Source organism: Amycolatopsis sp. WAC 04182 (genome assembly GCF_003947465.1).
Taxonomy (GTDB): domain Bacteria; phylum Actinomycetota; class Actinomycetes; order Mycobacteriales; family Pseudonocardiaceae; genus Amycolatopsis.
Genome location: NZ_QHJJ01000006.1, coordinates 519045 through 575729, shown reverse-complemented (window position 1 = coordinate 575729; position 56685 = coordinate 519045). Strand labels below are relative to the sequence as shown.

Genomic DNA, 56685 nt, shown 5'->3' with positions numbered 1-56685 from the left:
GGGCGGATTCCCGCTGGAGTTCCCGGTCGCGACGCTGTCGGAGACCTTCCAGAAGCCGACCCCCATGCTCTACCGCAACCTGCTTTCGATGGAGACCGAAGAGATCCTGCGGTCCTACCCCGTCGACGGAGCGGTCCTCATGGGCGGCTGCGACAAGACGACACCGGCGTTGCTGATGGGCGCGACGAGCGCGGGACTGCCCGCGATCTTCGTCCCCGCGGGCCCGATGTTGCGCGGGCATTGGCGGAACGAGGTGCTCGGCAGCGGCACCGACATGTGGAAGTACTGGGACGACAAGCGGGCCGGGCTGATCGGCGACGGGGAACTGTCCGAATTGGAGCGTGGGCTGGCCCGTTCTCCCGGAACCTGTATGACGATGGGGACCGCGTCCACCATGATGTCGGTCGCGGAGGTACTCGGCCTGACCTTGCCCGGCGCCGCGTCGATCCCCGCCGTCGACTCGGCGCACCACCGGATGGCCGCGGCGAGCGGCGCGCGCGTCGTCGAAATGGTGTGGGAGGACCTCACCGTCACGAAGATCCTCGACGAGCGCGCGTACGCCGACGCGATCACCACCGTGCTGGCGCTGGGCGGCTCGACCAACGCCGTCATCCATCTGATCGCGATGGCCGGGCGCGCGCGGATCCCGTTGTCCGTCGACGATTTCGACGCGATCGCGCGCCGGGTCCCCGTTCTGGCGAACATCCGGCCGGGCGGCGATTGGCTGATGGAGGACTTCTACTACGCCGGCGGGCTTCCCGGCCTGCTCTCCCGGCTGACCGATCTGCTGCACACCGATCGGATCACCGTCACCGGCCGGACGCTCGGGGAAAACCTGAAAACGGCACGGGTGCACGATGACGATGTCATCCGTACGCGCGAAAACCCCGTCGCCGCCGAGGGGGGAGTCGCGGTGCTTCGCGGGAATCTGGCGCCGTCGGGCGCGGTGATCAAGCACATCGCCGCCGATCCCCGGCTGCTCGTCCACACCGGACCCGCGGTGGTCTTCGACGACCACAAGGACTTGAAGAACCGCATCAACGACCCCTCGCTCGGCATCACCGAGGATTCGGTCCTCGTCCTGCGCGGATCCGGCCCGCTCGGCGGCCCGGGGATGCCCGAGTACGGGATGTTGCCGCTGCCGGATCACCTGCTGGCCAAGGGCGTCCGGGACATGGTCCGCGTTTCCGACGCCAGGATGAGCGGCACCAGTTACGGCGCGTGCGTGCTGCACGTCGCGCCGGAATCCCACGTGGGCGGGCCGCTCGCGCTGGTCCGCGACGGCGATCGGATCACTTTGGACGTTCCTTCGCGACGGCTGAGCCTCGACGTCGATGATGCGGAATTGCAACGTCGCCGGGCACAGTGGACCACGCCCGCTCCGCGGTACGAACGGGGTTACGGCGCGTTGTACGCCGATCACATCACGCAGGCCGATGAGGGCTGTGACTTCGACTTTCTCGCCAGAGTGGGCGAAAATCCCGAACCTGACGCCCAGTGACCACCCGACGGAGTGACCCGCTCACCCAACCGGGCGAGTTGCACGACCACAAAACGCGCCCCGTATCTTGAACCTACGTCCGGAACGTGTGGAAGGCCCGGATGTTCGATCACGACGCCCGGCCTCGCCGGACCGTGGAGGGTGGAGAGTTGCCGCAGGAACCGCGCTGGCCCGAGTCCCACGCTGAGCAGACGGACATTCTCCCGGTCGTCACGCCCGGGTTCGCGGAGTCTGCCACGCCGGAGGAGCCCGCGCCACCGAAGCGCCGCCGCAGCTACCGCAAGGCCGCCTTCATCGGCGGCGGGGTGTTCGGCCTGCTGGTCGTCGCGTACGCCCTCGACGTGCTGGTCTCCCAGGGCAGCGTCCCCCGCGGCGTCACCGTCGCCGGGGTCGACGTCGGCGGGATGGACCGCGCGGCGGCCGAGAAGGAGCTCCGCGGCGGTATCGAGCCGCGGCTGACCCGGCCGGTGAAGGTCGTCGCGGGCGACGCCGAGGAGTCGCTGGCGCCGAACAACGCGGGGCTGCGCCTCGACTGGCCCGCCACCCTCGACCAGGCGGGTGACCAGCCGCTGAATCCGTTCACCCGGATCGCGTCGTTCTTCTCGACCACAGAGGTCGGCGTCGTCACCCAGACCGACGACGCCAAGCTCACCGCCGCGCTGGAGAACCTGCGCGACAAGGTCGACCGCGACCCCATCGAGGGCACCGTGCGCTTCGAGGAGGCCAAACCGGTCGCCGTCGAGCCGAAGGCCGGGCAGAAGCTCGACGTCGAAGCCGCCAAGAAGACCATCCTGGAGCGCTGGGCCGGCGGCGAGCCGCTCACGCTCGCGGTCACCCAGACCCCGGTCAAGGTCTCGGCCGAGGCCGTCCACGCCGCTCTCGAGCAGATCGCGAAGCCCGCCGTGGCGTCGCCGATGGTCGTCAAGGGCGAAGGCAAGGACGCGGTCGTCAAACCCGAGCAGATCGCGGCCGCGCTGACCTTCGAACCCGTCGACGGCGGCGTGCTGAACCCGAAGGTGGACAACAACAAGATCATCGAGGCCGCGGGCCCGCAGCTGAAGTCCACCGAGAAGGAGGGCAAGGACGCGCAGATCGTCTTCGAAGGCGGCAAGCCGACCGTGCAGCCCTCCGAGGACGCCAACGTCGTCGACTGGGAGCCGAGCCTCAAGCCGGTGCTCGACGTGCTCAAGCGCGCCGCGCCCCGCGAGCTGCCCGTGACCTACAAGAAGACCCCGGCCAAGGTGACCACCGAGCAGGCCAACCAGCTCGGTATCAAGGAGGTCGTCAGCGAGTTCAAGACCGGCGGGTTCGCGCCGGACTCGGGGACGAACATCCGGGTCGTGGCGCAGAAGGTCAACGGCGCCATCGTGAAGCCGGGCGAGACGTTCAGCCTCAACGGGTTCACCGGGCCGCGCGGCGCGGCGCAGGGCTACGTCGAGGCCGGTGTCATCAAGGACGGCGCGCCCGGGCGCGAGGTCGGCGGCGGGATCTCGCAGTTCGCGACCACGCTGTACAACGCCTCGTACTTCGCCGGCATGAAGGACACCGAGCACAAGGAACACAGCTACTACATCAGCCGTTACCCCGCCGCGCGCGAGGCGACCGTGTTCCAGAACCACAGCGGCGGCAGCGTGATCGACCTGAAGTTCACCAACGACACGGACACCGGTGTCGCGATCCAGACCATCTGGACGCCGTCGGACATCACGATCCGGCTGTGGGGCACCAAGAAGTACACCGTCGAGTCGATCCCCGGCGGCCGCAGCAACCCGTCCGAGCCGCCGACGAAGCCCGGCCCCGCCGAGAACTGCAAGCCCAGCAACGGCGCGCCCGGCTTCACCACGTCGGACACCCGCGTCATCAAGGACGCCTCGACCGGGCGCGAGATCCGGCGGCACACCCGGAACGTGCACTACAACCCGCAGCCGAAGATCACCTGCGGCACGGAGTAGCGGGGCTTCACGCACTTCGCGGTATCACCACGCGCGTCCGGAGCGGTACGCTCGGTGACTCACCCGACCTGGCGGGGGTGGTCACCTCGTGGAGTCCAAGGCGACCTTCCGGCAGATCCTCGCGGTCGGTGAACTGCGGGCGATCTGGTTCGCGGAACTCCAATCGATCCTCGGTGACCAGGTGGCCAGGGTCGCCTTGTCGGTGCTGGTGTTCGAGCGCACCGGTTCGGCGACGTGGCCCGCGCTGACCTACGCGCTCACCTACCTGCCCGATCTGATCGGCGGACCGTTGCTCGGCGGACTGGCCGACCGGTTCCCGCGCCGCGCGGTGATGGTCTGCTCCGACGTCGTCCGCGCGCTCCTGGTCGCGGTGCTCGCCGTCCCCGGCATCCCGTTGCCCGTGCTCGCCGCCGTGCTGGTGGTTGTGCAACTCGCCAACGCGCCGTTCACCGCCGCGCAGGCCGCGGTCCTGCCGTCGGTGCTCAGCGGGGATTCCTACGTTCTCGGCCAGTCCCTGCTGAAGATCACCAACCAGGTCGGCCAGCTCGCCGGCTTCGCCTTGGGCGGCGCGGTGATCGCCGCGATCGGGCCGGGTCGCGGGCTGGCGCTGGACGCGGTGACGTTCGGTGTCTCGGCGATCGTGCTGCGGCTGGGTGTCCGCGTCCGGCCCGCTTCGGGAGCGGGCGGACCGGCGACGTCGACCCTGCGGCGGCTTTCGGCCGGTGCCAGGACGATCTGGCACGATCGACGGCTGCGCGCGCTGGTCGGGCTGGCGTGGCTGGCGGGTTTCGTGATCGTCCCGGAAGGGCTCGCCGTGCCCTACGCCGCGGAGATCGGCGGCGGCGCGGCGACGGCGGGACTGCTGCTCGCGGCGCATCCCGCCGGGATCGTGCTCGGGGTGTTCGCGCTGAGCAGGCTGGTGCGGCCGGAAGTCCGGTTGCGCATGGTCGGCGGGCTGGCGCTCGGCGCGATCGTACCGCTCGCGGCGTTCTGGTTCCGGCCTTCGCTCCCCTACGCCGCCGGACTGCTCTTGCTGTCCGGGATGTGCGCGGCCTACCAGGTCACCGCGAGCACCACGTTCATGCGGCTGGTACCCGACACCGAACGAGGCCAGGCCTTCGGCCTCGCCGGGTCGGGACTCATCGCCGTGCAGGGAATCGGGCTGATCGCCGGCGGCCTGCTCGTCGGCGTGCTCGGTTCACCCGCGACGACGGTCTCGGTCATCGCACTCGCCGGTCTCGTAGTGGCTGTTCCGGCCACCCGGGCTTGGCGCCACGTGGCCCCGCTTCACCCCCTTTGACCGGAACCGGGTATTCACCAGTTCTGCCCGCGCATGGAGCTCACCCCCTCTGCTTCCCCGATCCGGTCACGCGTGGTGCACCCACGCCTACCCATACAGCGTAGTGACACCTAGTATCCAACCGATTACGTTCGTCTCCGTGGCGCTAACGAATTGGGCGCTGTGGCGGCTACCCGACCGCGGCTTGATCGGCTTCGTCCTCCTGGTGGACGTCGCGGCGATCGCCGGATCCGCCTGGTCACTTGCCCGGATCCCGTTCACTCCGGGCGACGCGCTCCCCTTCGCGATCCTGATCGTCAGTGCCGTGGCGTACACGGAGTTGTCGCGCCCGGTCGAGCGGGTGCGGGAACGGTTCGCGGGCACACCGCACATCTCACTCGACAGCGTGTGGACCTTCGCCGCCGTGCTGCTGGTGCACCCGGCGCTCGCCGCGCTGGTCATCGCCGTGTCGTTCTTCTACCGCTGGCTCCGCGGGCAGCCGAACCCGTTGTTCCGGCGGGTGTACTCCACCTCGGCGACCGTGCTCTCGGGTTTCGCGGCCGCCGCCTTCCTCTCCCGGAACGCGGCCCCGTTCGACGTACTCCCCCGCGACGTCTCCTCGTTCGGCTCGATTGTCGCGGCGGGCGGAGTGTTCCTGCTGGTCAACACCGTGCTCATGACCATCGCGGTGTACTACGGCACGCCGCACGAGCGGCTGCGCGACGCGCTGGCGAAGCCGTTCGAATACGCGCTCGAAGCGGCCACGATCGCCCTTGGCGTCATCGTCGCGTGGGCGTTGCGGGACTGGCCCGTGGTGCTGCTGCTGGTCGTCGGGATCACGCTGGTGCTGCACCGCGGAGTCCTGCTGCGGCAACTGAAACGGCAAGCGCGCAGCGACGCCAAGACGGGGCTGCTCAACGCCAAGGCGTGGCGCGAGGCGGCGGCCGACGAACTCGACCGCGCGCGGCGCGCGGGGCGGCACACCAGCCTGCTGATGGTCGACGTCGACCGGTTCAAACTGATCAACGACCGGCACGGGCATCTGGTCGGCGACCGGTACCTGGCGGCGATCGCGGAAACACTGCGCACCGAAGTGCGCGGCACGGATCTCGTCGGGCGGTTCGGCGGCGAGGAGTTCGTCGTCCTGCTGCCCGGCACGCCCGCCGTCCACGCCCACGCGATCGCGGAACGGATCCGGTCGAGCGTCGCTTCGCGCGCCGGTGACCTGCCCGAGCACGTCACCGTGTCGATCGGCCTCGCCGACCGGCCGGGCGTCAGCGATCTGGACGCGGTGATCGCCGTCGCGGACCGGGCGCTCTACGAGGCGAAGAACACCGGGCGGAACCGGACGTCGGGCTACCAGGTGACGGGCTGACTTCGTCGCGTTTCGTCCTCTGGATGCGGTCAGGGGAGGCCGGCGAGGGACTTCTCGAGGACCTCGTCGGACAGCGCGTGGTCGGAGATGTCGCCCGCCAGGTACGCGCCGTACGCCGGAAGGTCGAGGTGGGCGTGCCCGCACAGCGCGGTCAGAATCACCTTCTCCTCTCCGGTTTCCTTGCACCGCAAAGCTTCCTGGATGCACGCGGCGAGGGCGTGGGTCGGCTCGGGCGCGGGGATGATGCCCTCCGCGCGGGCGAACCGCACGCCTGCCGCGAAGCAGTCCTCCTGCCCGATGGCGACCGCGTCGATCAGCCCGAGTTCGTAGATGTGCGAGATCAGCGGCGACATCCCGTGGTAGCGCAGGCCGCCGGCGTGGATCGGGTCGGGGATGAAGTCGTGACCGAGCGTGTGCATCTTCAGCAACGGCGTCAACCCGGCGGTGTCCCCGAAGTCGTACGCGTACTTCCCGCGGGTGAGCGTCGGGCAGGCGGCCGGTTCGACCGCGCGGATCACCGGGTCCATCCGGCCGGCGAGTTTCTCGCGCAGGAACGGGAAGGCGAGCCCGCCGAAGTTGGATCCGCCGCCGGTGCAGCCGACGAGGACGTCCGGGGTGTCCCCGGCCAGCTCGAACTGCTTGAGCGCCTCTTCGCCGATGATCGTCTGGTGCAGCAGCACGTGGTTGAGCACGCTGCCGAGCGCGTAACGCGTGTTCTCCGCCTGCGCCGCCTGCTCGACCGCCTCGCTGATCGCGATGCCGAGGCTCCCGGTCGAGTCCGGGTTCGCGGCCAGGATCGCGCGGCCCGATTCGGTCAGCTCGGACGGGCTCGGATGCACCGTCGCGCCGAAGGTCTCCATCATCAGCTTGCGATACGGCTTCTGGTCGAACGAAGCACGGACCTGCCACACCTCGCACTCGAGCCCGAAGGTGGCGCACGCGAACGCGAGCGCGCTTCCCCACTGTCCCGCGCCGGTTTCCGTGGTCAGCCTGGTGACCCCCTCCGCCGCGTTGTAGAACGCCTGCGGGACGGCGGTGTTGGGTTTGTGCGAGCCGACCGGGCTGACACCTTCGTACTTGTAGTAGATGCGGGCGGGAGTGCCGAGCGCCTTCTCCAGCCGCCTCGCGCGGAACAGCGGCGACGGCCGCCAGAGCCGGTAGACGTCGAGGACCTCTTCCGGGATGTCGATGTACCGTTCGGTGCTGACCTCCTGGGCGATGAGCGCCTGCGGGAACAGCGGCGCGAGGTCGTCCGGGCCGACCGGCTCACGGGTGCCCGGATGCAACGGCGGCGGTGGCGGCTCCGGCAGATCCGGGACGACGTTGTACCACCTGGTCGGCATGTCGGCTTCGTCGAGGATGTATTTGGTCCGCTCCGCCATTGAGCCTCCTCTGTCCGTCCCTTCAACCTAAAGGGACGGACGGCGCGACACCAGGGATCGCTACTACGGTATGGGCATGGGGAATTTCGTACTGCTCGACGCACCGTCCAATCTCGGACTGCGCCCGCCCGCCGAAGGTGTGGTCCCCGGCTGCCACAAGGCACCGGGCGCGCTCCGTGACCACGGCCTGCTCACCCGTTTGGGCGCGACCGACGGCGGTGTCGTCACCCCGCCGCGGTATCTGCCCGCTTGGTCACCCGGCGGCGGCGTGCGCAACGCGGCCGGGATCGCGACCTACACCGCGGCCCTCGCCGGGCGCCTGGCGAAGATCCGCGCGGACGGCGGCTTCCCGGTGGTGCTCGGCGGCGACTGTTCGATCGCACTCGCCGCCATGCTCACTCTTCGCCGCGAAGGCCGCTTCGGCATCGTCTACTTCGACGGCCACGACGACTTCCGGCATCTCGGCAATTCCGATCACGTCGCCTCGGTCGGCGGTGAGGCCCTCGCCGTCGTCACCGGCCGTGGCCAACCGGAACTGGCCGATGTGGACGGTCTGGGTCCTTACGTCCGCGACGAGGACGTCCTCGTGCTCGGCGTGCGCGCGGAAGAGTCCGCCGAGGCACGGGAAGCCGGGCTGCGTGTCGTGACGAGCCAGGAGATCATGGCGTCCGGCACCGACGGCGCGCTCGCCGCCGCCCGCGAGATCTTCGCGCCGCTGGACGGTTTCTGGATCCACATCGACATCGACACCCTCGATCCGGAATTCGTGTCCGCTGTGGACAGTCCCGATCCCGGCGGGCTCAGCCCGGACAAGCTCGTCGAACTGCTCCGCGGCCTGCTCGCCATCCCCGGCGCCGCCGGGCTGGAGCTGACCATCTTCGATCCCGACCTCGACCCCGACGGCACGCAGGCCGCCCTGGTGGCGGACTGCCTCGTGCGCGCACTGGAAGGAACCCGATGACCAAGGTGACCGTCGCCGACGGCTCGTTCGACGCCCCGCTCTGGCTGCCCGAATCCGGCTCCGGCCCGGGTCTGGTGCTGATCCAGGAGATCTTCGGCCTCGACGACTACCTCAAGTCGGTCGCGGCCGACCTGGCCGCCCTCGGCTACGTCGTCGCCGTGCCCGAACTGTTCTGGCGGATCTCCCCCGGCTGGTCGGCCACGCACGACGAAGCCGGGCTCTCGGCCTCGATGGCCGTCGCCGGCCAACTCGATCCGGCACGCGCCGTCACCGACGTGCTCGCGACCCTGGCGACGCTGCGCGATCTGCCCGAAACAGACGGCCGCGCGGGCGTCTTCGGCTTCTGCCTCGGCGGCTCGATGGCCTACGCGGCCGCGGCCGAAGGCGACCCGGACGTCGCGGTTTCGTACTACGGCTCGCGGGTTCCGGAGCAACTTCCCTTGCTGGACAAGATCACCTGCCCGATCCAGTTCCAGTTCGGCGGCGAGGACCCCTACATTCCCGTCGAAGGGGTGCGGAAGCTGGCCGAGGCGGTGGCTTCCCACGACGGGGCCGAGATCCACGTCCACGAGGGCGCGGGGCACGCGTTCCACAACCATGTGGCGCCGATGTTCCACCAGCCGGAGCCCGCCGCGGCGGCTTGGGCGCTGACGCTGGAGTTCCTCGGGCGGACCTTCCCCGCGTGAAGTTCGGCAGTCCTTCGGCACCCGCCGGAATATGTCGGTGCCTCCCGGTAGTTTCCCCAGCATGGCCACATTGGTGAGTTTTCACGCCCACCCCGACGACGAGTGCATCGTCGCGGGCGGCGTCATGCGCAAGGCCTTCGAGGAAGGTCACCGTGTCGTGCTCGTCGTCGCGACCAGGGGGGAGGTCGGCGAGGTGCCGGACGGTTTCCTCGACGACGGAGAGGAGCTGTGGCAGCGCCGCGTGCAGGAGACGCACGCTTCCGCCGAGGTGCTGGGGGCCAAGCGGGTGGAGTTCCTGGGGTACACCGATTCCGGCATGATGGGCGAGCCGCGCAACGACGTGCCCGGCACGTTCTGGCAGGCCGACGTCGAGGAGGCCGCGCAGCGGCTGGCCGCGATCCTGCGCGAGGAGCAGGCCGACGTCCTGACCGTGTACGACGACAACGGCGGCTATGGGCATCCGGATCACATCCAGGTGCATCGCGTCGGGATGCGCGCGGCCGAGCTGGCGGGCACGCCGCGGGTCTACGAGGCGACGAGCAACAGCGACGAGATGCGCCGCGGCATGGAGGAGGCGGTGCGGACGGGGCAGCTGAAGGCGGAGGACCTTCCCGATTTCGAGGACGGTTCCGAGTTCGGCAAGCCGGAAGCGGTCCTGACGGCGAGGGTCGACGTCACCGCGTACCTGCCGTATAAGCGGGCCGCGATGCGCGCGCACGCCAGCCAGATCAGTGAGGATTCGTTCTTCCTCGCGATGCCCGACGAGGGTTTCGCGCAGGCGTTCGGCGTCGAGTGGTTCATCCGTGCCGGGCAGGGGCCGGGCATCACCGAGACCGACCTGATGGCGGGTCTCTGACCGATGGGCATGTGCGGGGCGTACCTGCGGGTCACGCCGGACGAGGTGCGTGAACTGACCGAGAAACCCGAGCGGTACTGGGCGTACGCCGAAAAGGCCGCCGGAACCGAGCGGGCGGTGGACATCGACAAGGCGTGGAACGCGCTGTGGTTCCTGGCGGGGCGCGCCGGGTTCGAGGTCGACTTCGTGCTGGGCGGGGCACTGCTGGGGGAAGCCGACAGTGACGGGCCACCGCGGCATTTCACCGCGGACGAGGTGCGGACGATCTCGGCGGAGATGGCTCGGACCGGGTTCGATCGGCTCGCCCAAGGTGTCGAGCTGTCGGATCTCGAGGCCGAGGGGATCTACCCGTCGATCTGGGACGAGCCCGACGCGCTGGACTACGTGCGCGGGTACTACGACGAACTGGTGACCTTCTTCGCCGGGGCCGCGAAGGCCGGGGAACCGGTCGTCACGATCATCACCTGACGAAGGCCGAAGTACATGAAGGCCCCCTTCCTTGCGATAGGCGCAAGGAAGGGGGCCTTCATGTACTTCGCGGGCTCGTGCGAGGTCAGGCCGTGGCGGCGGTGACGTCGAGCTCGACGAGCTGCCCGGGATACCCGAGCTGCGCGACGCCGAGCAGGGTGCTCGCGGTGGTGAAGGCCTCCCCGATCTCCGACTCGACGAACCGGTCCCACACGGCCGAGAGCACGTCGGCGTCCGGTGTGACCACGTAGATCACCGTGCGCACCACGTCGGCCGGGGTCGCCTTGGCGAAGGCGAGCGCGGCGGCGGTGTTCGCGACGACCTGGTCGACCTGGGCGAGCACGTCGCCCTCGACGACCTTGCCGTCTTCGGCGAGCGGGCACTGGCCGGCGAGGTGGATGTCCCGCCGTCCTTCGACGATGGTCACGTGGTGGTAGGTGGGCGTGGGGTGCAGACCGGGCGGATGGTGGCGTTGAATGGTCACGAGCCGCATCCTCACCGAAGCGGTCGCGACGGGACAACCGGATTTCACGGGAGAGCCATGCGCAGGACGATCGACTGGACCGGTGACGCGGTCACGATCATCGACCAGACCGTCCTTCCCGCCGAGTATCGCGTGCTCGAACTGCGCACGGTCGGCGAACTCGTCGACGCGATCCAGCGGCTGGCGGTGCGCGGGGCGCCGGCGCTCGGCGCGGCGGGGGCGCTCGGTGTCGTGCTCGCGGCCCATGCTGGAGGCGACGTCGAGGCCGAGGCGCACCGCGTCGCCCAGGCCAGGCCGACGGCGGTCAACCTGAGCTGGGGTGTCTCCCGCGCCCTCGCGAAGCTCCCTGAGGGGCCCGAAGCCGTCCTCGCCGAAGCGCTGGCGATCCTCGACGAGGACGAGCGGATCAACCACGAAGCCTCCCGGCTGGCGGCCGGCGTGGTGCTCGAACACTGTGAGCGGCGGCCGTTGCGGCTGCTCAGTCACTGCAACGCCGGCCACCTCGCCACGGTCGCCTGGGGCAGCGCGCTCGGCGTGGTCTGGCATCTTCAGGCCCGCGGCCTGGTCGAGTCCGTGCTGGTCGACGAGACCAGGCCACTGCTGCAGGGCGCCCGCCTGACCGCGTGGGAGCTGGCCGAAGCCGGTGTCCCGTACCGCATCCAGCCCGACGGCGCGGCCGCCGCCGCGATGAGCCGCGGCCTGGTCGACTGCGTGCTCGTCGGCGCGGACCGGATCGCCGCCAACGGCGACGTCGCCAACAAGATCGGCACCTACGGCCTGGCGATCGCGGCGAAGCACCACGGCATCCCGTTCGTGGTCGTCGCCCCTTCGTCCACTGTGGACACCGCGATGCCGGACGGCGCCGGGATCGTGATCGAGGAGCGCGATCCCGGCGAAGTCCTGAATTTCGGTGGCACGAAGGTCGCTCCAGAAGGCGCGGAGGTGTTCAACCCGGCCTTTGACGTGACGCCGTTCGAGCTGGTCACCGCGGTCGTCACCGAGCAGGGGGTACTGCGCCCGTGAGCAGCTTGGTGAACAGAGCGGCCACTTCCGCGTCGTCGTAGCTCAGCGGGAGCGTGTCGAAGTAGTAGCGGAGAAGGCCGGGTCCGGTGCCCACGATCACGCCGAAGTCGATCGTCCGCCCTTTCGCCCGCACGGTCCCGCGAAACTCCTGGAACTTCGTGCGCGGACCCGCCGCCGCCTGATCGGGTGCCAGCCGGACGTCGGTCATCGCGCCCGAAAGCCTGCCGAGGTAGGCGAGATGACACGCCGGGTCGGTCACCGGCGCGGTCAGCCCCGGGCCGGTGAAGGCCGGTCCCGTTCGAGGACAGTTGTCGCCGATACCGGCGAAAAGCTCGCGAAGACCGTCGTTTTCGAGAGGACGGAACCATTCCGTCCGATCGTGATAGCGACGGCCTTGGGTGACCTCGCCGTCCTCGAGCACCACCCGGTAGACGGCCGGATACCGCACCATCCGGCCGTGGATCACCGCTTCGTTGGCCGCCTCGTAGAAGACGGCGTCGCCGTTCACCACGATCTTCACCGGGGTGAACCGGAACGTCGGGAACGCGCCCAGCAGAGTACGCAGGTTGTTCTCGATGTCCGCCCTGCCCTGGATCGGCGCGGCGCTGCCCGATTCGGCGAGCGTCCCGTCCGAGGCGAAAATGGTGCCGTACAACCGAACGCGGGCTTCCCGCGCTTCGGGGGTGTCCGAACGCATCGCCCCGAATTCGGTCTGTTTGGTGATGAAGGCGCAGGCGGACGGTGACACCGCGCCTTCGACCAGGTCTCCGAGCTGCTTCGGAATCGAGCAGCCTTCGGTCGTCTCCGCCACCGCCGTCCCGCTTCCCATCACCGTCGCTCCGAGGAGAACCGCCGCCACGCCAAGGAATCTCTTGATCTTTCGCACCTGGTCACCTTGGCAAGGGCGACCACGCGAAGTCGATTACCCGGCAGGTAATGCCGGAGCTAGAAGGATTCGAGGCAGGACGGTTCACGGTCGGTGGCGAACGCGGCCGTCGCCCGGGAAACCGCGCCGTCGGTCCGCTCCTTGATCCGGCCCGCGGCGGCCAGTGTGCTGGGCCTGGTCCCGCCGAGGAAGATCGCGCCGAGGTCGTCCACGTCCAGTTCGAGGTCCGGCGCGTCCTCCACGCGCGTCACCTCGGCGTTCCCGCCGGCGTCGGTGACGAGCCGCCAGTTCCCGGTGTTCCACGGACAGAAGGCGTCGCGGACGCCGAGCACCAGATCCACCTGAGCGCCATAGCGCCGGGTGACGAGGCCACGATCGACGTCGACGAGCCGGAGCCACAGGGAGTCACCGGCTGACCGGGTCATGGCACGGGGATTGGCGAGCAGATGGACGAGCGGCTCGTCGAGGGCGGTGAACGCCTCCAGCGTGAAGACCAGGTCGTAGTCGAGCAGGAAGCGATACAGCGTCGCGTACGCCTCCGGCGTGGTCGCGACCAGTTCCTGCACGGTCAGAATCCCTCGCGGGCCTTCTTCGTTCCAGTCGTTCTTCAACCGGTAGATCGCGTAACCGTCCGGGAGGACGGCGAACTTCAGCGCGGTGGCGCCGTGACGGCGGTACTCCGGGTCGTCGAGAACGAATTCCCAAGTCGACTCGGGCCTGTCGAGTGCACCGGCCCGTTGCGGCGCTTCCTTTTCGTAGATCGCCTTGATCAGCGGAATCGCCTGTTTCCGCCCGACTTCGCGTACTCGTTCGGCTTCGAGCTCGACGCCGGGCCGGAACGCGGACTTGGCGCGCACCTTCGCGCGGTGGAACTGCGCCGCGAGGCCATAACCGAAACGCGGATAGATGACCGCTTCGGACGCCCACAACGCGGCGATCGGTTCGCCGCCGTCTTCGTGCAGGCCGTGCAACTGCGCCCGCATGACCCGCGTGAGCACGCCCCGCCTGCGGTGCCCCGGCGCGACGGCGACCGACGTCACCGCGGCGAGCGGAGTCTGCCCGGCACCGGGAACGGTGATCGCGCGGGTGAGCAGTTCCCCTGCCCCGATCAGGTCGTCGCCGTCGAAGACACCGTGCGTGCGGTCCGGCTCGAACACCAGCCGTTCGCGGTGTTTCAGGCCTTCCGTCTGGTCGGTCAGGAAGGCGCTCGCGAGCAGTTCCGCGAACGCGGGCAGGTCGTCGGTGGTCAGGGTGCGGAGGGTCAAGCCGTCATCGCTCACCTTGTCGTCCTACGCCTCTTCACCGACGACCGCCACGCATTAACGAGCGGTCATCAGGGCCGCGGCCCGATCACCTCACCCTTTTCCGTCACCTCGATGGCCATCGCGGGACACGAGTCCGCCGCGTCGAGCACCGTCTCGTCCGGCTCGACCTCCTCCGTGACCACCGTCGCCGTGGCACCGTCGAGTGCGAAGACCTCCGGCTTCAGCGCGGCGCACATCCCCGAGCCGATGCACGTGTCGCCATCGACGTCGACTTTCCAGCTCATGCTCACCATCCGATCGGCATGGAGCGGGGACCCCGCACCAGCATCTGCGTCTTCCACACGATATCGCCGTCGAGGTGCAGTCCGGGGAGATCCCGCAGCAACGCCCGCAAAGCCTCCTGCAGTTCCAGCCTGGCCAGCGGGGCGCCGAGGCAGTGGTGCACGCCGTGCCCGAAACCGAGGTGGGGATTGGATTCCCGGCCGAATTCGAGGGTTTCCGCCGAGGTGAACTGGAGCGCGTCCCGGTTGGCGGCACCGATCGCGACCATCACCGGCTCGCCTTCCTTCACGAGCACGTCACCCACCTGGATGTCTTCGGTGGCGTAGCGGGCGAACCCGGCTCCGGCACCCAGAGGGATGAACCGCAGCAGTTCCTCGACCGCGGCCGGGATCAGGTCCAGGTCCGCGCGGAGGCGGGCGAGCTGGTCCGGCTGTTCGAGCAGGGCGTAGACGAAGTTGGGGATCTGGCTGGCGGTGGTCTCGTGCCCGGCGATCAGGATGCCGATGCACATGTCGACCAGTTCCAGCTCGCTGAGCCGGTCGCGGACGTCGCGCGCCTCGATCAGCGCGGTCATCAGGTCGTCCTGCGGCTCGGCGCGATGCTGCTCGACGAGCACGTGCATGTACGCCCGCAGCTCGTCCTGGTTGGCCATCATCTCTTCGGTGGTCAGCGGGCTGGTCGACAGCGCGGCGTCGCTCCACACGCGGAACTTCGGCCGGTCCTCGACCGGGACCCCGAGCAGTTCGCAGATCACCGCGACCGGGATCGGCAGCGCGTAGTCCTCGACCAGGTCGGCGGGCCGGCCCTTGGCCTTCATGTCCTGGATCAGGCCAGCCGCCAGCTCGGCGACGCGCGGCCGCAGCAGTTCGACGCGGCGCATGGTGAACGCCTTCGCGACCAGCGTGCGCAGCCGGGTGTGATCCGGCGGGTCCATGCTCAGGATCCCGCCGGGCCGCCTGCCCGGCGCCATCCGCGGCTCGTCCCGTTCCGCCGCCATCGCACGGGAGAAGCGCCGGTCGCCCAGCACGAAGCGGGCGTCGGCGTACCGGGTGGCCAGCCACGCCGGCTCACCGTGCGGAAGACGCACACGGAGCATGCCCTTGGTCTCGCGGGCCGCCGCGTACGCCTCGTTGAGTTCGAGCCCGGCGTCTTCGTTGAAGGGATAGGCGACGAATTCGGTGTCTGTGGTGGTCATTTGTCCGGAAACCCCCCGGCTCGGCGGTTTGTAAGCAACTGCTTACAACGCTAACCATGATCACGGTGAGCGTCAATGCGCCTACCGTGCGACGTCCGGCTAGCCTTTGGCGATGACGGAAGAACCGCAGGTCCGCAAGCGCGACGCGGCCGCGACCAGGGCGGCGCTGCTCGACGCGGCGGCGGCCCTCTTCGCCGAACGCGGTTTCGACCGGACGACCGTGCGCGACATCGCGAAACTCGCCGGAGCCAATCAGGCATTGCTGTTCCGCTACTTCGGTTCGAAGGACGCGCTGTTCGAGGAGGTCCTGGCGCGCGGCGGACGCGAGCAGATCGCCACCACCCCACCGGACGAACTGCTCGGGACGGCGTTGCGCAGCATGCTGGAGTCCGACACCGGCCGCGACCGCACCCTCGACGCGTACTTGCGCTCGACGGGGCACGACAGCGCCGCCGCCGCGGTCCGGCGGCAGCTCGGCGAGGAGTACGCCAAGGTGCTCGCCACGCTGACCGACGCCGAAGACGCGGATCTGCGGGCCGATCTCATCCTCGCCTGGCTGCTCGGGATCGGCCTGGTCCGTGACATCACCGGCAAGGAACCGCTGGCCAGCGCGGATCCCGACGACGTCTGCCGTCTGGTGCTCGGCGCGGCGCGGACGTTGCTGGAGCGCAGCGGGTAATTACGTCGCCGTCCCCGGTTCGCTGCTCTACGGTCGTGCCGTGATCCCGTTTCCGCCCGCCGGCACCGAAGCCGAGTTCGACGCGCTGACCAGGCAAGACCTTCTTCCGGCGGTGACGTCACTGGGCTTTGGCGAAGCCGTCCCGTTCACCGAAGGCTCACTGCCGGTCTACGCCGTCGGCGAAGATCTGGTGCTCAAGCTGTTCCCGCCGGTGCATCGGGACGAGCTTCCCACCGAGCGGACGATGCTCGAAGTCCTGCACGGGAAACTGCCGATCCCGACGCCCGCCGTGCACGACGCCGGCGAACGGGACGGCTGGGGCTACGTGCTCATGGAGCGCCTGCGCGGCGAAACGCTGAAGGACGCCTGGCCGAAACTGTCCACAGAGGACAAACACCGGCTCGCTCCCGAACTCGGCGAGGCGCTGGCCGCCGCCCTGCATTCGCTGCACGACCCGCGGCTCGACGTCCTCGGTCCGCCGGACTGGGCCGCGTTCGTCGACGGGCAGCGCGCGAAGGTCGTCGAGCATCACCGCCGGACCGGTCTCGACGAAAGCTGGATCGCGCAGATCCCGGCGTTCCTCGACTCCGTCGATCTGGGCAGCCCGCCGATCGTCCCGCTGCACACCGAATTCATGCGCGATCACCTCATGGTCGCCCACGACGGCGGACGCCCGCGCCTGACCGGGCTCTTCGATTTCGAACCGGCGATGCGAGGTGCGGCCGAGTACGACTTCGTCGCGGTCGGCCTGTTCGTTTCGGGCGGGGACAAGGACTTCCTGGGTCGGCTGCTGGCCGGATACGGCGCCGAGCCGGACGAGGAGTTCTCCCGGCGTTGCCTGGCCTACGCGCTCTTGCACGTCTACAGCAATTTCACCTGGTACTTCAGGGTTCTTCCGGCGCCGGAAGAACCGACACTGGAGAGCCTCAGCCGCGCTTGGTGGTAGCCCACGTCACCGGCACGGCTTCCGGACCGCGGATCGAGAGCGGCGGACGCCAGGCGATGGCCGAAGCGGGAACCGCGAGATCCAGCCCCGGCAGCCCGTCGAGCAGCGTCCGGAACGCGATGTCCCCTTCGAGCCGGGCGAGTGCCGCGCCGAGGCAGAAGTGCAGGCCGTGCCCGAAACCGAGCTGTGGCGCGTTCCGGCGCCGGATGTCGAACCGCGACGCGCCGGGGAAGGCGGCTTCGTCACGGTTCGCCGCGCCGGTGTGCGCCAGCACCGCCTCGCCGCGCCGGACCAGACCGGCGCTCAGCTCGACGTCCTCCAGCGCGACCCGGAGCAACGACGCGTCGGCGGGCCCGTCGAACCGCATGATCTCTTCGACGGCTCCTTCGGTCAGGCTCGGATCCGAGCGCAGCGCGGCGAGCTGATCCGGGTTTCCCGCCAGCAGCACGATCCCGGTCGCGATGAGGCTGACCGTGGTCTCGTGCCCGGCGAGCAGGAGCTGGGTGGCCAGATCGATCAGCTCGGCCTCGGTGAGCCGATCGCCGTCCTCGTCGCGAGCGTGCACGAGGACGCTCAGCAGGTCCTCCCCCGGCGTCACCCGCTTGACGGCGACGAGGTCCGCCATGTCGTCCGCCCCGTCACGCCGGGCCTGCGCCACTTCCGCCGGGCTGTACGCCATGGGCGTGACGATCACGCGTGACCACTGACGAAACCGTTCCCTGCCTTCGAAAGGGACGCCGAGGATCTCGCACATGACCGCGGTGGGCAGTGGGAAGGCGAACATCTCCACCAGATCCACCGGTGGGCCTTGTTCGGTCATCGCCCGCAGCAGCGTGTCCGCGATCTCCTGGATCCGCGGTCGCAGCCCGGCGATCCGGCGGACGGTGAAGGCCTGCGCCGTCAGCTTCCGCAGGCGTGTGTGGTCCGGCGGGTCCATGTTCAGGATGCTGTGCTCTCCGGTGGAGAAGTCGCCGGGTTCGATGAGGCACGGCGAGCCCGGCGCGAGCAGGTTCCGGGAGAACCGCGTGTCCGAGAAGATCAGGCGGACGTCTTCGTAGCGGGTCACCAGCCAGCCTTCGCAACCGCTGGGGAAGACGACCCGGGACATCGGCGGATGGTCGGCGTAGATCGCGCCCATCGGGGTCGCGGGGTCGTCCTTCGCCGCGGGATACGTGGCTGTCATGGAGCATGATGATGAGCGGCGGGCGGCGCGGCAGGAAGGATCCGGCCGGTCACCCGCCCGAAGAGCCGAAGATCCTTATCACCCGGTGATAATCCCGCGCAGGAACTCCAGGTAGCCCGGCCGTTCCGTCGCGGGCAGCAGTGTTCCGCCGCTCGCCCGCCGGGCCTGGATCAACCCGATGAAAGCCGTGTACGCCAGCAAGCCCCGATGCCGGGCTTCGGTTTCCGGACGGCCCATTTCCCGGAAACACCGGACGATGAAGTCGACGCGCCGCGCGGTGACGTCGGCGAGCAGCGGGCCGATCACCGGGTCGCCGGCGTGGGCGAGCAGGGCCAGCTCGACCCGCTCGTCGTCCTTGCCCCCGAAGACGAGGGTGAAGAGTTCGCGCAGCCTTCGCTCCGGATCCGAGATCCCGTCCAGCAGCGTGATCAACGCCTCGGTGTCCTGCTCGGCCCACCGGCGTACGGCGGCTTCGACCAGCGCGCTTCGATTGGCGAAATGCCAGTAGAAGCTGCCTTTCGTCGTCCCGAGTTTCGCCGCGAGGGGCTCGACGGCGATCGCGGCGACGCCGCCCTCGCACAACGCTTCGAGCGCGGCGTCCGCCCAATCCTCACGCGCGAGCTTCCTTTTCACGCCCCGTACGCTACCGTATGGAAAACCATACGGCACCGTACGGAGGCGGCCATGCCCTTCGGATCACCCGCGAACTGGGGCGCGACCCCGGAAGAACGCCGCCGCGCCCAACCGGCGGACACCCTGCTCGACGGCCCTGTCGCCCGCTTCGACCGCGCCGTCACCGTGCACGCGCCCGCCGCGCTCGCCTACCGCTGGCTCTGCCAGATCTCGGTCGCGCCCTACAGCTACGACCTGCTCGACAACCTGGGCCGTCGCAGCCCGGACAGCCTCACCCCCGGCGCCGACGAACTCGCTCCCGGCGACACGCTGATCGTGTTCGAGCTGACCGAGGTCGACCGCGGGCACAGCCTCACCGGACGGACCTTCGCCAAGTCCGAGAACCTGTTCGGCCCGGTGGCCGCCACGTACTCGGTCGAACCGATCGACGAGCGGTCGTGCCGCATGCTGTGCCGCATCGTCGTGACTTCTGCGGGGTTCGGCGGGCGTCTCAAGGAGTTCCTGCTCGGCTGGGGTGACCTGGTCATGATGCGGAAACAGCTGCTGACGCTGAAGAAGTACGCCGAACGGGACGCGCGGCTCGGTCACGTCTCGTGAGCGGTGCGGAGATCGGCCGGGTGCCGAAGGGTGTCGCGAAAGCCACTTTCGGGACACCAGACGTCGCGAAAGTGGCTTTCGCGACATGCTCGCCGATCCCTGGGCCGAACGCGCCGCACACTCAAGGCAACGCACGCCTTAACAGCTCGGCCAGGTGCACGGCCCGCCGTCCGTCGAGCTGCTCGATCTGCGTCCGGCAGCTGAAACCGTCCGCGACCACCTCGGTCCCCTCGGCCGCGGCACGGATCGCGGGCAGCATGCGGTCTTCGGCGCAGGCGACGGAAACGTCGTAGTGCCCGCGTTCGAAGCCGAAGTTGCCCGCCAGTCCACAGCAGCCGGAGTCCATTGTGGAATTGTGGATACCCGCGGCACGCATCGCGGCCTCGTCGGCGTCGAAGCCGAGCACGGCGTGCTGATGGCAGTGCACCTGGCTGAGCGCTTCGACGTCCAGAGACCGGAATTCCAGCGGCGAGTCCTCGACGAGTTCGGCGAAGGTCCTGGTCCGTTCGGCGAGCAGTTCCGCCACGGGGTCGCCGGGCAGGAGCGCTGGGAGATCACCGCGGAAGAGAGCCGTACAGCTCGGCTCCAGACCGGCCACCAGGTAGCCGGACCGCAGGTACGGTTCGAGCACGGAAAGTGTACGGCGCAACACGTTCTTCGCCGCGTCGAGCTGTCCGGTGGACACCAGGGTCAGGCCGCAGCAGACGCCGCGATCGGGCAGGACGACGTCGTAGCCCGCCGCGGTGAGCACCTCGGCCGCGGCGTCGAGGACGTCCGGGGTGAGGTAGTTGTTGAAGGAGTCGGGCCAGAGCACCACGGGCCGGGAGCCGGTCGCCCAGCGCTTCAGGTCGGCGCGGCGTCGTGTGAACGGCGCCGTGGCGAACGTCGGCAGGTCCCGTTCCGGCGCGATCCCGCCGAACTTCTTCAGCAGCCCGGAGAACCGGCGCGACATCGTGTTCGCCAGCCAGGGCGCCAGCGACGCCGCGCGCAACCACAGCGGCAGCCAGCCCATCGAGTAGTGCGACGCCGGACGCAGCCGTCCCTTGTGGTGCTGGTGCAGGAATTCCGCCTTGTAGGTCGCCATGTCGACATCGACCGGGCAATCGGACAGACATCCCTTGCACGACAGGCAGAGATCCAGCGCCTCGGCGACTTCTTCCGAGCGCCAGCCGTCGTTGATCAGTTCGCCGTTCACCATTTCGGCGAGCAGGTGCGCGCGGCCCCGCGTCGAGTGCTTTTCCTCCCGCGTGGCGCGGTAACTCGGGCACATCACGCCGGCTCCGGTGGTGTTGCGGCATTTCCCGACGCCGACGCAGCGCCGCATCGCCTGCCCGAAACTCCCCCGGTCCTCCGGGTACGCGAGCGCGGTGACGTCTTCGAGCTCCAGCGGCGCGCGCCGGACGCGGAGATCGGCGTCGACCGGCCTGGGGTTCACCAGGATGCCCGGGTTCATCATGCCCGCCGGATCGAAGATCCCCTTGAACCGCGCGAAAAGCGCGAGGATTTCGGGGCTGTACATCCGGGTCAGCAGTTCCGAGCGGGCCTGCCCGTCGCCGTGTTCCCCGGACAGCGAGCCGCCGTGCGCGGCGACCAGGTCCGCCGCCTCTTCGAGGAACGACCGGAACCCGCTGATCCCTTGCGGTGAAAGGAGATCGAAGTCCAGCCGCAGGTGCAGGCAGCCCTCGCCGTAGTGGCCGTAGACGACGCTCTTGCGGCCGTGCTCGCGCATGAGCTGCTTGAACTCCCGCAGGTAGGCGCCCAAACGCTCGGGCGGGACGGCCGCGTCCTCCCAGCCGGGCCACGCTTCCTCGCCCCCGGCCAGCCGCGTCGCGAGACCGGCGCCCTCCTCCCGGATCCGCCACAGCCGTTTCTGCGCGGCCGCGTCGTCCAGCAGCGCGGATCCGGTCAACACGCCGCGGAGTCCGTCGATCAGCCCACGCGCCTTTTCCGGATCGGCCATCTCGACGAACAGCCACGCGCCGCCCGGCGGAAGTCCGTCGGCGCGGCCTGGTTCCAGCAGGGCGACGAGGTCCGCGTCGACGCCCTCGACGGTCAGCGGCGACCACGGCAGGATCTCTGGGACCGCGTCGGCCGCGGCGATGTCGGACTCGAAGCCGAGTACCGCGAGCACCTTGCGTCGCGGCACCTCGGCGAGGGACACCGTCGCCTCCAGCACGGTGACGCAGGTGCCCTCGCTGCCGACCAGCGCCTTGGCGACGTCGAAACCGTTCTCCGGCAACAGGTGCTCCAGCCCGTACCCGGACACCCGCCTGCTGAACGAGGACAGCTCGGTCCGCAGCAACGCCAGGTTGTCGTGGACGAGCGCGCGCAGCTCCGAGTAGACCCGGCCTTCGGTGCCGGGCTTGGCCGCACGCGCGTCCACTTCGGACGGCGAGGTCGGCCCGACGGTGAGCCGGGTGCCGTCGTAGAGCAGCACGTCCAGCTCCCGGACGACGTCGACCGTGCGGCCCCAGGCCACCGAATGCGAGCCGCAGGCGTTGTTGCCGATCATCCCGCCGATCGTGCAGCGCGAATGCGTCGACGGATCGGGCCCGAACCGGAGGCCGTGCGGCGCGGCGAGGCGCTGGAGGTCGTCGAGGACGGTTCCCGGGGCGACCCGCGCCGTGCGGGCCGCCGGGTCGAGGCCGAGGACGCCGCCGAAGTGGCGTGACGTGTCGATCACGACGCCCGGTCCGCACGAGTTGCCGGCCACACTGGTGCCGCCGCCGCGGGCGATCACCGGCAGCCCGGCCTCCCGGCAGGCGGCGACGGCCTCGATCACCTCGTCGGCGCTCCGTGGCAGCACCACACCCTTCGGCACGTGCCGGTAGTTGGAGGCGTCGGTCGTATACAGCGCCAGTGTCGCGGCGTCGGCCAGGATCTCCACGGGTCCATTCAAGACAACCGCGGGCGAGAACGCATCGGCGAACCTCTCCGGACGGGTGTGTCGGAAACCACGTCCGGTGTGCGATCGTGAGCGCGTGACGGCGAGACGGCACGCCGCTGAAGACCTCGCCGCCGAGCACAGCGCGGTGCTCGGCGGGCTTCTTCGTGAGCGCGAAGAGCTGCTCGCCACCCTCGACCGGGTCGCGGCGCTCAACGGAACCGCGCGCCTGATCCGCGAGTCGATCGGCACGCATTCCGGCTTCGTCGCCGAGCTGACCGGGCCCGAACAGGCGGTGATCCGCTGGATGTCGGGCACCCGCACGGACGCGCTGCAGGACCTCGCCGTGCCCATCGGCCAGGGCATCGGCGGGCGGGTGCTCGCGCTGGGCAAGCCGGTGAGGGTCAACGACTACGTCAACTCGCCGAGTATCACCCACCAGTTCGACGCGCAGGTCCGCGGCGAGGGCCTCGCCGCGATGATCGCCGTCCCGATCGTCAGCGGGACCGAGACCGTCGCCATCGCGTACGCCGCCATGCGCGAGCGCCGCGACTTCGGCGACGACGCGGTCCAGTCCCTCGAAGACATCGCCACCGAGGCCGGCCGGGCGCTGAAACTGGCGTCGGTCGCCGAGTCCGACCGGGAGACCGCGCTGTCCGCCGAGCGGCTCCGGATGCAGAGCGCGCTGCACGATTCGGTCGGCGCGCTGCTGTTCTCCATCGGCGTCCAGGTCCGGAACCTGCACGAGGACATCAGCGACAACCCGGCGCTCGAATCGCGGCTGCGGCGGCTGGAAGGTGACGTGTCGGCCGCGTCGAAAGCGCTGCGCGAGTCGTTGCTGGCGTTGTCGGAGTCGAGCCCGGAGCGGGCGCTGCCGGTAGAGCTGGCCGAGCACTGCCGCTCGTTCCAGGCCCGCTGCGGCGTCCCGGCGCGGTTCGTCCAGCTCGCCCCGGTGCCGCGGCTGGACGCCGAACGCACCGGCCTGCTGGTCGCGGCCGTCCGGGAAGGCCTGCTCAACGTGGAGAAACACGCGGACGCGCTGTCCGTGGTGGTCAGCTTGCTGCCCAGCGACGACGGCGTGCAGGTGGTCGTCGCCGACGACGGGACCGGGCATCGCTCCGAAGACACGGAGCAACCCGGGCCCGGGACCGGGATGGGGCTGCGCGCGCTGGCCGAACGCGCCGCGCGGCTCGGCGGCCGGGTCAGCCTGGTCCGCGACGAGGACGATGGGTGCACGCTGCGCGCCTGGGTGCCGGAACCGTGCCGTCGCCGGTGACGGTCCTCGTCGTGGACGACCATCCGGTGGTCCGCGATGGGGTGAGCCTGCTGCTGCGCTACGACCCGGCGATGACCGTGGTCGGCTCGGCCGAGACCGGCCGGTCCGCGATCCGGCGGGCGGGTGAGCTGAAACCGGCGCTGATCCTGCTGGATCTGCGGCTGCCGGACATGCTCGCGCCCGAGGTCATCGCCGAGCTCCGGCGCGTGCACCCGGCGGGGCGGATCGTGGTGTTCACCGCGCACGGCGACCATCAGGGCGTGCGGGCCGCGCTGGATTCCGGCGCGCACGGCTGCCTGCTCAAGGACGTCGCCGGGACGGATCTGGTGGCGGCGTTGCGGCAGGTGCTCAAGGGTGAGCGCGTCGTCGATCCACGCATCTTCCCCGACGACGGCCAGCGGTCCGACGCGCTGGCCCGCAGCGGCCTGACGCGGCGCGAGTACGAGGTCCTGCGGCTCGCCGCACAGGGTCAGACGAATCCGGAGATCGCGGAATCGACCGGCCTGGCGCGGAACACGGTGAAGACCTATCTGCAGTCGGCGCTGCACAAACTCGGCGCCCGGAACCGCGTCGAGGCCATCGGGAAGGCCTCCGAAGCCGGCCTCCTCTGACGCATTTCGTCCTCTGAATGCGGTAGTTGCGCGTGCAAGTACCGCATTCAGAGGACGAAATGCGCTGTGTCCGTTTTGTAGCCGTGTGGGTCTCCAGGTGGGGGTAACGCGGCGGAGGGTGCCCACGCAGGATGACCGCCACCGATCGTGACTCGGGTCACACGGATGGAGGAGGCGGCTTGCTGAGTGTCCGTGATCTTCAAGTGCGGTACGGCCGATCGGTGGCCGCACTGCACGGGGTCGACCTCGACGTTTCACCTGATGGAGTGCTGGCCGTCCTCGGCAGCAACGGTGCCGGGAAGTCGACGCTGCTCCGCACCGTGTCCGGCACGCTCCGTATGCACCGCGGCTCGGTTTCCGCCGGCGAGGTGCGCTACGACGGCAAACCACTGACCAAACTGGACCCCGCCCGCATCGTCGGTCTCGGCGTGGTCGGCGTCCCCGAGGGTCGCCAGGTCTTCGCGCGGATGACGGTCGAGGAGAACCTGCGCGCGGGCGGGATCGGCGCCCGCTCCCCCGAGCAGCGCGCCGCCGCGCGCAAACGCGTCGACGAACTCTTCCCGGTCCTGTCCGAACGGGCCAAGCAACGAGCGGGCCTGCTCTCCGGCGGCGAGCAGCAGATGCTCGCGATCGGCCGCGCGCTGATGTCGGGCCCTCGGCTCCTGCTGCTCGACGAACCCTCGCTCGGTCTCGCGCCGAAGATCGTCGAGCAGATCGGCGACATCATCCGCGAGATCCACGACCAGGGCACCGCCGTGGTGCTGGTCGAGCAGAACGCCGTGATGGCGTTGCGCGTCGCCGATCACGCGATCGTCCTGGAGGTGGGCAGGGTCGCGCTCGCCGGGACGACGGCCGAACTCGCGGCGAGCGAGGAGGTCCAGCGGCTCTACCTCGGCGGCCACGCCGAATCGCAGGCCACCGCCGAGGCCGAAGCCGCCGACGCCCGCAAGCAGCTCGCGGGCCGGCGCCTGTCGAGGTGGGCCGGATGACGCCGCCCGAGCTGCACGTCGAGAACGTGACCCTGCGCTTCGGCGGGATCAGGGCGCTCGACGACGTCTCCTTCACCGTCGGCTCCGGTTCGCTGCACGCGCTCATCGGCCCGAACGGCGCCGGCAAGTCCAGCTGTTTCAACGTGATCAGCGGGCTCTACCGGGCGAACACCGGCAGCGTCCGGCTCGGCGACGCCGTCCTTTCCGGACTCCCGCCGCACCGGCTGGCCGGCCTCGGCGTCGGCCGGTCCTTCCAGAACGCCGCCCTCTCCCCCGGCTCCACCGTGCTCGACAACGTCATGCTCGGACGGCACGCGCTGACCAAGGGCGGCTTCCTCGCCTGCGGGCTCCGGCTGCCGTGGACGGTCCGCGCCGAACGACGGCATTCCGCGCGGGTCAAGGAGATCTGCGACTTCCTCGGCATCGGCGCGCTGGTGGATCTCCCCGTCGGCGCGCTGCCCTACGGCGCCGTGAAGCGCGTCGACCTCGCCCGCGCGCTCGCCGTCGAGCCGGTCCTCCTGCTGCTCGACGAACCCGCGGCGGGCATGAACGCCACCGAGACCGCCGAACTGGCCGGGACGATCCGCGACGTCCGCGACGAGCTCGGCATCTCGATCCTGCTGGTGGAACACGACATGGGGCTGGTGATGGGCATCGCGGACCGGGTCACCGTCCTGGACTTCGGCAGGCGGATCGCCGACGGCACCCCGGCCGAGGTCCAGTCGGATCCGGACGTGATCAGGGCATATCTCGGCACGGAGGCCACGGCGTGAACACTTTTCTGCAACTCGTGGTGAACGGGCTCGGCAAGGGCGCGGTGTTCGCGTTGCTGGCGCTGGGTTTCGTGATCATCTTCAAGGCCACCGAAGTGGTCAACTTCGCGCACGGCTCGCTCGTGCTCTTCGGCGGCTACCTGGTCGTCGTGACGCGCGAATCGCTCGGCTGGGCGGGCGCTTCACTGGTCGGCATCCTCTCGGCCGGTCTGCTCGCCCTTCTGCTGGAACGGTTCCTGCTGTCCCGCTCAAAGCACGCGGACGCGAACAGCCTGGCGCTGCTGACGATCGGTGTCGACGTGATCATCACCGAGGAGATCGTGCGGCGCCTCGGCGTCACGCTGCCGTTCCTCGGCGACGCCTGGGACGCGCAGCCGTTCCAGATCGGCGGGATCACGCTGTTCCGCACGCATCTGGTGGCGCTGCTCGTCGCCGCCGTGCTGATCACCGCGTTCACGTTGGCGTTCAAGTACTCCAACTGGGGCGTCGCGATGCGGGCGCAGGCCGAGAACCGCGAAGCCGCCGCGCTGATGGGAATCCGCAGTTCCCGGGTGACGGCGACGGCGTGGGTGGTCGCCGGGGTCCTCGCCGGGGTCGCGGTGCTCTTCATCGCCACGCAGGACTTCTCCGGCGCGGGACTGTCCCGCGGCACGCACTCCATCGCGCTCGCGGCGTTCCCCGCGGCCATCCTCGGCGGGCTCGACTCGACGGCGGGCGCGGTGGTGGGCGGCCTGGTCGTCGGGCTGGTCGAGGCGCTTTCGGCTCAGTACGTGTCGTTCGACTTCTCCAAGAGCGCGGTCTTCCTGGTGATGCTCGTGGTCCTGGTGGTGCGGCCGTCGGGGTTGTTCGGGACGAGGGAGAGCACACGTGTCTGACACCGCCGTGAAAGCCCCTCCCGCCGCCCCGCCGACACCGCCCGCGAAACGCGATCGGGGACGGCTGCTCAAGGCGCTGGCCTGGATCGCGCTGCTGGTCGTCCTGCTCGCGATCCCGTTGTACCTCGACGCCGCCTGGCTGAAGGCCGGGCAGTACATGATGATCGGCGGCGTCGGCGCGATCGGGCTGACGATGCTGGTCGGGCAGGCCGGGCAGTTGTCCCTGGCGCACGCGTTCTTCCTGCTGGCGGGCGCGACCGGGTACACCGTCCTTTCCGGACCGGTCGACGACGAGCGCGTGTTCGGGCTCGGCCTCGATCCGGGCCTCTCGCTGGTCGGCGCGGTGGTCATCGCCGCGCTGCTCGGCTTGGCGTTCGCGCCGGTTTCCGGACGGCTGCGCGGGATCTACCTCGGTGTCGCGTCGCTTTCGCTGGTGTTCCTCGGGCTCTACTTCGGACAGTCGGCCGAGACACTGACCGGCGGGACGTCGACCGGGCGCAGCCCCGAACCGTTCTCGCTGTTCGGTTTCCCGTTCACCAACGACGGCCCCGAAATCGAGCTGATGGGCGTGCCGATCCGGCAGGCGGAACGGCTCTGGTACCTGTTCCTGCTGCTGACCGTGCTCGCGTTCGTGGTCGCCAAGGCGGCGGTGCGCAGCCGGGTCGGCCGGTCGTGGCGCGCGGTGCGGGACAACGAGGCCGCGGCGTCCGTGATGGGCGTCAGTGTCACGCGCGCCAAGGCCGGCGCGTTCGCCGTCTCATCGGCGTACGCGGGGCTCGCGGGCGCGATGACCGTGCTGTGGTTCGACATCCTCAAACCCGACGAGAGCGAATTCGGCACGTACGGCATCAACATCTCCATCGCCTTCCTGGCCATGGTGATCATCGGGGGACTCGGCTCGGTGCCCGGCGCGCTGGTGGGCGCGTTGATCGTCAACGGGTTGCCGCAGGTGCTTTCGCTGTACTCCGCCGATCTCGGCTGGTTCTCCGGAACCGGCGACGGCGCACTGACCCCGATCCTGGTCAGCTCGTTCGTCTACGGCGCCGCGATCATCCTCGTGGTGCTCTTCGAACCTGGCGGGCTCGCCGCGATCGGTCGCCGGATCACGTCAGCAAGGAAACCTCATCTCCCGGAGGAGCAAGACAAATGAAGCGCACATATCCGGCCGTCGCGCTGGCGGCGGTCCTCGCCCTCTCGGCGTGCAGCACGAAGGCGGGCGACTCGGGGTCCTCGGGGGCGGACGGTTCGGGCGTCAAGACCGACAAAGGAGTGACGGCGTCGGAGATCACCCTCGGCGTGATGACCGACAAGACCGGGGTGTTCAAGAACCTCGGGCTCGGCATCACGCAGGGGAACGAGTTGTGGGCCAAGGACTTCAACGCCGGGGGCGGGGCGTGCGGGCGTCAGGTCAAACTCGAGACCGTGGACCACGGCTACAAGGCGGACACGGCGAAGACGCTGTATCCGCAGATCGAGCCGAAGGTCCTCGGCTTCGTGCAGTTGCTCGGCTCGCCCGTGGTGGCCGCGCTGAAGCAGAACATCGCGTCGGACAAGACCGTCGCCGCGCCCGCGTCGTGGTCTTCGGAACTGCTCGACAACCAGTACGTGATGATCGTCGGGACGACCTACGACCTGGAGATCATCGACGGCCTGTCGTACTTCCAGGAACAGGGCCTGGTGAAGGACGGCGACACGATCGGGCACGTCTACATCGACGGCGAGTACGGCAAGAACGGTCTGCGCGGCTCGCAGTTCTACGCGAAGAAGCACAATCTGACGGTCAAGGAGGTCAAGGTGACCTCCACGGACAACGACCTCACCAACATCGTCACCGGGCTCAAGGGCGACGGCGTCAAGGCCATCGTCCTGACCACCACGCCGGCGCAGACCGGCTCCGCCCTCGCGGCGAACAAGGCGCTCGGGCTCGACGTCCCCGTGCTCGGCAACAACCCGACCTTCGACCCGGTGCTGCTCAAGAGCCCGGCGGCGAACGCGCTGGACAAGCTGACGATCGTCGCCAGCAGTGTGCCGTTCTCCGCCGACATCCCCAAGGCCAAGGACGTCGCGACGAAGTACAAGGCGGCGTACAAGGAGACCCCGAACGGCGGGATCCCCTACGGATACGCGGTCGGCGAGGTCTGGGGCACGGTGCTCAAGAAGGCCTGCGAGAACAAGGACCTCACCCGGGAGGGCATCGCCGCGGCGCTGAAGCAGACGACGTCGGCGAGCACGGGTGACCTGGTGGCGGCGCTGGACTTCTCGAAGGCGGGCACCCCGGCGACGCGCCAGGTGTACGCGGCGACACCGGACGCGTCGGCCGAGGGCGGGGTCCGCTACGTCAAGCCGCTGTTCGAGGCTCCCGAGGCGAAGGAGTACGTGGCTCCGCACCAGAAGTGAGTCTCGCTTCGGCGAGTGCGTCCGCTTCGGCCAACGGCGTGGTGCCGTTGGCCGAAGCGGCGTCGAGAATCCTTCGCGTCGTCTCCTCCAGGGTTTCGACGCGGTCGAGCGCCTGTTCGTGAGTCAGGTCTTCGGCTTCGCGGCCGAGCGTGTAGACCACTCCCCCGGCGCTCGCGACGAAATCCGGGATCCACAGGATTCCCTTGGCGGCGAGGTCGTCCGCCACCGTGTCCTCAGTGAGCTGGTTGTTGGCCGGGCCGACGACGAGCGGCGCGTTGACCTCGGTTCCCGGGCCGAACACGCCGCCAACGGCCGCCGGCATCAGGATGTCGGCCTCGATGCCGAGCACTTCCTCCGGCTGGACCAGGGTCAGGCCTTGGTCGTGGGCCGCGGTGAGGCGTCGTTCGTCCACATCGGACACGATGACCTCGGCGCCGCGCGTGACCAGATCGGCGGCCAGGTGGGCGCCGACCGAGCCGTAGCCGCTGATGACCACCTTGCGGCCGTGCATCTCGTCGTCACCGAAGACGGCCCGCGCGCCCGCTCGCAGGGCGGCGAGCACGCCGACGGCGGTCGGCCCGCTCGACGAACCGGTCCCACCGTGCTCCTCGGGGAGGCAGAACACGTGCGGGGTGCGCTCGCGCAGCACGAGCATGTCCGCCGGGCCGGTTCCGACGTCCGGACCGGCGAGATACGCGCCGTCGAGTGACGCGATGAGGTCGGCGTGGTCGAGCAGGATCTCGCGCCGCTGCTCGGCGGTCGGCACGGCGTCGAGCGCGACGACACTCTTGCCGCCGCCGAAGTCCAGGCCCGCGACCGCGCATTTGCGCGTCATCGCCGCGGACAGCCGCAAGACGTCGTCGATAGCGTCGTGGACCCGCGGATAGACCTTGAACCGGCAGCCGCCGACGGCCGGGCCGAGCGTGCTCGAATGCACGGCCACCATCGTGGTCACTCCCGACCGGCGTCCCCTCCGGACGACCAACTCCTGTACGGACATTCCGCTTCCTCCCACGCATTTAGTCGGCTAATTGCGTTGAAGCTAGGCTGACGCCCAAGCTTGCGGAGGCTCTGCCGAACGTTATTCGGCAGACCGGGCGAAGGAGTGAGCGTGGACGAACTTGATTCGGCGATCATCCGGGAACTCCAGGCGGATGCGCGGCAGTCGAACCGCGACATCGCCCGCAAGGTCGGCGTCGCGCCGTCGACCTGCCTGGAACGGACCCGGCTGCTGCGGGAGCGCGGCGTCATCCGCGGGTATCACGCCGACATCGACCTGCGCAGCCTCAACCGCGGCGTCCAGGCGATGGTCTCGGCGCAGGTGCGGCCCTTGAGCCGGGAGGTGATCGACTCCTTCCAGCGTTCGGTCGCGGAATTGCCGGAAGTCCTTTCGGTCTTCGTCACCGCCGGCAGCGACGATTTCCTGATCCATGTCGCCGCACAGGACGTCGATCAGCTCCACGCATTCCTGGTGGATCGCTTGGCGAAGCGTAAGGAGATCATCGGCTTCCGCAGCTCGATCATTTTCCGCCATCTGCGCAAGACCGAACTGGAACCGCTTCCGCCTCGAATACCCGGTGATACCCCTTAGTGGGCGACTCGCCGCCCTTCAGTCCGCCCGAAATCCCGGACTTCGCATCCAAGGAGACGGAAACTGTCGGGGGTATGGGTTTGACTGTTCAGTGCGGGACGGAAAGGAGGCACGCCATGGACCTTCGGACGGACCTCAACCATCGTGAGCGGGCCACCCTGAGAGCCGTGGCCGAGGGCCACGCCGAGATCAGCTGCAGCCGCGAGCCGGACCTGTTCGTCGACGGCCTCGCCTGCTGCGACCAGCACACCGCGCATCGCCTCGCCCATCTCGGGCTGGTGGCGCCCGCCAGAGACGGCCGGTGGGGCGAGCGCGTTCCGGCCCTGCTCACCGAGGCCGGGGCGGCCGCGTTGGACGACCTCGCGGGCCCCGGAGCGGCCGCGTAAAACGGTTGCCAGGGCGCCTCGCCGTCGCCACGCTTTGCCGATGCTTGTCTTTTTGGAGACCGAGCGGCTCCTGCTGCGACAGTTCACCGACGCCGACGTCGACGACCTGTTCGCGCTCTACGACGACCCCGAAGTCATGCGCTACCTCAACGGTGGCGAACCCGCCGACCGGGCGGAGATCGTAAACCACGACCTTCCCGCCTTTCTCGGTTACTACGAGCGTTTCCCCGGTTACGGGTTCTGGGCGGCGATCGAGAAATCGAGCGGGGATTTCCTGGGCTGGTTCCATTTCCGCCCGTTGCGCGATCACCCTACGGACGACCCCGAACTGGGCTACCGGCTGAACCGGTCGTCCTGGGGCAAGGGGTATGCGACCGAAGGTTCGCTCGCACTCCTGGAGAAGGGTTTCACCGAATTCGGGGCCACGCGGATCTGGGCGGCGACCATGGCGGTGAACCTGGGGTCCCGGCGGGTCATGGAGAAGATCGGGATGCGGCACGTCCGGACCTATCACGAGCACTTCGACAACCCGATCCCCGGCACGGAGGAGGGCGAGGTCGAGTACGCCATCACGCTGGAAGAGTGGCGGGCCCGTCCCCACGCGTGATCGAAGGCGTAACTCGCGTGATCAGAGGCGTAACTCGCGTGATTGGAGGGCGATCATCGAGTTACGCCTTCAATCACGTGAGTGACGCGTCTGATCACGGGGTGGGCAGCCAGGTCTCGCCGATCTCCTCGGCGAGGGCCTCCCCGCCGGTGAGGTCGGCGAGCCAGGCGTGGAACGCGTCCCCCTGATCCGGCGCGAGTCCGACGTCGAAATGCGCGACGTCCTCGAAGCGGGTCGCGTGCAGCAGGTACGGCGACGAGCGGATGTCGTTCTCCAGCCGTCCGGCCCGGTCGTAGTCGACGACGACCTCCACCAGCCGCAGCCGCCGGTACTCCCGGACGCCGAGGACGTCGACGGCCTCCGAGACGGCCTGCCCGTACGCGCGGATCAGGCCGCCGGCCCCGAGCAGCACCCCGCCGAAGTAGCGGGTCACCACCGCGACGGTGTCGGTCAGCTCCCGGCGGCGGAGCACCTCGAGCATCGGGGTGCCCGCCGTGCCCGCGGGCTCGCCGTCGTCACTCGAACGCTGGGTGCGCCCGTCGGCGCCCAACACGAACGCGTGACAGTGGTGCCGGGCCGCCGGATCGGCCTTCTTCCTGGCGGCGATCACCTCACGGGCGGCCTCTTCCGAGGTGACCGGGGCGAGCGCGCAGAGGAAGCGCGACCGCCGGATTTCGATCTCGTGGACCCCGGTGCCCGCCACGGTGAGATAACGATCCGCCATCGGCCAAGCCTCTCAAACCGGCCGGGACACTCTGCCGTTCGGGCGATTCGACGGTCACCCGGGGTCACCGCAACACCGGCGAAACCCACTCCACTGCGCGATCCAGGTCACACTATCGGGGGATGCGCGCAGTGATTTACGCAGGTCAGCGCGCTGATGCTCCACTGAGTGGACATGTCGTTCCAGCCAGTGGGCAGATGATGTTTGAAGTCAACGCCCGCGTGGCATTTCCCACCCCGACCAAGCGACGTATGTCGATAACAGCGATTTCACACTATCGTCATAAGACCGGCGAACCCGGGAGTAACACGTGTACCCGTCAGCCGCCCACCACAGTGGCCAGACGGCACCCACGTGCACAGCAGTACCGATATGCGCATCGGCCGCCCAGTGCAGTGCGGCTCTACGAGGCCTGCCCCCGTTTCCGCGGGCGGGATCGTTCCCTCTCGACTGACCATCGCGGTCCCGGACCACTCCGTTAACTGGTTCACGTACGAACCACCCGAACGGAGTGGTACCGGTCGCGCCGACGCCTTGGGAGGCGGCCAGCCGTGACCCACCATGCCAGCTACAAGGGCAGCAAGGCCCCCGAAGGCCTGTACGACCCGGAGTTCGAACATGACGCCTGCGGTGTCGCGTTCGTCGCCGATCTCTCCGGTAAACGCGATCACGGCATCGTCGCCAAAGCGCTGATCGCGCTGCGGAACCTGGAACATCGCGGGGCCCGCGGCGCCGACCCGGAGACCGGCGACGGCGCCGGGATCCTCATCCAGGTCCCCGACGAGTTCTATCGCGAGGTCGTCGGGTTCGCACTTCCCGAGCCCGGCGCGTACGCCGTCGGCACGGCTTTCCTTCCGCAGGACGAAAACGCCCGCGGCCGCGCGATGACGACCATCGAGCGCGTCGCCGCCGAAGAGGGCATGCGCGTCCTCGGCTGGCGTGAGCTTCCCGTCCACACCGAACACGTCGGCACCGGCGCGGCCGAGACCATGCCGTACTTCAGCCAGCTGTTCCTTGCCGGACAGGACGCACTGGAGGGCCTTGCCCTGGAACGCGCCGCCTTCGTGGTGCGCAAACGTGCCGAGCACACGCTCGTCGAGGACGACGTCTACTTCCCGAGCCTGTCTTCGCGCACCATCGTCTACAAAGGAATGCTCACCGAGCCGCAGGTCGAGAAGTTCTTCGCCGACCTCACCGACGAGCGCGTCACCAGCGCCATCGGCCTGGTGCACTCCCGATTCTCCACCAACACCTTCCCGTCGTGGCCGCTGGCGCACCCGTACCGGTACGTCGCCCACAACGGCGAGATCAACACCCTGCGCGGCAACCGGAACTGGATGGACGCGCGTGAGGCGCTGCTCGAATCCGACCTGATCCCGGGCGACCTCAAGCGGATCTACCCGATCATCACCCGCGGCGCGAGCGACTCGGCCTCCTTCGACGAGGTGCTGGAGCTGCTCCACCTCGGCGGACGGCCGCTGCCGCACGCCGTGCTGATGATGATCCCGGAGGCCTGGGAGAACCATCAGGAGATGGACCCCGCGCGCCGCGCGTTCTACGAGTTCCACTCGACGCTGATGGAGCCGTGGGACGGCCCGGCGCTGGTCTCCTTCACCGACGGCACCCAGATCGGCGCGGTGCTCGACCGCAACGGCCTGCGCCCCGCCCGGTATTGGGTCACCGAAGACGGCCTCGTCGTCCTCGCCAGCGAGGTCGGCGTGCTGGAGCTGGAGCAGTCCACGATCGTCCGGAAAGGACGGTTGGAGCCCGGCCGCATGTTCCTCGTGGACACGGCCGCCGGCCGGATCGTCGAGGACGAGGAGATCAAGGACCGCCTCGCCACCGAGCACCCGTACGACGAATGGGTCGAGGACGGGCTGCTCCCGCTCGACGGGCTTCCCGAACGTGAGCGCGAGATCCCGCCGCACGCCGCGCTCGTGCGCCGTCAGCAGGCTTTCGGCTACACCGAAGAGGAACTCGACGTCCTGCTCCAGCCGATGGCCCGCACCGGCGCGGAGCCGATCGGCTCGATGGGCAACGACTCCCCCATCGCGTCGCTGTCCAGCCGCCCGCGGCTGATCTTCGACTACTTCATCCAGCTCTTCGCCCAGGTGACCAACCCGCCGCTGGACGCGATCCGCGAGGAACTGGTCACCGCGCTCGGCACCCAGCTGGGCGCGCAGCCGAACCTGCTGGAGGCCGACGCGTCGTCGTGCCGCCGGATCGTGCTGCCGTTCCCGGTGCTGGACAACGACGAGTTCGCGAAGCTGGTGCACGTCAACGACGACGGCGATCTGCCCGAGTTCCAGGCGGTCACCGTGCACGGCACCTACGACGTCCACGGCGGCGGCGAGGCGCTCGTGCGGCGGCTCGACGAGATCCGCGCCGAGGTGTCCGCGGCCATCGCCGAGGGCGCGCGGCTGATCGTGCTGTCCGACCGCGGCATCGACGAAGACCACGCGGGCATCCCGTCGCTCCTGCTCACCGGCGCGGTGCACCACCACCTGGTGCGCGAGAAGACCCGCACGCAGGTCGGCCTCATCGTCGAGGCGGGCGACGCGCGCGAGGTGCACCACATCGCGCTGCTGATCGGCTACGGCGTCGCGGCGGTGAACCCGTACCTGGCGATGGCGACCGTCGAAGAGATGGCCGACCAGGGCCTGATCCCCGGTGTCACCGCGAAGCAGGCGACCGCGAACCTCATCAAGGCGCTGGGCAAGGGCGTCCGCAAGACGATGTCGAAGATGGGAGTGTCCACAGTGGCCTCCTACACCGGCGCGCAGATCTTCGAAGCGGTCGGGCTCGGCGACGAGGTCATCCAGAACTGCTTCACCGGCACCACTTCCCGGCTCGGCGGCGTCGGCTTCGACACGCTCGCGCTGGAAGTCGCCGAGCGGCACCGCCGGGCGTTCCCGCGCGACGGGTTCCGCGCGAACCACCGCGAGCTGGAGACCGGCTCGGACTACCAGTGGCGCCGCGAGGGCGAACCGCATCTGTTCAACCCGCAGACGGTGTTCAAGCTGCAGCACTCCACCCGTGCCGGGAAGTACGAGGTCTTCAAGGAGTACACGAAGGCCGTCGACGACCAGGCGCAGAAGCTGTACACGCTGCGCGGGCTGTTCGACTTCAAGATCGGCCAGCGGCCCGCCGTGCCGATCGAGGAGGTCGAACCGGTCTCCGAGATCGTCAAGCGGTTCGCCACCGGCGCGATCTCCTACGGCTCGATTTCGGCGGAGATGCACGAAACCCTCGCCATCGCGATGAACCGGCTCGGCGGCAAGTCGAACACCGGTGAGGGCGGCGAGGATCCGGACCGGCTCTACGACCCCGAACGCCGCAGCGCGGTCAAGCAGGTCGCGAGCGGCCGGTTCGGCGTCACGAGCGAGTACCTGGTCAACGCCGACGACATCCAGATCAAGATGGCGCAGGGCGCGAAGCCCGGCGAGGGCGGCCAGCTGCCCGGCGCGAAGGTGTACCCGTGGATCGCGAAGACGCGGCACTCCACGGCGGGTGTCGGGCTGATCTCGCCGCCGCCGCACCACGACATCTACTCGATCGAGGATCTCGCCCAGCTGATCCACGACCTCAAGAACGCCAACCCGGCCGCGCGCATCCACGTGAAGCTCGTGTCCGAGGTCGGCGTCGGCACGGTCGCGGCCGGTGTGTCCAAGGCGCACGCGGACGTCGTGCTCATCTCCGGGCACGACGGCGGCACGGGCGCTTCGCCGCTGTCGTCGATCAAGCACGCGGGCGGCCCGTGGGAACTCGGGCTCGCCGAGACGCAGCAGACGCTGCTGGCCAACCGGCTGCGCGACCGCATCGTCGTGCAGACCGACGGCCAGCTCAAGACCGGCCGTGACGTCGTCATCGCCGCGCTGCTCGGCGCCGAGGAGTTCGGTTTCGCGACCGCGCCGCTGGTGGTGTCCGGCTGCATCATGATGCGGGTGTGTCACCTCGACACCTGCCCGGTCGGCGTCGCGACGCAGAACCCCAAGCTGCGCGAGAAGTTCAGCGGCAAGGCGGAGTACGTGGTGAACTTCTTCGAGTTCATCGCCCAGGAGGTCCGGGAATACCTGGCGGAGCTGGGATTCCGGTCCATCGCCGAGGCCGTCGGCCACGCGGAGATGCTCGACAAGCGCAAGGCGATCGACCACTGGAAGGCCGCCGGGCTCGACCTGTCGCCGATCTTCCACGTGCCCGACATGGCCCCGGCCGGGCTGCGGCACCAGCAGACGGTGCAGGACCACGGGCTGGAGAAGGCGCTCGACAACACGCTGATCCAGCTCGCCGAGGGCGCGCTGTCCTCCGGGGACAAGGTGCGGCTGGAACTGCCGGTCCGCAACGTGAACCGGACCGTCGGCACCATGCTCGGCCACGAACTCACCAAGCGGTGGGGCGGCGAAGGCCTGCCGGACAACACGATCGACGTCACCTTCACCGGGACCGCCGGTCAGTCGTTCGGCGCGTTCGTGCCCAAGGGCATCACGCTGCGGCTCTACGGCGACGGCAACGACTACGTCGGCAAGGGTCTCTCCGGTGGACGGCTCATCGTGCGGCCGCCGAAGGTGGCGCGATACAACGCCGAAGAGCACATCATCGCGGGCAACGTGATCGGCTACGGCGCGACCAGCGGCGAGATCTTCATCCGCGGCAAGGTCGGCGAGCGGTTCTGCGTGCGCAACTCGGGCGCGCTGGCCGTCGTCGAAGGCGTCGGCGACCACGGCTGCGAGTACATGACCGGTGGCCGTGTGGTCGTGCTCGGCAGCGTGGGCCGCAACTTCGCGGCCGGCATGTCGGGCGGCGTCGCCTACGTGCTGGACCTGCCCGCGCACCGGATCAACCCGGAGATGGTCGACGTCGACCCGCTGGATTCGTCCGATGTGGACTTCCTGCGCGAGGCGCTCGAAAAGCATTACGACGAAACGGAGTCCGCGGTCGCGCGTGCGCTGCTCGCCGACTGGGACGCCGCCGTCGACCGGTTCGGCAAGGTCATGCCGAAGGACTACAAGCGCGTGCTCGCGGCGCAGGCTGAAGCCGAGCGTGACGGGCGTGACGTGAACGAGGCGATCATGGAGGCCGCACATGGCTGACCCCAAGGGCTTTCTGACCACCACTCGCGAGACGCCCAAGAGCCGTCCCGTCGACCTGCGCCTGATGGACTGGCGCGAGGTGTACGAGGACTTCGCGACGTCGAAGCTGCAGAAGCAGGCCGGACGCTGCATGGACTGCGGTATCCCGTTCTGTCACCAGGGCTGCCCGCTCGGGAACCTCATCCCCGAGTGGAACACGCTGACCTGGCGCGACGATTGGCGCGACGCGGCCGAGCGGCTGCACGCGACCAACAATTTCCCGGAGTTCACCGGGACCCTCTGCCCGGCGCCGTGCGAAACGGCGTGTGTGCTCGGGATCAACGACGATCCCGTCACCATCAAGCGGGTCGAGATCTCGATCATCGACCGGGCCTTCGAAGAAGGCTGGGTCACGCCGGAACCGCCGGTCGTCAAGACCGGCAAGAAGGTGGCGGTGGTCGGGTCCGGCCCGTCGGGACTCGCCGCGGCGCAGCAGCTCACGCGCGCGGGCCACAGCGTCGTGGTCTTCGAACGGGCCGACAAGATCGGCGGGCTGCTGCGCTACGGCATCCCCGAATTCAAGATGGAGAAGCACCGCCTCGACCGGCGCCTCGACCAGATGCGGGCCGAGGGCACGGAGTTCCGGACCTCGGTGAACGTCGGCGTCGACCTCACCGTCGAGGAACTCAAGTCGTCCTACGACGCCGTGGTCCTCGCCGGCGGCGCGACGGCATGGCGCGACCTGCCGATCGACGGCCGCGAGCACGACGGCATTTACCAGGCGATGGAGTTCCTCCCGCACGCCAACCGGGCCGCCGCCGGTGAGCTGGACGTCTCGCCGATCAGCGCCGAAGGCCTCGACGTCGTGGTCATCGGCGGTGGCGACACCGGTGCGGACTGCGTCGGGACCTCGCACCGCCAGGGCGCGAAGTCGGTGACTCAGCTGGAGATCATGCCGAAGCCGCCGCTTTCGCGGTCCGACGCGCATCCGTGGCCGACGTACCCGATGATCTACCGCGTTTCGTCCGCGCACGAAGAGGGCGGCGAACGGCTGTACTCGGTCAACACCCAGGAATTCCTGGCCGACGCCGACGGGCGCGTGCGCGCGCTGAAGCTGGTCGAGGTGCGCAACGAGGGCGGCAAGTTCGTCCCGGTCGAGGGCACGGAACGCGAACTGCCCGCGCAGCTGGTGCTGCTCGCGATGGGCTTCGTCGGCCCGGAGCGGGAAGGCCTGCTGGAGTCGCTCGACGTCGAACTGGACCAGCGCGGCAACGTCGCCCGCGACAAGTCCTTCAAGACCAGCGTCGACAACGTGTTCGTGGCGGGCGACATGGGCCGCGGCCAGTCGCTCATCGTGTGGGCGATCGCCGAAGGCCGCTCGGCCGCGGCCGGGGTGGACGCGTTCCTCACCGGGCGGGACGTGCTGCCCGCCCCGATCGCGCCGACCGACCGGCCTCTCACCTAGGCCGCTTTAGCGCGTGAAGGCCCCCTTCCCTCGGCTGAGCCGAGGGAAGGGGGCCTTCACGCGTTTTTGCCCGACTAAACGCGGGGCGTGACGGAGGCACTGGTCCTTTCGAGTGATAAAACCGCCGAAAGAGGGTACTTGCGGGTGAGGACGGCGAGCTTTCGGTATCGGTTGTATCAAGGGGTAAGACCCGCACGGCGACGACCGGCACAGACCTGCCGGGGCCGCCGGGCGGGGTTTCAAGGAGGGGGTTCCTTGCCATGTCCGTCGATCTGACCATGCCCTTGGAATGGAAGACCGCGACCGGCGACGCCGCGAAGATGCTCGAAGAACTACAGCCGAACATCCTCAAAGCCCACGCTCGCGACCATTTTTCCGCACTGTTCCTCCGGTTTTCGGAGGCACCGGACGCGATGAAGTTCCTCGCGTCGCTCGTCCCGCTGATGAAGTCCGCGAAAGCCCACCTGACCGAGGTCGAACGCTTCAAAACCGAAGGGGTGAAGGGGTCGCCCTACGTCGGCACCGGGCTGACGGCGGCGGGCTACCGGTTCCTGAAAATCGAAGTGCCGCAGGACGAATCGTTCGGTCTCGGCATGCGCGCGCAGGAGACCCGCGAGAAGCTGAACGACCCGCCGCGCTCCACGTTCGACGGGGGATATCACGACGAGATCCACGCGGTCGTCATCGTCGGCGACGCCGAGGACGCTCCGATGACCGCACGCCGGAACGAGGTTCTGGCGCTGATTCCGCCGACGGTTTCCGTCGTCGCCGAGGAAACCGGATTCGGGCGGGTGAACGCCAACGGTGACGGAATCGAGCATTTCGGCTACGTCGACGGCCGGAGCCAGCCGCTGTTCCTGGTCGAGGACATCCACGCGGAAAAGACGGGAACGGACGGGATCAGCGTCTGGGACCCGACCACTCCGCTGAATCAGGTGCTCGTCCCGGATCACGCCGCACCCGATCCCGGAGTGCATTTCGGCAGCTACTTCGTTTTCCGTAAATTGGAACAGAATGTGCGGCGGTTCAAGCAGTCGGAGGAGGTTCTGGCGGATCAATTGGGCCTCGTCGGCGAAGACCGGGAACGGGCGGGCGCGATGATCGTCGGCCGTTTCGAGGACGGCACTCCGCTGACCGCGCAGCGGGAAGAGGGTGCGGAAAGTCCGGTACCGAACAACTTCGACTATGGAAGTGACGCCGCCGGCGCCAAATGCCCCTTCCAGGCCCATATCCGGAAGACGAACCCGCGCGGCAGCGGAGGCGCCGAACAGCCACCGCAGGAACGCCTGCACCTGATGGCGCGGCGGGGCGTGCCCTACGGCGAACGAGCCGACGACCCGAACGCCGATCTCCCGCCGTCGGCCCGGCCCAGCGGCGGCGTCGGGCTGCTGTTCATGGCGTTCAATTCGGTGCTGGGCAACCAGTTCGAGTTCACCCAGGCGACCTGGTCGAACAACCCGGGGTTCCCGATCCCGCCCGTCGGGGTCAAGCCGCCGGGCCTCGACCCGGTCATCGGCCAGGGCCCGCGGCCGGAATCCGTCTACACCACGGAATGGGCGGGCACGAGCACGGTGACCGCGGATCCGATCCCGCAGGCGGTGACGCTGAAGGGCGGCGACTACTTCTTCATGCCGTCACTCGCCTTCCTTCGCGGGCTCGGCGGAAAGGGCTGATCTGGCGGCGAATATCCGCTGAACGTCACCGGAACGGGCGTAAATCCGATATCGATCCGGAGTCGGCGGAGATAGCCTGCGAAACGGGCCGGTCCTGGGCGTGCCGGCCACCGGGCGGACGCCGGTCACACTGGGGGTGGCCGGCGCCCGCCCTTTCACCCTTTTCCCTCCCGCTGTCCCGAAACCGCCGCTTCTCGCCGCCCGTATCGCGACGCGTAGTACTTTGTCCGGTGCGGTAAGCGACATCGGGCTTCGGGGAGGGAGCTGGGGATGAATCGGCATGAACGACTCACGGCTTTATTGGACATGGTGGGAGAACAGGAAAAAGTCGACGTCGAGGTTTCGGCGGGCGAACTCGGTGTCTCCCCCGCGACGATCCGCCGGGACCTCGATCACCTGGCGGGCCGCAATCTCGTGGTCCGCACGCGCGGCGGCGCCGTCGCGAGCAACGTCGCGTACGACCTTCCGTTGCGGCACAAGGCGGCGCGCAACGCGCCCGAACAGCAACGGATTTCCGCCGCCGCGGCCAGAATGGTCGACCCCGGCATGGTGGTCGGCCTCAACGGGGGCCTCACGAGCACCGAAGTGGGCCGCGCGCTCGCGACCCGGCCGGACATGGGCGAGCCGACCGGCGGGCCGTCGCTCACCGTGGTGACGAACGCGCTCAACATCGCCCACGAACTGGCCGTGCGGCCCAATATCAAGATCGTGGTGACCGGCGGGGTCGCGCGGCAGCAGTCGTTCGACCTGTCCGGGCCGCTGTCGCACCTGTTCCTCGACCAGATCTCGCTGGATCTGGTGTTCCTCGGGGTGGACGCCTTCGACCCGGTGCACGGCGCGCAGGCCCATCACGAGGGCGACGCGAGCACGAACCGGCTGATGGCCGCCCGTGCCCGTCAGGTCGTCGTGCTCGCCGACAGCGGGAAACTCGGCGGTCACGCCTTCGCGAAGATCTGCGCGACCACCGACGTCGACGTTCTCGTCACCGATGGCCGCGCGGATCCGGAGCGGGTGCACGCCTTCGAGGAGGAAGGCGTGCGCGTGGTCAAGGCTTGAGCCGGTCCAGTGCGAGCAGCGCCGCGCCGAGCCGGCCCGCCTCGTCGCCGAGCTGCGCGATCCGCAGTTCGGGCATCCGCTGGAACTGCAGGTTCGCCGCCAGCCACGCACGGACAGGTTCGAGGACGTAGTCGCCCGCGGTGAACAGGCCGCCGCCGAGGACGACGACTTCGGGCGCGAGCAAGGTGACCAGGGTCTTGATGCCGTGGCCGAGCCCCTCGAGGGCGTCGTTGACCACGGAGATCGCGGCCTCGTCGCCGTGCCGAGCGGCGTCGACCACCTGCTCGGCGCCGTCCGCGGGCCGCCCCGTGTGCTCGCTGTAGCGGCGGGCGATGGCCGACGCGGAGGAGATCGCCTCGAGACATCCCGTCGCGCCGCACCCGCACGCCAGCCGGTGGCCGACGTCGATATGCCCGATCTCGCCGCCTTGCCCGCCCGCGGCGTACAGCTTCCCGTCGAGCTGGAGCGCGGCCGCGATCCCGGTGCCGACCGGGATGAAGGCGGCGTCGGTGCAGCCCTTGCCCGCGCCGACGCGGAACTCCGCGAGCCCGCCGGCGCGGACGTCGTGCCCGAACGCGAACGGCAGCCCCAGCCTGCGGTCGAGCATCTCGCCGAACGGCACGTTCCGGAAGTCGAGGTTCGCCGAGAACCGCGCCACTCGCCCGATTTCGTCGACGATGCCGGGGATGACCACGCCGACGGCGTCCGGCGTCCCGGTCCCCGCCTGCTTGCCCAGCGTTTCCACGATCCGCGCGACCTGGTCCGCGAGCGCCTCGCCGTCCGCTCCGCGCGCCGTCGGCTCGCGCAGGCTGGCGAGGTCTTTCAGGTCCGCGTCGTACAGGGCCGCCTTGATGGACGTTCCGCCGACATCGAGTGCCGCCACCGCAGGTGTCATAGCTGGATTTTGACATGCGGCCCGTCGCGGCCCGCAAGGATTCCGCCGACGCCGTATCGTCAGCCGCGCGGTGTCAGGTACCCCTGGGAGAACGCCGTGGCCACGGCCGCCGCCCGGTCTTTGACGCCGAGTTTCGCGTACACGTGCAGCAGGTGGGTCTTCACCGTCGCTTCGCTGATGAACAGCCTCTTCGCGGCCTCGCGGTTCGTCGAGCCCTGGGCGATCAGTTCCAGGACTTCCAGTTCACGGTGGGAGAGCGGACCTGAGGCCGGCTGCCGCATCTGCCCCATCAACCGGGTCGCGACGGCGGGGGAAAGCATCGCCTTGCCCTCCGCGGCCGCCTCCACCGCGCGGAACAGTTCGTCCCTCGGCGCGTCCTTCAGCAGATATCCGGTGGCACCGGCCTGGATGGCGGGCAGCACGTCGCTGTCCGTGTCGTAGGTGGTGAGCACGAGGATCCGCGAGGTCACCCCGCGTTTCGCCAGCTCCTCGATGGCCGTGACGCCGTCGATCCGGGGCATGCGGAGATCCATGAGGATCACGTCGGGCCGGAGCTTCACCCCCGCGGCGATGGCCTCCTCGCCGTCCCCGGCCTCACCGAGGACGTCGAAGCGCGGGTCTGCGCTGAACATGCCCCGCAACCCGTCCCGCACCACCGGGTGATCGTCGACGATCAGCAGCGAGATCATCGCTCGGCCCCGGCCGGGATCGCCGGCACGGACGCCGAGATCGCGGTGCCCCCGCCCGGCTCCGACTCGATGTCGAGCCGTCCGGCGAGGCGCTGCACGCGCTGCCGCATCCCGGCCAGCCCGTACCCACCGTTGGCAGAACCCTTGGCGCGCTTGGCAGAGGGCTCGAAGCCCACCCCGTCGTCACGCACGTCGAGCGTCACCAGATCCTCCATGTACGACAGGGTCAGGCCGACTCTGCCCGCCTTCGCGTGCTTGGCCACGTTGGCCAGTGCTTCCTGCGCGGCCCGGAGCAACGTCACCTCGACATCGGCGTGCATCGGCCGGGGGTCGCCGGTGGTGGTCAGCACCGCCTCGACGTGGTTCACCTCCGACCAGCGTCTGGCCACCTCGCCGATCGCGTCCTGGAGCCTGCCCTCGGCGAGCGGTTCCGGCTGCACCGCGTGCACCGTCCGGCGTGCCTCGGTCAGGCTCTCCCTCGCGAGGTTCATCGCGTTCGTCACGTGCCGGTGCAGCACCGGGGGCTCGTCCAGGGTCTGTTCGGCGGCCTGGAGCTGGGTGAGGATGCCTGCCAGGCCCTGAGCCAGGGTGTCGTGGATGTCCCTGGCGATCCGCTGCCGCTCGTCGAGCACCCCGGCCTCCCTGGCCTGGACCAGCAGCTGGGCGTGCAGGCCGGCGTTCTCCTCCAGCGCCGCCTCCAGCCTGGTGTTCGCCTCGTGCAGCTCGGCGAGCGCCCGCTTCTGTTTGAGGTTGCGCTCGTCCGACTGCTCGGCGATCCGGGAGAAAGCACTGGCCAGCACGGTGATGATCACACTGAGCGCCGCCCACGCCGCCCACATGTTCTCGTCCTGGATCCCGGTCAGCCCACCCAGGTACGACACCGCCGAGATCACGGACGTGGCGGCGACCCCGACGTAGCGCCACCGGCCTTTCAGGTAATGGAACGCCTGGGGGTAGCCGATGAAGGCGAACAGGCCGTACCACGGCGCGACCGCGACCAGGCAGGCCGTCAGCACCATCAGGCCCGTGTAGTACAGGCCCATCAGCGGGCCGTTGCGGTGCCATTCCGGGTGGAGCGTGTGGAACCAGAAGGTCCAGGCCAGGATCCCGGCCGAAAGCGCGAGCACCGCCGGGAGGTGCACCGGCACCCGCCAGATCGGCAGCAGCACCGAGATGAGGACGTCGATCGCCAGCAGGACGTACGGAAGGACGTCGAAGACCTTCGTCTCGACCCGTTCCCAGCGGTCGAACTCCGCACGGAGCTCCGCCTCGATGCCCACGACTCACTCCCAGCGGAAGTACCGGGCGGCCAGCCCGCCCGCCACGATCGTCCACCCCAGCAAGACCGCCACCTGCAGTGGTTGCGGCCAGTGACCGGCGGTGGCGTCCTGCAATGATTGCACGCCGGCGCCCAGCGGGGTGAAGTCGCTGATCGTCCGCAGGACGTCGTTCATCTCGGCGCGCGGCACCCAGAGACCGGCGAAGAACAGGATCGGGAAGAACAGCAGGGTCCCGATCGCGCCCGCGCTCTTGCCGGTCGGCGCGACGGAGGCGACGAGCAGGCCGAGGGCGAACATCGCCAGCGCCGTCAGCAGATAGGCGATCAGGTACGCGAAGAACTGCCGGGGCAGGCCCACGGCGTACAGCACCCTGCCGATGGCCAGCACGACCAGCATCGTCGCCACGGACATGATCGTGGACATCAGCAGCTGCGCGCCGAGCATGACGTGCGGTTTGACCGGGGTGGTCCGCATGCGCCGCAGCACACCCTTTTCCCGGTAGGTGGCGAGCAGCTGGGACACGCTGTTCAGCGCGAACATGGCGAGGCCCATAGTGACGATGATCGGCAGGTACAGGGTGATCGCCCTGGCGCCGCCGAGGTCCGCGCTGGGTTCCCGCAGCGCGGGGAACGCGCCGAGGACCACGAGCAGGAGCGGCGGGAACGCGAGCACGAAGAACACGAGCATCGGCTCGCGGAAGAAGAGTTTGGTCTCGGCGACGGTGAGCCGGGCGAGGGCGGACATGGTGTTCTCTCCTCAGGAATCGATGGTGCGGCCGGTGAGCGCGACGAACGCGTCGTCCAGCGACGCCTGCTCGACCCGCAAGCCGGCCGCGGTGACCTGGTTGCGGGCGAGCACGGTGGTGACGGCGAGCAGCAGGTTGCCCGTGCCGGTCACGACGAGCTGGTCGCCCGCGCGGTCGACCGAGGTGACCTCGGGCAGCGCGGTCAGCACGGCGTGGTCCAGCGGGGCGGACGGCCGGAACCGGATGCGTTGCCGGTCGTCGACGCCGGCGACCAGCCCGGCCGGGGTGTCGAGCGCGACGACGCGGCCGGAGTCGATCACCGCGAGCCGGTCGCACAGTCGTTCGGCTTCTTCCATGAAATGCGTGACCAGCAGGATCGTGACGCCGCGCTCGCGGACGCGCTCGATCAGGCCCCAGGCGTCGCGGCGCGCCTGGGGGTCCAGGCCGGTGGTGAGCTCGTCGAGCACCGCCACCTTCGGGTTGCCGATCAGCGCGAGCGCGATCGACAGCCGTTGTTTCTGCCCGCCGGATAACCTGCGGAACTGGGTGTCGATCTTGTCGGTCAGGTCGAGGATGCCGAGAAGTTCCCGCCAGTCGGCCGGTTCACGGTAGAAGGAGCCGTACAGCTCCATCGCCTCGCCGACCTTGAGCTTGTCCGGCAACTCGCTTTCCTGCAGCTGCGCGCCGAGCAGCTGCCGCAGCTCGCCGGTTTCGCTTCGCGGGTCGATCCCGCAGACCCGGATGGTCCCGCCGTCCGGGACGCGCAGCCCCTCGACGCACTCGACCGTCGTGGTCTTGCCCGCCCCGTTGGGGCCCAGAATGCCGAAGATCTCGCCCTGCTCGACGGCGAAACCGACCCCGTTCACCGCGGTGTGGTCGCCGTAGCGTTTGACGAGGTCTTCCACCTCGATGATTGCCATACGAAGACCATGCCGCGCGGCGGGGGTCCGCCGAATCAACCGCCTGGCCACGGTTGAGGAGGGCGACGGTGGAGCCCCCATCAACCGATCGGTGGATGCCCGTGACGTCACGAGCCTGCGCCGATCGGGTTCCGTCACATTGACCGGACGCTTCGTCGCGACCTACGCTCGGTCGGCCAGACGACGGCACCCGGAACGCGGTGAGAATCCGCGCGGTCGCGCCACTGTGACCCCGAGCCATCGGGGAAGCCAGACCCGGAGCCGTCGTGACACCCCTGAAGAGGCCGCGCTAGCCCGAGGAGGTCCCACCGCCATGTCCGAAGCGGTAGCCGCAGTACCCGTCCCCGTCCGGATCCCCGTCCGCGAGATCCTGCCCTGGGCGGTGCTCGTCATCCTCCTGTCGCTGATCACGCTGTACTTCATCAGCGCCGAACAGGGCGCGGTGTCGGTGTTCGCGAACTCGTACGTCCACGAGTTCGTCCACGACGGCCGGCACCTGCTGGCCTTCCCGTGCCACTAGGCGGCACGCGTCCCATGATGAGGACCTTGCTGGTCCGCGGCATGCTCGCGGGCCTGGTCGCCGGTGTCCTGGCGACCCTTTTCGCGTACTTCTTCGGCGAGCCTTCGGTCGATGCCGCCATCGGTCTCGAAGGCACCGCCGCTCATTCGCACAGTGCTCCGGGTGCCCACGAACACGCCCCGGCCGAGGCCGAGGAAGAGCTGGTCACGCGTGGTGTGCAGAGCACCGTGGGCCTGCTGACCGGCGTCGGCCTGTACGGGGTCGCCGTCGGCGGGCTGTTCTCGCTCGCGTTCGCCTTCGTCTACGGACGCCTCGGCACTTTGCGGCCGCGGGTGACCGCGGCGCTGCTCGCCGGCGGCGCCTTCGTGGTCGTGTTCCTGGTGCCGTTCCTGAAGTACCCGGGGAATCCTCCCGCGGTCGGCCAGGCGGGCACGATCGGGAGCCGGACTTCGCTGTACTTCGGTTTCGTCGCGCTTTCGCTGCTGGTCGGCATCCTCGCGGCGGCGTTCGGCCGGAAACTGGCCGACAAGCTCGGCGCGTGGCGCGGCGGCCTGCTCGCCGCGGGCGGGTACGTCGTGCTGATCGGGGTGGCGGCGGCGCTGTTGCCGTCGATCGACGAAGTCCCCGACGGGTTCCCGGGTTCCACGCTGTGGACGTTCCGGCTCGCGTCGGTCGGGACGCAGGTGGTGCTCTGGACCGCGCTCGGGCTGACCTTCGGTGCCTTGGCCGAAAAGGCGTTGGGGCGTAAAGACACCGTGCGGGTCAGCTAGCATTTGGTCCTCTGAATGCGTCAGGGGACGCCGGGCGGCACGAAAGGCAGGCCGCCGTCGGCACCCTTCTCTATCAGCCGCAGCAGAGCCTCGGTGTCGACGTGTTCCTCGACGGCGTCAGCGAGCCGGTCCAGCATGCTCTCCCGCAACGCGCCGAAACCCGGTGCCCCGGCGGCGGGTGACCAGTCCGCCACCTCGCCCAGCCAGGCGCGGCGGAAACCGTCGTTCTCGAAGGCTCCGTGCCACATCGTGCCCCATACCGCGCCCTGCCGGTATCCGTCCAAAAAGGACTCGGCGGGGCCGGTGGGGGTCACGGTGCCGTGGTGGATTTCGTACGCCTCCACGGGTTGCCCGCGCCACGAGCCCGAGGGCCGGGCCAGCACCTTGTCGGCACTGAACGAAACGCGCGTCGGCAGCAGACCGAGACCGGGGACCGTGCCGGCGCCGGATTCGACGTCGTCCTCGATCTCGGCGGCCAGCATCTGGTAGCCGCCGCAGATCCCCAGCACCGGACGTCCTGCCTCGGCCCGCGTCCGCACGGCGTCCGCCAGGCCGCGCGCACGCAGCCACGCCAGGTCGTCCACGGTCGCGCGGGAACCCGGCAGGATCACCACGTCGGCGGACAGGACCGTGTCCGGATCTGCGGTCAGCGCGACCGAGACCCCGGGCTCGGCGGCGAGCGCGTCGACGTCGGTCGCGTTGGAGGCACGGGGAAAACGCACGACGGCGACCCGGAGCGACCCGCCCGACACGCCCCAGCCCGCGGCGGCGAGCGCGTCCTCCGAGTCGATCCACACCTGGTCGAGCCAGGGCAGCACGCCGAAGACCTCGCGGCCGGTGAGCTTTTCCAGCGTCTCCAGTCCCGGCCGCAGCAGGCCGACGTCACCGCGGAACTTGTTGACCAGCCAGCCCGAAACCAGCGCCTGGTCTTCGGCGGACAGCAGGGCGAGGGTGCCGAACATCGCGGCCATGACGCCGCCGCGGTCGATGTCGCCGACCACGACCACAGGCAGGCCGAAGCGGCGCGCCAGTCCCATGTTGACGTAGTCGCCTTCGCGAAGGTTGATCTCGGCCGGGCTACCCGCGCCTTCGCACAGCACGACGTCGAACCGTTGTCGCAACGAAGAAAACGTGTCGAAGGCGATCTCGGCGAGACCGGCGCGGCCGGTCGCGTACTCCCCCGCTTCCAGCGTGCCGAACGGTTTCCCGAGCGCGACGACGTGGCTGCGGCGATCGCTCCCCGGTTTCAGCAGTACCGGGTTCATCGCGGCTTCGGGTTCGACGCGAGCCGCCCGCGCCTGGAGCCATTGCGCGCGGCCGATCTCGGCGCCGTCCGCGCACACCATCGAGTTGTTCGACATGTTCTGCGACTTGAACGGCGCGACCCGCACGCCTTGACGCGCGAGCCAGCGGCACAACGCGGCGGTGACCAGGCTCTTGCCCGCGTCCGACGTCGTCCCCGCGACGAGCAGGCCGCTCACCGCGCGACCGCCACCGCGACAGCGAGCGCCGCGAGACCGACCGCCCTCGACAGCCGGACCGCTCGGCGCACGTCCACCGGTTCCGGCTCGCGGCCGTCGCCGAGGACGCCGCGGCGTTCGGTGCGTCCGCCGTAACTGTTCGTCCCACCCAGCCTGATCCCGAGGGCACCGGCGAAGGCGGCCTCGACCTGGCCCGCGTTGGGGCTCGGATGGTGCTTCCCGTCGCGGCGCCAGATCCGGAACGCGGGTTTGGCGAAACCGCCCGCCAGTGGCGCCGACGCCACGGTGAGCGCCGCGCCGACCCGGGACGGCACCAGGTTCGCCAGGTCGTCGGCCCTCGCCGACGCCCAGCCGAAGTTGGCGTACTTCGGGGACCGGTAGCCCACCATCGCGTCGAGCGTGTTGAGCGCGCGGTAACCCAGCAGGCCGGGGATCCCGGCGACCGCGCCCCACAGCAGCGGCGCGATGACCGCGTCCGAGGTGTTCTCGGCGATGGACTCGGTGGTCGCCCGCGCGAGTTGTTCGGTGTCGAGCCCGGTGGCGTCACGGGCGCACAGATGCGAAAGCCGCTGCCGCGCGCCGGGCAGGTCGCCGTCGTCGAGCAGCTTGGCCATGCGGGTGCCCTCGTCCGCGAGCCCCTTGCCGCCAAGGACCACCCAGGTGGATGCCGCGGTGAGCGCGAACCGCGCGAACGGACGCTTCCGGGTCCAGAACTGGGCCGCGACCCCCAATCCGGTGACGGTGCCCGCGCAGACGGCGGTGTACGCCGCGCCCCGCACCTTCGAATCGGCGTAAACCCGCTGTTCGAGGGCTTGCGCGGCCCGGCCGAAGCCCGCGACCGGATGCCTCCTCCGCGGATCTCCGAACACGGCGTCGGCGACGTAACCGGTCACGAGTCCGGCTGCGGTGGCGGCTTGTCGGAGTGGCACGTGGCGAACCGTAGCGCGTGCACGAGAATGCGGGGTATGACCAAGCTGACGCATCGCCTCGCGAAGGTCCTGGAGACCCTCGCGCGGGCACTTCGCCGCTATTCGCGCGACGACGGCAAGGTGCTGATACTGGGCGGCGTCCGCTCTGGGAAGTCACACCACGCCGAGCGGCTCGCGTCCCGTCACCCGCACCTGACCTACGTCGCGCCCGGGCTGCCGCCGAGCGCCGAAGATCCCGAATGGGCCGCCCGGGTGGCCGCGCACCGCGCACGGCGGCCGGGCCACTGGAAGACGGTGGAGACCACCGACCTGGCCACGGTGCTGCGCACGGCGACGCATCCGCTGCTCATCGACTGTCTCGGCACGTGGATCAGCCGGGTGCTCGACGAGGTCGGCGCCTGGGAGCAGCGCAAGGGCTGGGAACGGCGGCTCGACGACCGGCTGGAGGACTTCCTGGCGGCGTGGGCGCAGGCCGACGTGCCGGTGATCGCGGTCAGCAACGAGGTCGGCAGCGGTGTGGTGCCCGCGACGGTGTCCGGACGCGTGTTCCGTGATGTGCTGGGCGCGCTGAACAACCGGGTTGCCGCCGTGTCCGACCGGACCGTGCTGGTCGTCGCCGGACGGATGCTGGACCTGCCTTAGGAGTCACCATGCGTATCGCCATCCCGGACGCCGCCGCCGAAGCCGCGGCACGCACGAGACTGGACGGACTGGTCAAGCCGCTGGGTTCGCTCGGGCGGCTCGAAGACCTGGCCGCCTGGCTCAGCGCGGCGCACGGTGTCGTCCCGCCGCGGCCGCTCGACGACGTCCGCGTGGTCGTCTTCGCCGGGGACCACGGGGTTTCCGGGATGTCGGCGTATCCGCGTGAGGTCACCGCGGCCATGGTGCGGGTGTTCCTGGCCGGCAAGAGCGGTGTCAGTGTGCTGGCCGGGGTGGCCGGGGCGAAGGTGCGGGTGTGCGACATCGCGGTGGACTGGGACGGCGCGGACGTGCCCGCCGCGGTCACCGCGCACAAGGTCCGGCGGGGTTCCGGTTCGATCGACGTCGAGGACGCGCTCGCCGAGGGCGAGGCGCGGACGGCGTTCGAGCACGGGCTGGCGATCGCGGACGAGGAGATCGACGGCGGCGCGGATCTGCTCATTCCCGGCGACATGGGGATCGGCAACACGACGATCTGCGCGGCCGTCGTCGCCACGCTGCTCGGCCTTTTCCCGGAAGACGTCGTCGGTACGGGCACCGGGATCGACGAGGACGGGCGGGTACGGAAACTCGCGGTCGTCGAAGCCGCGTTGATCAGGGCCGGTGCGGTGAAAGACCCCTTCGCGGTGCTGACCGCGCTCGGCAGCGCTTGTCTCGCCGCGACGGCGGGCTTTCTCGTGCAGGCCGCGGTTCGGGGGGTGCCGGTCCTGCTCGACGGCGTCTTCTCCGGCGCCGCGGCGCTCGTCGCCCGCGAGATCGCGCCGGGTGCCGAACAGTGGTGGCTGGCCGGGCACCGGTCGACCGAACCGTCGCAGGCGTTCGCGTTGAAGTCGCTCGGGCTGGAGCCGATCCTCGACCTCGGGCTGCGGCTCGGCGAGGGCAGCGGTGCCGTGCAGGCGGTGCCGACGCTGAGGGCGGCGCGGGCGATCCTCGCGGACATGGGTCTGCTGGCGGATCTGGCTTGATCGCCGACGCGCTGAAGATGGCCGTCGGCACCCTGACCACCGTCCGGGTGCCGGCGCCGGGGGTGATCGACCGGCGGGTGGCGGGCGGCGCGATGGTGCTCGGCCCGCTGGCCGCCGTGCCGCTCGCGGCCGTCGCCGCGCTGATCGTCTTCCTGGGTGAGGTGATCGGTCTGCCCGCGTTCGCGTCGGCGGCGCTCGCGTTGGGCGCGGTGGCGCTGGGCAGCCGCGGCCTTCATCTGGACGGGCTCGCCGACACGGCGGACGGGCTCGGTGCTTCGTACGACCGCGCGCGGGCGCTGGAGGTCATGCGGCGCGGGGATTCCGGGCCGACCGGGATCGCGACCCTGGTGCTGACACTGCTCGTGCAGACCGGCGCGCTGGCCGGGGCGATCTCGGCCGGGCACGGGATCGCGGCGGTCGCGGTGGCGGTCGTCGCCGGACGCGGGGTGCTCTCGCTGTGCTGCGCGCGCGGCGTCCCCTCGGCACGGCCGGAAGGGCTGGGCGCGACCGTCGCCGGTTCGGTGCCGGTGTGGACGGCGGCGGTGGTGTTCGCCGTGCTCGCGGGCACGGCGGCGCTGGCACTCCCGTGGTGGCAAGGGCTCGCCGCGGTGGCGCTGGGGTATCTGGCCGCGGCGGCGTTGCTGACGCGGTGCGTTCAGCGGCTGGGCGGGGTCACCGGGGATGTGCTCGGCGGTTGCGTCGAGGTCGCCGTCGCCGGGGTCTTGCTGGCTTCGTCGTTCTGAAAGACGTAACTCGCGTGCTCAGAGACGCATCTCGCGTGCTTGGAGGCGTAACTCGCGAGTTACGCCTCCAAGCACGCGAGTTACGCGTCTGAGCACGCGAGTTACGCCTTCGGCCTCACTGGCCCCGGTCCGCAGTGGTATCCGGCGCCAGTTTCTCGTCGATTTCCGGCAACCAGAAGCACAGCTCGAGGGTCTTCATCCCGGCCCAGAGGCCGAGTTTGCGGCCCTGCGAAACCAGGGTGAGCGACGCGAACAGCAACAGCACCGCGAGCCCGGCCGCGATCCAAGGATGCTTCCCCGCGAAGATCTGGACGATCGCGGCGATGGCGCCGAACAGCAACGGCGGCGCGCAGTTGCGCACCATGAGCCCGGACGCGCGCAGCCGCGTGACGTCGACCGCGACCTCCTTGTCGTGCAGTTGCAGCGCGCACAGCAGAAGATGCGTGTTCTCCTTCAGGAACGGGCGGTCCTTCGCGGCGGGCATCCGGCGGACGAACTCCTCGGCGGCGTTCCTGCTCCGCCTCCGCGGCACGATCCGTTCCAGCGCCTCGCCGAGCGGATAGGCCAGGTAGCCCAGCAGGAAACTCAGCACCACGATCACGACGACCAGTACCACGGTGGGCACGCCGCCGATGCTCGCCGCGGTCAGGATGTGGAGTTTCGTCCCGAGGTAGCCGAAGAACGCGACGTACAGCGCGCCGGGGATGGTGTAGGCGAAGAGATCGAAGACGCCGATCGCGAAGTTCACTCGCCTATCCAACCAGTCCGGGTGAGTGCCGCCAAGAACGCGTCCACTGTCTCCCGGTCCCGCACCGCGATCCGCAGGTACCGCGCGTCCAGCCCCGGGAAGGTGTCCCCACGCCGGACGGCGAAACCGTTCTCCCGCAACCGTTCCCGGACACCGTCGGCGCCAGGGAGCCGGACGAGCACGAAAGGCCCCCGGGGCTCCCCGAGCACTTCGACGCCCAACGCGGTCAGGCCCGAAACCAGGTACTCCCGGTCGGCTTCCGCCGCCACCGCCAGCTTTTCGGCTTCCTCCAGCGCCTCGGGACGGCAGCACGCCACCACGGCGACGGCGGCGAGCGACGAGACCGACCACGGGGGCTGGACCGCGCGCAGACTGTCCACAACGGACTCATCCGCCAGTACGTATCCGGCGCGCAGCCCCGCGATCCCCCACGTCTTCGTCAGGCTGCGGAGGACGACGAAACCGGGTTGTCCCGCAACGCTTTCCGTCTCGCCGGGGACTGCGTCGAGAAAGGCCTCGTCGACGACGACCAGGCGACCCGGGCGACCCAGCGCAAGGAGATCCCCTGCCGGATGCAGCACGGACGTCGGGTTCGTGGGGTTCCCGACGAAGACCAGATCGGCTTCTTCCGGAACGTCGCCCAGCCGGAAGCCGTCGTCGGGTGACAACACCACCCGGTGCACGGGATGACCGGCCGCGCGCAGGGCGGCTTCGGGTTCGGTGAACTGCGGGTGCACGACCACCGCATACGACGGCCGCAACGCCGTGGCCAGCAATGTGAAGGCTTCGGCCGCGCCGGAGGTCACCAGCACCTGGGACTCCGGGAGCGAGTGCCGGGCGGCGACCGCGGCCGTGGCGGCGGTGACGTCCGGATAGGCGGCGAGATCGTCCAGGGCCGCCGCCAGTTCGGCGCGCAGCCAAGCGGGTGGCACCGGGAGGCGGACGTTGACCGCCAGATCGACGAGACCTTCGCCGACCTCGCGATCACCGTGGTGCCAGAGGTCGTAGTCAGCCATGGTCGTGCACCGCGGCGGCGAACCGTTCGGCGAGTTCGGGGTAGCCGGCCCAATGGACGTGCAGGTACGACGCGTGCAGGGACGCCGAGGCGAAACCGTCGGGCGTGCGATCCCACCCCCACGCCGGGGTCGGGCCGCTGCCGGGTTCGATGATCGTGCGGTGGAATTCGTGCCCGGTGACGCGTTGCCCCGCGACGGCGAGCACGCTGTCGGCGGGTGCGAAAGCCTTGCGGTATCCGAGTTTTCCGCGTTTCGTCATGGTGGCGGAGGCGTCGAGAACGCCGGTCATCGGTGTCCCGTCGATGTCCTGGCACAGGTACAGCAGCCCGGCGCACTCGGCCACGACGGGCATTCCGTCGCCGACGGCTCGCGCGATCGCGGTCCGCAGCGGGACGTTCGCCGACAGCTCTTCGGCGTGGACCTCGGGGAAGCCGCCGCCGAAGTACAGCCCCGCGCAGCCTTCGGGAAGTTCCTTGTCCTGCAACGGATCCACGTCGACGACGTCCACACCGGCGGCGGCGAGCAGCTCGACGGCCTCGGTGTAGCGGAAGGTGAACGCGGGACCGGCCGCGGCGGCGACCACCGTCCGGCGTCCGTCATACGAGAACGGCGGCCGCCAGGGCTCCCCCGACAGCCGCGAAGCCGATCGGGCGACCTGCACGATCGCGCCGAGGTCCACACCCTCGCTGATCCATCCCGCCAGCTCCGGCAGCAGCCGTTCCGACTCGCTCGCCCGCTCCGCCGCCGGGACCAGGCCGAGGTGACGGCTGGGCGCGTGGATCTCTTCGTTGCGGTACAACGTTCCCAGCAGCGGGACACCGGTCGCTTCCAGCGCGGTGACGATCTCGTCCGCGTGCCGCCGCGAGCCCAGTTTGTTCAGGATGACGCCGGCCAGCCGGACACGCGTGTCGTACTGCGCGAACCCGAGCACGGTCGCGGCGACACTGCGCGACGCGGCCGAGGCGTCCACGACCAGCACCACCGGCGCGTCCAGCAGCCGCGCCACATGCGCGGTCGACGCGTACCCCTCGGTGCCGAGCGCGCCGTCGAACAGGCCCATCACGCCTTCGATGACCGCGATGTCGGCACCGGCGGAACCGTGCCGCAGCAACGGGATCAGCCGATCCTCACCCTGGAGGAACGGGTCGAGGTTGCGCGGGGGCCGCCCGGTGGCGAGGGCGTGGTAGCTCGGGTCGATGAAGTCGGGACCGACCTTGTGCCCGGAGACCTTCAGCCCCCGCGCGCGCAACGCCGCCATCAGGCCCGCGGCGATCGTGGTCTTGCCGTGCCCCGAACCGGGCGCGGCGATGACCACGCGGTTCACCATTCGATGCCTCGCTGGCCCTTTTGCCCGGCGTCCATCGGATGCTTCACCTTCGTCATCTCGGTGACCAGGTCCGCCGCCTCGATCAGCTCCGGCGGCGCGTACCGGCCGGTGATCACCACGTGCTGATGGCCGGGGCGCGCGGTCAGCGTCGAGACGACGTCGTCCACCTCCAGCCAGCCCCATTTGAGCAGGTAGCTGAATTCGTCGAGGACGTAGAAGTCGTGGGTCTCGGCGGCGAGACGGCGTTTGATCTCGGCCCAGCCCTCACGGGCGTTCTCGGCGTGGTCCTCCTCGGAACCGGACTTACGCGCCCAGCTCCAGCCTTCACCCATCTTGTGCCACTCGACGGCGCCACCCTGGCCGGTGTCGTCGTGCAGCTTGCCGAGGGCACGGAACGCGGCTTCCTCGCCGACGCGCCATTTCGCCGATTTGACGAACTGGAACACGCCGATCGACCAGCCCTGGTTCCACGCGCGCAACGCCATCCCGAACGCGGCCGTGGACTTGCCCTTCATCTCGCCGGTGTGCACGGCGAGCAAGGGGCGGTTGCGCCGCTGCCGCGTGGTGAGCCCGTCGTTCGGCACCGTTTCCGGTTTACCCTGTGGCATTACGCGGCCCTCCCGGAAATACGTGTGCGGACGGCGCCCGCGAGGGTGTCGGCGGCGACCTCGGCGACCGGGACATGTTCCGCACCAAGGTGTTCCGCCAGTTCGGCGGCGAGCCCGAGCCGCATTTTCCCGCTCTCGCAGTCCATCACGATCGAGGTCACGTTCCCGGCCAGCAGCCCGGCGGCCTGTTTCGCGCGCTGGACGGCATCGGCGCCGCTGGTCGCGCGGCCATCGGTGACGACCACGAGCAGCGGACGCCGCAACGGATCACGGACCGCTTCGATCCGCAGAACCCGCGCCGCCTCAAGGAGTCCTTCGGCCAGCGGGGTCCGTCCGCCGGT

Annotated in this window: 54 protein-coding genes (2 of these 54 running past the window's edge); 31 read left to right on the top strand and 23 right to left on the bottom strand. The window is 69.6% G+C overall.

The annotated features are described in order from the left end of the window. The 4 genes from araD to DMH01_RS31750 form a co-directional block, all read left to right on the top strand. Positions 1 to 1501 carry the 3' portion of an L-arabinonate dehydratase gene (araD, locus tag DMH01_RS31765; protein ID WP_125681229.1) on the top strand. 218 nt of this gene lie to the left of the window's left edge, so only the last 1501 of its 1719 coding nucleotides appear in the window; its start codon lies off the left edge, out of view; it ends in the stop codon at positions 1499 to 1501. 149 nt (positions 1502 to 1650) lie between these two features. Beyond that, positions 1651 to 3453: a VanW family protein gene (locus DMH01_RS31760; RefSeq protein WP_199745703.1), complete on the top strand. Its 1803-nt coding sequence runs from the start codon at positions 1651 to 1653 to the stop codon at positions 3451 to 3453. An 88-nt stretch (positions 3454 to 3541) separates the two neighbouring features. After that, on the top strand, positions 3542 to 4753 hold the full coding sequence (locus DMH01_RS31755; RefSeq protein ID WP_125681225.1) for an MFS transporter: 1212 nt from the start codon (positions 3542 to 3544) through the stop codon (positions 4751 to 4753). Between the two features lie 139 nt (positions 4754 to 4892). Further along, entirely contained in the window at positions 4893 to 6107 is a 1215-nt protein-coding gene (locus DMH01_RS31750) for a GGDEF domain-containing protein (protein WP_233621728.1), read from the top strand. A 29-nt stretch (positions 6108 to 6136) separates the two neighbouring features. Here the strand turns inward: DMH01_RS31750 and DMH01_RS31745 are convergent, their stop codons facing one another. Continuing rightward, positions 6137 to 7489, bottom strand: a complete 1353-nt coding sequence (locus DMH01_RS31745; protein ID WP_125681223.1) for a TrpB-like pyridoxal phosphate-dependent enzyme — start codon at positions 7487 to 7489, stop codon at positions 6137 to 6139. Between the two features lie 76 nt (positions 7490 to 7565). On the opposite strand from DMH01_RS31745, the gene DMH01_RS31740 reads away from it, so the two are divergent. The 4 genes from DMH01_RS31740 to DMH01_RS31725 all read left to right on the top strand — a co-directional run bounded on the left by DMH01_RS31740 (position 7566) and on the right by DMH01_RS31725 (position 10460). Further along, positions 7566 to 8450 (top strand): arginase family protein, encoded by an 885-nt coding sequence (locus DMH01_RS31740; RefSeq protein WP_125681221.1) that lies wholly within the window; start codon positions 7566 to 7568, stop codon positions 8448 to 8450. Next, positions 8447 to 9136 (top strand): dienelactone hydrolase family protein, encoded by a 690-nt coding sequence (locus DMH01_RS31735; protein WP_125681219.1) that lies wholly within the window; start codon positions 8447 to 8449, stop codon positions 9134 to 9136. Before DMH01_RS31740 ends, DMH01_RS31735 begins: the two co-directional genes overlap by 4 nt. 61 nt (positions 9137 to 9197) lie before the next feature. After that, complete coding sequence (locus tag DMH01_RS31730; RefSeq protein ID WP_125681217.1) at positions 9198 to 9992, top strand: PIG-L family deacetylase; 795 nt, start codon at positions 9198 to 9200, stop codon at positions 9990 to 9992. A gap of 3 nt (positions 9993 to 9995) precedes the next feature. Then, complete coding sequence (locus tag DMH01_RS31725) at positions 9996 to 10460, top strand: YfbM family protein (protein WP_125681215.1); 465 nt, start codon at positions 9996 to 9998, stop codon at positions 10458 to 10460. A gap of 85 nt (positions 10461 to 10545) precedes the next feature. On the opposite strand, the gene DMH01_RS31720 is transcribed toward DMH01_RS31725, so the two are convergent. Further along, positions 10546 to 10953: a RidA family protein gene (locus DMH01_RS31720; RefSeq protein WP_233621727.1), complete on the bottom strand. Its 408-nt coding sequence runs from the start codon at positions 10951 to 10953 to the stop codon at positions 10546 to 10548. A gap of 48 nt (positions 10954 to 11001) precedes the next feature. On the opposite strand from DMH01_RS31720, the gene mtnA reads away from it, so the two are divergent. Next, a complete protein-coding gene (mtnA, locus tag DMH01_RS31715) occupies positions 11002 to 11967 on the top strand; it encodes an S-methyl-5-thioribose-1-phosphate isomerase (RefSeq protein ID WP_125681211.1) in 966 nt (321 codons plus the stop codon). On the opposite strand, the gene DMH01_RS43365 is transcribed toward mtnA, so the two are convergent. From DMH01_RS43365 to DMH01_RS31690, 4 genes are read right to left on the bottom strand one after another with little or no spacing between them, the layout of a single operon-like run. Beyond that, positions 11939 to 12853: a nuclear transport factor 2 family protein gene (locus DMH01_RS43365; RefSeq protein ID WP_233621726.1), complete on the bottom strand. Its 915-nt coding sequence runs from the start codon at positions 12851 to 12853 to the stop codon at positions 11939 to 11941. The genes mtnA and DMH01_RS43365 overlap by 29 nt on opposite strands. Positions 12854 to 12912: 59 nt before the next feature. Further along, on the bottom strand, positions 12913 to 14133 hold the full coding sequence (locus tag DMH01_RS31700) for a GNAT family N-acetyltransferase (RefSeq protein WP_125681209.1): 1221 nt from the start codon (positions 14131 to 14133) through the stop codon (positions 12913 to 12915). A 53-nt stretch (positions 14134 to 14186) separates the two neighbouring features. Continuing rightward, positions 14187 to 14402: a ferredoxin gene (locus DMH01_RS31695; RefSeq protein WP_199745702.1), complete on the bottom strand. Its 216-nt coding sequence runs from the start codon at positions 14400 to 14402 to the stop codon at positions 14187 to 14189. Positions 14403 to 14404: 2 nt separating this feature from the next. Continuing rightward, positions 14405 to 15595, bottom strand: a complete 1191-nt coding sequence (locus DMH01_RS31690; protein WP_125681205.1) for a cytochrome P450 — start codon at positions 15593 to 15595, stop codon at positions 14405 to 14407. 112 nt (positions 15596 to 15707) lie between these two features. Between DMH01_RS31690 and DMH01_RS31685 the strand changes: the two genes are divergently transcribed. Together DMH01_RS31685 and DMH01_RS31680 are read left to right on the top strand one after the other, a co-directional pair. Then, the gene (locus tag DMH01_RS31685; RefSeq protein ID WP_125681203.1) at positions 15708 to 16274 is read left to right on the top strand and encodes a TetR/AcrR family transcriptional regulator; all 567 of its coding nucleotides are present in this window, start codon (positions 15708 to 15710) and stop codon (positions 16272 to 16274) included. Positions 16275 to 16314: 40 nt separating this feature from the next. Continuing rightward, positions 16315 to 17220, top strand: coding sequence for a phosphotransferase family protein (locus tag DMH01_RS31680; protein WP_125681201.1), 906 nt, complete (start codon positions 16315 to 16317; stop codon positions 17218 to 17220). On the opposite strand, the gene DMH01_RS31675 is transcribed toward DMH01_RS31680, so the two are convergent. Together DMH01_RS31675 and DMH01_RS31670 are read right to left on the bottom strand one after the other, a co-directional pair. Continuing rightward, positions 17201 to 18403 carry a cytochrome P450 gene (locus DMH01_RS31675; RefSeq protein WP_125681199.1) on the bottom strand — a complete coding sequence of 401 codons (1203 nt, stop codon included), beginning with the start codon at positions 18401 to 18403 and terminating at the stop codon, positions 17201 to 17203. The two genes, DMH01_RS31680 and DMH01_RS31675, sit on opposite strands and share 20 nt — an antisense overlap. Positions 18404 to 18481: 78 nt before the next feature. After that, positions 18482 to 19036: a TetR/AcrR family transcriptional regulator gene (locus tag DMH01_RS31670; RefSeq protein WP_199745701.1), complete on the bottom strand. Its 555-nt coding sequence runs from the start codon at positions 19034 to 19036 to the stop codon at positions 18482 to 18484. Between the two features lie 51 nt (positions 19037 to 19087). On the opposite strand from DMH01_RS31670, the gene DMH01_RS31665 reads away from it, so the two are divergent. Further along, positions 19088 to 19633, top strand: coding sequence for a hypothetical protein (locus tag DMH01_RS31665; RefSeq protein ID WP_125681195.1), 546 nt, complete (start codon positions 19088 to 19090; stop codon positions 19631 to 19633). Positions 19634 to 19754: 121 nt separating this feature from the next. On the opposite strand, the gene DMH01_RS31660 is transcribed toward DMH01_RS31665, so the two are convergent. Continuing rightward, the gene (locus DMH01_RS31660) at positions 19755 to 22520 is read right to left on the bottom strand and encodes an FAD-binding and (Fe-S)-binding domain-containing protein (protein WP_125681193.1); all 2766 of its coding nucleotides are present in this window, start codon (positions 22518 to 22520) and stop codon (positions 19755 to 19757) included. A gap of 94 nt (positions 22521 to 22614) precedes the next feature. Here DMH01_RS31660 and DMH01_RS31655 point away from each other — a divergent pair, with 94 nt between their 5' ends. The 7 genes from DMH01_RS31655 (at position 22615) to DMH01_RS31625 (ending at position 29438) form a co-directional block, all read left to right on the top strand. Further along, on the top strand, positions 22615 to 23793 hold the full coding sequence (locus DMH01_RS31655; RefSeq protein ID WP_125681191.1) for a GAF domain-containing protein: 1179 nt from the start codon (positions 22615 to 22617) through the stop codon (positions 23791 to 23793). After that, complete coding sequence (locus DMH01_RS31650) at positions 23748 to 24404, top strand: response regulator transcription factor (RefSeq protein ID WP_233621725.1); 657 nt, start codon at positions 23748 to 23750, stop codon at positions 24402 to 24404. The genes DMH01_RS31655 and DMH01_RS31650 overlap by 46 nt, the downstream gene beginning before the upstream one ends. Positions 24405 to 24583: 179 nt before the next feature. Continuing rightward, entirely contained in the window at positions 24584 to 25393 is an 810-nt protein-coding gene (locus tag DMH01_RS31645; RefSeq protein ID WP_125681189.1) for an ABC transporter ATP-binding protein, read from the top strand. Then, positions 25390 to 26166 carry an ABC transporter ATP-binding protein gene (locus DMH01_RS31640; RefSeq protein WP_199745700.1) on the top strand — a complete coding sequence of 259 codons (777 nt, stop codon included), beginning with the start codon at positions 25390 to 25392 and terminating at the stop codon, positions 26164 to 26166. Before DMH01_RS31645 ends, DMH01_RS31640 begins: the two co-directional genes overlap by 4 nt. Beyond that, entirely contained in the window at positions 26163 to 27041 is an 879-nt protein-coding gene (locus tag DMH01_RS31635) for a branched-chain amino acid ABC transporter permease (protein ID WP_125681185.1), read from the top strand. The genes DMH01_RS31640 and DMH01_RS31635 overlap by 4 nt, the downstream gene beginning before the upstream one ends. Beyond that, positions 27034 to 28191 carry a branched-chain amino acid ABC transporter permease gene (locus DMH01_RS31630; protein WP_125681183.1) on the top strand — a complete coding sequence of 386 codons (1158 nt, stop codon included), beginning with the start codon at positions 27034 to 27036 and terminating at the stop codon, positions 28189 to 28191. The genes DMH01_RS31635 and DMH01_RS31630 overlap by 8 nt, the downstream gene beginning before the upstream one ends. Continuing rightward, positions 28188 to 29438 carry an ABC transporter substrate-binding protein gene (locus DMH01_RS31625; RefSeq protein WP_125681181.1) on the top strand — a complete coding sequence of 417 codons (1251 nt, stop codon included), beginning with the start codon at positions 28188 to 28190 and terminating at the stop codon, positions 29436 to 29438. The genes DMH01_RS31630 and DMH01_RS31625 overlap by 4 nt, the downstream gene beginning before the upstream one ends. Here DMH01_RS31625 and DMH01_RS31620 read toward each other — a convergent pair. Further along, the gene (locus DMH01_RS31620; protein ID WP_125681179.1) at positions 29380 to 30438 is read right to left on the bottom strand and encodes a Glu/Leu/Phe/Val dehydrogenase dimerization domain-containing protein; all 1059 of its coding nucleotides are present in this window, start codon (positions 30436 to 30438) and stop codon (positions 29380 to 29382) included. The two genes, DMH01_RS31625 and DMH01_RS31620, sit on opposite strands and share 59 nt — an antisense overlap. Before the next feature lie 111 nt (positions 30439 to 30549). On the opposite strand from DMH01_RS31620, the gene DMH01_RS31615 reads away from it, so the two are divergent. The 3 genes from DMH01_RS31615 to DMH01_RS31605 all read left to right on the top strand — a co-directional run bounded on the left by DMH01_RS31615 (position 30550) and on the right by DMH01_RS31605 (position 32022). Continuing rightward, positions 30550 to 31029, top strand: a complete 480-nt coding sequence (locus DMH01_RS31615) for an Lrp/AsnC family transcriptional regulator (RefSeq protein WP_125681177.1) — start codon at positions 30550 to 30552, stop codon at positions 31027 to 31029. Positions 31030 to 31145: 116 nt separating this feature from the next. Beyond that, positions 31146 to 31415 carry a hypothetical protein gene (locus DMH01_RS31610; protein ID WP_034313021.1) on the top strand — a complete coding sequence of 90 codons (270 nt, stop codon included), beginning with the start codon at positions 31146 to 31148 and terminating at the stop codon, positions 31413 to 31415. A 40-nt stretch (positions 31416 to 31455) separates the two neighbouring features. Further along, positions 31456 to 32022 (top strand): GNAT family N-acetyltransferase, encoded by a 567-nt coding sequence (locus DMH01_RS31605; RefSeq protein ID WP_125681175.1) that lies wholly within the window; start codon positions 31456 to 31458, stop codon positions 32020 to 32022. Positions 32023 to 32116: 94 nt separating this feature from the next. Here DMH01_RS31605 and DMH01_RS31600 read toward each other — a convergent pair whose 3' ends face one another. After that, on the bottom strand, positions 32117 to 32746 hold the full coding sequence (locus DMH01_RS31600; protein WP_125681173.1) for a YigZ family protein: 630 nt from the start codon (positions 32744 to 32746) through the stop codon (positions 32117 to 32119). Between the two features lie 551 nt (positions 32747 to 33297). On the opposite strand from DMH01_RS31600, the gene gltB reads away from it, so the two are divergent. The 4 genes from gltB to DMH01_RS31580 all read left to right on the top strand — a co-directional run bounded on the left by gltB (position 33298) and on the right by DMH01_RS31580 (position 42009). Continuing rightward, the gene (gene gltB, locus DMH01_RS31595) at positions 33298 to 37836 is read left to right on the top strand and encodes a glutamate synthase large subunit (protein ID WP_125681171.1); all 4539 of its coding nucleotides are present in this window, start codon (positions 33298 to 33300) and stop codon (positions 37834 to 37836) included. Continuing rightward, complete coding sequence (locus tag DMH01_RS31590; protein WP_125681169.1) at positions 37829 to 39280, top strand: glutamate synthase subunit beta; 1452 nt, start codon at positions 37829 to 37831, stop codon at positions 39278 to 39280. The genes gltB and DMH01_RS31590 overlap by 8 nt, the downstream gene beginning before the upstream one ends. 260 nt (positions 39281 to 39540) lie before the next feature. Further along, positions 39541 to 40953, top strand: a complete 1413-nt coding sequence (locus DMH01_RS31585) for a Dyp-type peroxidase (RefSeq protein WP_125681166.1) — start codon at positions 39541 to 39543, stop codon at positions 40951 to 40953. Between the two features lie 270 nt (positions 40954 to 41223). Beyond that, entirely contained in the window at positions 41224 to 42009 is a 786-nt protein-coding gene (locus DMH01_RS31580) for a DeoR/GlpR family DNA-binding transcription regulator (protein WP_125681164.1), read from the top strand. Here DMH01_RS31580 and DMH01_RS31575 read toward each other — a convergent pair. The 5 genes from DMH01_RS31575 to DMH01_RS31555 all read right to left on the bottom strand — a co-directional run bounded on the left by DMH01_RS31575 (position 41999) and on the right by DMH01_RS31555 (position 46538). After that, on the bottom strand, positions 41999 to 42892 hold the full coding sequence (locus tag DMH01_RS31575; RefSeq protein ID WP_125681447.1) for an ROK family protein: 894 nt from the start codon (positions 42890 to 42892) through the stop codon (positions 41999 to 42001). The genes DMH01_RS31580 and DMH01_RS31575 overlap by 11 nt on opposite strands. Positions 42893 to 42963: 71 nt before the next feature. Further along, on the bottom strand, positions 42964 to 43593 hold the full coding sequence (locus tag DMH01_RS31570) for a response regulator transcription factor (RefSeq protein WP_125681162.1): 630 nt from the start codon (positions 43591 to 43593) through the stop codon (positions 42964 to 42966). Then, a complete protein-coding gene (locus DMH01_RS31565) occupies positions 43590 to 44873 on the bottom strand; it encodes a sensor histidine kinase (protein ID WP_125681160.1) in 1284 nt (427 codons plus the stop codon). The genes DMH01_RS31570 and DMH01_RS31565 overlap by 4 nt, the downstream gene beginning before the upstream one ends. A 3-nt stretch (positions 44874 to 44876) precedes the next feature. After that, positions 44877 to 45617 carry an ABC transporter permease gene (locus DMH01_RS31560; protein WP_125681158.1) on the bottom strand — a complete coding sequence of 247 codons (741 nt, stop codon included), beginning with the start codon at positions 45615 to 45617 and terminating at the stop codon, positions 44877 to 44879. Positions 45618 to 45629: 12 nt separating this feature from the next. Beyond that, positions 45630 to 46538, bottom strand: a complete 909-nt coding sequence (locus DMH01_RS31555; protein ID WP_125681156.1) for an ABC transporter ATP-binding protein — start codon at positions 46536 to 46538, stop codon at positions 45630 to 45632. A gap of 313 nt (positions 46539 to 46851) precedes the next feature. Between DMH01_RS31555 and DMH01_RS31550 the strand changes: the two genes are divergently transcribed. Both DMH01_RS31550 and DMH01_RS31545 read left to right on the top strand, forming a co-directional pair. Further along, a complete protein-coding gene (locus DMH01_RS31550; RefSeq protein ID WP_005162643.1) occupies positions 46852 to 47058 on the top strand; it encodes a CbtB-domain containing protein in 207 nt (68 codons plus the stop codon). Positions 47059 to 47072: 14 nt separating this feature from the next. Next, entirely contained in the window at positions 47073 to 47828 is a 756-nt protein-coding gene (locus tag DMH01_RS31545; protein ID WP_125681154.1) for a CbtA family protein, read from the top strand. A 20-nt stretch (positions 47829 to 47848) separates the two neighbouring features. Here DMH01_RS31545 and DMH01_RS31540 read toward each other — a convergent pair whose 3' ends face one another. After that, positions 47849 to 49309 carry a cobyric acid synthase gene (locus DMH01_RS31540; protein ID WP_125681152.1) on the bottom strand — a complete coding sequence of 487 codons (1461 nt, stop codon included), beginning with the start codon at positions 49307 to 49309 and terminating at the stop codon, positions 47849 to 47851. Continuing rightward, positions 49306 to 50238, bottom strand: coding sequence for a cobalamin biosynthesis protein (locus DMH01_RS31535; protein ID WP_125681150.1), 933 nt, complete (start codon positions 50236 to 50238; stop codon positions 49306 to 49308). Before DMH01_RS31535 ends, DMH01_RS31540 begins: the two co-directional genes overlap by 4 nt. 36 nt (positions 50239 to 50274) lie before the next feature. Between DMH01_RS31535 and DMH01_RS31530 the strand changes: the two genes are divergently transcribed. Genes DMH01_RS31530 through DMH01_RS31520 form a run of 3 tightly spaced genes read left to right on the top strand, consistent with a single transcriptional unit; the run spans position 50275 to position 52645 of the window. Then, entirely contained in the window at positions 50275 to 50880 is a 606-nt protein-coding gene (locus DMH01_RS31530; RefSeq protein ID WP_125681147.1) for a bifunctional adenosylcobinamide kinase/adenosylcobinamide-phosphate guanylyltransferase, read from the top strand. Positions 50881 to 50888: 8 nt separating this feature from the next. Beyond that, positions 50889 to 51902, top strand: a complete 1014-nt coding sequence (cobT, locus tag DMH01_RS31525; protein ID WP_125681145.1) for a nicotinate-nucleotide--dimethylbenzimidazole phosphoribosyltransferase — start codon at positions 50889 to 50891, stop codon at positions 51900 to 51902. After that, entirely contained in the window at positions 51899 to 52645 is a 747-nt protein-coding gene (locus DMH01_RS31520) for an adenosylcobinamide-GDP ribazoletransferase (RefSeq protein ID WP_125681143.1), read from the top strand. The genes cobT and DMH01_RS31520 overlap by 4 nt, the downstream gene beginning before the upstream one ends. A 115-nt stretch (positions 52646 to 52760) precedes the next feature. Here DMH01_RS31520 and DMH01_RS31515 read toward each other — a convergent pair whose 3' ends face one another. The 5 genes in view from DMH01_RS31515 to DMH01_RS31495 are tightly spaced (each overlapping or abutting the next) and all read right to left on the bottom strand, a layout consistent with a single transcriptional unit that may run on beyond the window. Beyond that, positions 52761 to 53393 (bottom strand): hypothetical protein, encoded by a 633-nt coding sequence (locus tag DMH01_RS31515; RefSeq protein ID WP_125681141.1) that lies wholly within the window; start codon positions 53391 to 53393, stop codon positions 52761 to 52763. Beyond that, complete coding sequence (cobC, locus tag DMH01_RS31510) at positions 53390 to 54409, bottom strand: Rv2231c family pyridoxal phosphate-dependent protein CobC (RefSeq protein WP_125681139.1); 1020 nt, start codon at positions 54407 to 54409, stop codon at positions 53390 to 53392. Before cobC ends, DMH01_RS31515 begins: the two co-directional genes overlap by 4 nt. Then, a complete protein-coding gene (locus DMH01_RS31505; protein WP_125681137.1) occupies positions 54402 to 55736 on the bottom strand; it encodes a cobyrinate a,c-diamide synthase in 1335 nt (444 codons plus the stop codon). Before DMH01_RS31505 ends, cobC begins: the two co-directional genes overlap by 8 nt. Beyond that, entirely contained in the window at positions 55730 to 56344 is a 615-nt protein-coding gene (gene cobO / locus DMH01_RS31500) for a cob(I)yrinic acid a,c-diamide adenosyltransferase (RefSeq protein ID WP_125681135.1), read from the bottom strand. Before cobO ends, DMH01_RS31505 begins: the two co-directional genes overlap by 7 nt. Continuing rightward, a protein-coding gene (locus DMH01_RS31495) for a putative cobaltochelatase (RefSeq protein WP_125681132.1) crosses the window boundary here: on the bottom strand, positions 56344 to 56685 show its end. Its footprint extends 1620 nt past the window's final position; the window shows 342 of its 1962 coding nt (coding positions 1621-1962); the start codon falls outside the window, past its right edge; its stop codon occupies positions 56344 to 56346. The genes cobO and DMH01_RS31495 overlap by 1 nt, the downstream gene beginning before the upstream one ends.

Excerpts from the sequence above, each read along its gene's own strand:
- cobO (WP_125681135.1), bottom strand. The coding sequence starts at position 56,344 with ATGCCACAGGGTAAACCGGAAACGGTGCCGAACGACGGGCTCACCACG.
- DMH01_RS31720 (WP_233621727.1), bottom strand. The coding sequence starts at position 10,953 with ATGCGGCTCGTGACCATTCAACGCCACCATCCGCCCGGTCTGCACCCC.
- DMH01_RS31695 (WP_199745702.1), bottom strand. The coding sequence starts at position 14,402 with ATGAGCTGGAAAGTCGACGTCGATGGCGACACGTGCATCGGCTCGGGG.
- DMH01_RS31665 (WP_125681195.1), top strand. The coding sequence starts at position 19,088 with ATGCCCTTCGGATCACCCGCGAACTGGGGCGCGACCCCGGAAGAACGC.
- DMH01_RS31690 (WP_125681205.1), bottom strand. The coding sequence starts at position 15,595 with ATGACCACCACAGACACCGAATTCGTCGCCTATCCCTTCAACGAAGAC.
- DMH01_RS31590 (WP_125681169.1), top strand. The coding sequence starts at position 37,829 with ATGGCTGACCCCAAGGGCTTTCTGACCACCACTCGCGAGACGCCCAAG.
- DMH01_RS31555 (WP_125681156.1), bottom strand. The coding sequence starts at position 46,538 with ATGGCAATCATCGAGGTGGAAGACCTCGTCAAACGCTACGGCGACCAC.
- cobC (WP_125681139.1), bottom strand. The coding sequence starts at position 54,409 with ATGGCTGACTACGACCTCTGGCACCACGGTGATCGCGAGGTCGGCGAA.
- DMH01_RS31625 (WP_125681181.1), top strand. The coding sequence starts at position 28,188 with ATGAAGCGCACATATCCGGCCGTCGCGCTGGCGGCGGTCCTCGCCCTC.
- DMH01_RS31730 (WP_125681217.1), top strand. The coding sequence starts at position 9,198 with ATGGCCACATTGGTGAGTTTTCACGCCCACCCCGACGACGAGTGCATC.
- DMH01_RS31505 (WP_125681137.1), bottom strand. The coding sequence starts at position 55,736 with ATGGTGAACCGCGTGGTCATCGCCGCGCCCGGTTCGGGGCACGGCAAG.
- DMH01_RS31550 (WP_005162643.1), top strand. The coding sequence starts at position 46,852 with ATGTCCGAAGCGGTAGCCGCAGTACCCGTCCCCGTCCGGATCCCCGTC.
- DMH01_RS31580 (WP_125681164.1), top strand. The coding sequence starts at position 41,224 with ATGAATCGGCATGAACGACTCACGGCTTTATTGGACATGGTGGGAGAA.
- DMH01_RS31605 (WP_125681175.1), top strand. The coding sequence starts at position 31,456 with ATGCTTGTCTTTTTGGAGACCGAGCGGCTCCTGCTGCGACAGTTCACC.
- DMH01_RS31640 (WP_199745700.1), top strand. The coding sequence starts at position 25,390 with ATGACGCCGCCCGAGCTGCACGTCGAGAACGTGACCCTGCGCTTCGGC.
- cobT (WP_125681145.1), top strand. The coding sequence starts at position 50,889 with ATGCGTATCGCCATCCCGGACGCCGCCGCCGAAGCCGCGGCACGCACG.
- DMH01_RS31725 (WP_125681215.1), top strand. The coding sequence starts at position 9,996 with ATGGGCATGTGCGGGGCGTACCTGCGGGTCACGCCGGACGAGGTGCGT.
- DMH01_RS31545 (WP_125681154.1), top strand. The coding sequence starts at position 47,073 with ATGATGAGGACCTTGCTGGTCCGCGGCATGCTCGCGGGCCTGGTCGCC.
- DMH01_RS31570 (WP_125681162.1), bottom strand. The coding sequence starts at position 43,593 with ATGATCTCGCTGCTGATCGTCGACGATCACCCGGTGGTGCGGGACGGG.
- DMH01_RS31685 (WP_125681203.1), top strand. The coding sequence starts at position 15,708 with ATGACGGAAGAACCGCAGGTCCGCAAGCGCGACGCGGCCGCGACCAGG.
- DMH01_RS31740 (WP_125681221.1), top strand. The coding sequence starts at position 7,566 with ATGGGGAATTTCGTACTGCTCGACGCACCGTCCAATCTCGGACTGCGC.
- DMH01_RS31585 (WP_125681166.1), top strand. The coding sequence starts at position 39,541 with ATGTCCGTCGATCTGACCATGCCCTTGGAATGGAAGACCGCGACCGGC.
- mtnA (WP_125681211.1), top strand. The coding sequence starts at position 11,002 with ATGCGCAGGACGATCGACTGGACCGGTGACGCGGTCACGATCATCGAC.
- DMH01_RS31735 (WP_125681219.1), top strand. The coding sequence starts at position 8,447 with ATGACCAAGGTGACCGTCGCCGACGGCTCGTTCGACGCCCCGCTCTGG.
- DMH01_RS31745 (WP_125681223.1), bottom strand. The coding sequence starts at position 7,489 with ATGGCGGAGCGGACCAAATACATCCTCGACGAAGCCGACATGCCGACC.
- DMH01_RS31530 (WP_125681147.1), top strand. The coding sequence starts at position 50,275 with ATGACCAAGCTGACGCATCGCCTCGCGAAGGTCCTGGAGACCCTCGCG.
- DMH01_RS31560 (WP_125681158.1), bottom strand. The coding sequence starts at position 45,617 with ATGTCCGCCCTCGCCCGGCTCACCGTCGCCGAGACCAAACTCTTCTTC.
- DMH01_RS31675 (WP_125681199.1), bottom strand. The coding sequence starts at position 18,403 with ATGACAGCCACGTATCCCGCGGCGAAGGACGACCCCGCGACCCCGATG.
- DMH01_RS31600 (WP_125681173.1), bottom strand. The coding sequence starts at position 32,746 with ATGGCGGATCGTTATCTCACCGTGGCGGGCACCGGGGTCCACGAGATC.
- DMH01_RS31610 (WP_034313021.1), top strand. The coding sequence starts at position 31,146 with ATGGACCTTCGGACGGACCTCAACCATCGTGAGCGGGCCACCCTGAGA.
- DMH01_RS31620 (WP_125681179.1), bottom strand. The coding sequence starts at position 30,438 with ATGTCCGTACAGGAGTTGGTCGTCCGGAGGGGACGCCGGTCGGGAGTG.